We start from the raw sequence: 54,751 nt of genomic DNA on the forward strand, positions 1-54,751 counted from the left end.
GGGGCGAAGACGTTGACAGCAAAAAGCGGAGTCGCTATCATGTCGTCGAGTGGAACACTCTCTCCGAGGCGACGTAGTGTGAACATCATTTGTGGTCGTGCTGGAGGATGTGTTGGTCTCTCCCATATGCCTGCGAGAGGGCATCAGTCTCGACGAATTCCTCCGGGTCGCCGTCGAAGTACAACTGACGGTTGAGACAGGCGACGTCCGTCGCGTGCGTGGTGACGACACCGATGTCGTGTTCGATCAGGATGACGGTCAGCCCGGTCGCGTTCAGCTCATGGATGAGGCCGTAGAACTCCTCTCTGGATTCGGCGTCGACGCCGACCGTCGGTTCGTCGAGCGCGAGCAGGTCGGCCTCCGAGGCGAGCGCACGGGCGATGAACACCCGTTGGCGTTGGCCACCGGACAGTCGACCGACCCGGCGAGACGCGAGGTCTGTGATTCCCACCTGTTCCAGCGCGTCTTCGATCGCTTGCCGGTCCGCTGCCGAGAATCGACCGAAGAGCCGCCGCGGGTACCGCCCCATCTCGACAACCTCTTGAACCGTGATTGGCATATCGCGCGCCGCCTTCGTTGCGTCCTGTGCGACGTATCCGATCCGCTCACCGGCGTCGAACTCGTGGGCGGGTTCGCCGAACAGCGAAACCGTGCCTTCGTCTGGTCGACGAAGTCCGAGCATCAGGTCAAGCAGCGTGCTCTTGCCGCTCCCGTTTGGCCCGACTAGTCCGAGGAAGGAGCCAGGCTCGACGTCGATCGACACCGACTCGAGAACTGGGGCCCCTCCGTAGCCGAATGTGACGTCATCGACGCTGATGAGGGGGTTCCCCGACTGTTGCCGCTCCATCGTTGCTGTCGTCATCGGTAGTCGTCGAGGTCGACGAACGAGTTCTCGTACGCCGTAATCCAGGTTGTTGTTCGATACGGAACAGCCACGTCCGGCGGATAAATCGTACAGACGGGTCTCTCCGCTGGGCCGACGACCAGTGCCATCAGTCCCGAACGAGGGCTCTCGGATGGGCCGGGCTCGGCGTTCCCGTCCCACTCCGGTTCCGTGTCGCCAGACGTGGTGTCGCTCATTCTGCGTCGAGGGCCTGCTTCAGGGTCTCGAGATTGATGTTTTCCATGATCTCAATGTAGCCCCAGCCCTCATCGGCCCACTCCTGGGTCTGTCCGGGAATTGGCGTCAGCGGGAGGACTTCGGTGGCGTCGGTCTCTGCGACCAGCTGGTTCGCCGCCGTCTGAGATTCGAGCGGATCCGCACAGACGTACTGGAGGTCGTGTTCGGCGATGATCTCCTGGGCCCGTTCGATATCCCTCGGCGTCGGCTGGTCGTCCGGTGACAGTCCCGTCAGCGTCCGGACCTCGAAGTCGTAGCGCTGACCGAGGTACTGGAAGGCGTTGTGACCAGCGACGAACACGACGTCTTTCGAGGCGCCCTCTAGCGTGGACCGGAACGACTCGTCGAGTTCGTCCAGACGATTACGGTACGACTCGGCGTTCTCGGCGTAGGCACTGGCGTTGTCGCCGTCGACGTCGACGAACCCGCTCCGGATGTTGTCGACGGCCTGCTTCGCTCGCTCGGGGTCTAACCAGAAGTGCGGGTCCGCTCCGCCGGAGTGGTTGTGGCCGTGTCCCTCCTCGCCTTCGTGATCGGCTTCTCCCTCGTGCTCGCCTTCGTGTTCTTCACCACTCTCGTGGCCGTGTTCACCCTCATGCTCGCCATCGCCCTCGTGCCCGTGTCCGCCCGCACTCTCAGTCACTTCGGGCTCGATGACCGACCCACTGCCGTCGGTGAGCGTCGCGTCGAACTCAGCGGGAGCGTGCTGGGCAAAGAGGACATAGTGACCCTCTGTTTCAATGTCGAGGGAGAACGTCGTCTCACCTGAGTCCGCGAACTGGAGGTGATAGAGTGACTCACTGGACGGCGTGAGTGTCTCGCCGCCTTCGACCGGTGTGTGCGTGTCGTGGTCGCCGTAGAGGGCTGCCGCAGTTTCCTCGACGTGGTGAATGCCGTGGTCGCCACCCTCGTCGGTCGCGATGACGGCGAGCTGCATCTTCGGATCGGGGCCCTCGTGGAACGTGTGCGTGTAGGTGCCAGCTTCGAGGTGGTAGAGGCCAGCCCACTCCCAAGGAGTCTCCCCACCGTGATCGTGTTCTCCTTCGCCGTCGTGGCCTTCCTCGTGTTCCCCCTCGTGACGTTCCTCGTGTTCGCCCTCATGATCTCCTTCGTGACCGTGATCGTGGTTATGTCCGCCTTCAAGGAGGCTGATACCAGCACCGGCAGCGACCACGTCGACGTCAGCGTCGTCGTCACCGAGACTCGTCACGAGGTCGTCAGCCCACGGCTGGAATCCCTCCATCCCGTAGAGGAAGAGGTCAGATTCGAGGACTGTTCCCTGGATCTGTGGCCCCGGTTCCCACCCATGGCCGTGTTGGCCGATCGGGACGAGCGTCTCTGCGGTCGCGGTGTCGCCTGCAACCTGGCTGGCTAAGTCCCCGAATACGAAGAACGAAGACTGGGCTTCCGGCCCGGTATTCTCTGTCGCTGTTGAGCCGTCATTCTCCGCCGCGCCGGAGTCGCCGTTGTTCGATGTACAGCCCGCGAGCGCACCGATGGTTGCCGTACCGAGTCCAGCTACGATGAGTCGACGTCGAGTGTATCGAGGCATCTGTTGATAACATCAGCAAATTAGATAATAAAGACTGTGATTTTAGTCAGTCAAGTTAATAAGAATCACTAACCAAAATCTGAGTTTAGTAACTAGTGTCGTGGTAACTAATGCGAGTCGTAGAATTGCTAATTATTGCTACCTCGAAATCCGTATTACACAACCCCGAGAATGGTGCTAACAGGCTTTTCGTACTCGCATCCCGAATGAATGAATGTAATGTGCCACTGTTTCAGCGACCTAGCCGAGATGAGTGATAAAGAGCGTACGGAAATCCTCAGCGAACACTCGACAGAAGAACTCCGCGCGGAATACTCCACGGAAGAACTAGAAACCCTCGGCGTCACCGCCTGAGGCTAGTTCACGTTGGTGCTACCCGGACGACCGACAGCGTCCGCCCATCACGAAGACCCGGTCGCCTCCCGTTTCTCTGCGTACGCGAGTGTGTAGTAGTCTCGATCAGTTACCTCTCCGGGATTGTTCGTAACAAGGGCCTCTTCGGTATCCATGAAGAGTCGCCGTCCGAACGTCACCTCGTAGCCCGCTTCGGTCATCTTGTCGTAGGTCGTCGGTGCGTCGGTTACTTTGAACAGGATCAGCCGATTTGGGCCGATCGGTGCTTCTCCCTCGGTCGCCTCGCGGAGCGTCAGTTCTGCTCCGGCGTCGATGTCGACCCCGAGGACTGAAGCGAACGCCGTCACACTGCTGACACCCGGAACGACTTCGATGTCGACGCTGGGATGCTGCTCGCGAAGCGTCCGACGCAGGTGTCCGAACGTCGAGTAGATACAGGGATCGCCGAGCGTGACGAACGCCGCGTCGGCGTCGCGCGCGTTCGGCGCGACTTCCGCGGCCGCCGCCTCCCACGCCGCCTCCAGCTCTTGGGGGTCGGTCGTCATCGGGAACTCGAGGTCACCCAGTTTCGAGTCGGGAACGTACTCGGTCGCGACGCGCCGTGACAGTCGTCCGGGTGAGTAGACGATGTCGGCCGATTCGAGCCGTCGCTTGCCGCGAACCGTGAGCAGGTCAGTCGCGCCCGGCCCCAGTCCAATTCCGTAGAGCGTCATCGTTGCTGCTCCCTCGGTAAGCTTGGGGCTCCGCGCACTTGCTTACCCATCGATCTCACCGACTGTGTGTCGCGTCGCGAGCCCGGCGAGATGCGGGGCCTCTTCGACGATGATCTCGGCCGTGGCGAGTTCAACGGCGTTCACGCTTCCGGGCAGCACGAACACTGGAACGTCGCGGGCGATACCCGCCGTTGCGCGGGTCGCGACGACGCGGGTTCCGACCTCCTCCCACGAGAGCCGCCTGAACGCCTCGCCGAAGCCTGGTAGCTCGCGGTCGAAGAGCTCGCTCACCGCGTCCGGACTGACGTCGTCGACAGTGACTCCCGTCCCGCCGGTAGTTACGACAAGGTCAACGTCCAACCGATCCAGACACTCGCTCACAGTGGTCTTAATCCGGACGTAGTCGTCCGGAACCGTCCGGCGTGACGTGACGACGTGACCCGCGTCAACGAGAGTGTTCACGACGGCGTCACCGCCGGGATCGGTCGGGTCTGCTTCCGTGGCGGTTCCTCGGGACGACGAGACGGTCACGATTGCGACACCGAGTGGATCAACGCAGTCGTGACCGTCTTCGTCCGTCGTCCGTCGGTCCGCCGCCGACGGGAGCTCCGAGTGATTCCCGGTCACTGTCCCTCACCGACCACGAGACGCTGTTCCATCGGTGGCTGAGACCGGTCCATCGTCCCCGGAAACGGATTCTCGAGTTCGTCCCAGTTCCCCGCCATCTCCGGTTCTGAGAGGAGACAGTCGTCAAGGGCGGCGGCGATGGCCGAGTCGTCCATTCCAGCGCCGATGAAGACGAGCTTTATTTCACGGTCTCCCCACTGTTCGTCCCAGTGGAGATCCGGTCGTGACTCACGGTAGGAATCACGCTGGAACTTTGGGACCGTGACCGCCCATCGGCCGTTGACTTCGACGTGCGTCTGCGTACCCGCTTGGCTCAAGTCCAGCGCGTATCGCTCGCGTCCAGCGACCCACAAGTGTCCTTTCGCTCGGACGACGGACTCGGGGAACGAGCGGAGCCACTCACTGAACCGTTCCGGATGGAACGGTCGGTGGCGCTCGTACACGAACGAGTCGACGCCGAACTCCTCCGGCGGGTGACGGTGATCGTGGTCGTCACCCGGACCATCGTGGGTACCGTCGTGACCGTTGTCACGCTCGGAAGCCTCGTCGTGGCTGTGACTTTTTCGGTGATCCATCTCTGCTGATTCCGGCTCTCCGGTTCCTCCGTGGTCGCTCGAGAGCACCTGCTTCCACCGGGCGGACCGTTTCGCTTGTTCTCTGTCGAATCGTCCAGTTCCGAGAACGTCGTCGGGTTCGACGGCGCTCTCGGTCGTGCGGGTGATGTCGACACCGGGGTGGAGCGTTTCGAGCACGCGTTCGACCGTCTCGCGTTCGTCTTCCGTGACGAGGTCACACTTGTTGAGGACGAGTACGTCGCAGAATTCGACCTGTTCAGCAAGTAGATCCGAAAGCGGTCGAGAGCCGTCATCCGTCGACTTGATCGGACGACCGTCGACGAACGTTCGATGGAACTGTGCGGCGTCGACCACCGTGACGGTCGTATCGAGATCGTACAGCGTCGACGCACGTGCGGGCGAGACGAACCGCTGGGCGATGGGGACCGGATCGCTGATCCCCGAGGCTTCGATGACTAGATAATCGAACTCCTCGTCGAAGGCCAGACGTAGCAGCTCCTGGTCCAATTCGTTCTGGAGGCCGCAACAGATACAGCCGTTCGACAGTTCCGTGACGCCGCCGTCTTCCATCGAGAGTTCGGAGCCGTTCTCGATGAGGCCGGCGTCGACGTTCACCTCGCCGACGTCGTTGACGAGAACAGCGATATCGTACTCCTCGCCGCCGACGGTAAGGAGGTGGTTCAGCAGGGTCGTTTTCCCGGCCCCGAGTCCGCCACTGAGTATCGTGACCGGCGGGTGGTCGTCGACGGTCATCAGTCGTCAGCCAGTGCGAGTTCGCGCTGTTCGTCGGCGGTGAACGGGTCCGGATACTCGTTCCAGTCTTCCCCCATCTCTGCGTCTGAGAGGACACAGCCTTCCAGTCGCTCGATCAGTGTCTCCTGATCGAATTCGCGGCCGATGAACACGAGTTCCGATCCACGGTCGCCCCACTGGTCGTCCCAATCCTCTTTGATGCCGGGGCGGGCGGCGAAGTAGCGCTCTTGTTGGGCCTGCGGGAGCGTGGCGATCCACGTCCCTTTCGGACCGGCCCGAACCGACTGGCCTGCTTTGTCGAGACCCATGGCGATGTCTTCGCGACCGGCGGACCAGAAGAAGCCCTTCGCGCGAACGATTCCGTCGGGGAGGTCGGCGAAGAGGCGAGCGATCCGCTCGGGGTGGAACGGTCGGCGGGATTCGAAGACGAACGAGGTGACCCCGTGTTCGTCGGCGGCCGACTCGTGGTGATGGCCGTGCTGGAGTTCACGCTTCCATCCGGCGGACTGACTTGCGCGATCGAAATCGAACCGACCCGTATTCAGAATCTCTCCGGGGTCGACCGCCCCGTGTTCGGTTCGGATAATATTTGCTCTCGGTTGGAGCGCCCGTAGCACTGCCTCCATCTCTTCAAGTTCATCGTCGGGGACGAGATCGCACTTGTTCAACAGGAGGACGTCACAGAACTCGATCTGATCCATCAGCGCCTCCTCGGGGACCCGGTTCCCTTGTGGATCGATGGAGTCGTCGGTGAGAGCTTGGCCGGAATCAAACCCCTTCCAGAAGCTGTGCGCGTCAACGACACTGACCATCGTGTCGAGTTCGTAGACCTCCGTAGGGTCGAAATCCGCGTCTTCGAATCCGCGAGCGAACGTCTGCGCGACCGGAATCGGTTCGCTGATCCCAGACGACTCCACGAGGAGGTACTTGAAGTCTCGCTCGTCGGCTAATCGGCCTACCTCGTCAAGCATGTCCCCGCGAAGCCGACAGCAGATACACCCGTTCGACATCTCGATGATCTCGTCGTCGTTCTGGGTGAGATCCGACTCGCGTTCGACGAGGTCGGCGTCGACGTTCACTTCGCCCATATCGTTTACTAAAACGGCGGCGTTGAGTTCCTGTTCGCTACTAAGAATGTGGTTGAGCGTCGTCGTCTTGCCAGCTCCGAGACTTCCGCTGAGAATCGTTACCGGGATCGGGTAGTCGTTGGACGGCATACTCTAATTATGAATCTACTACACTAAAATACTAATTATTATGTTTATACTCTACTGTCATAACAGGAACTAATAAGACTGAATAAAACTTTAATATATGAGCGTCGTTAGCATCTCGATGCCCGAGGCCTTGCTGGAACGCATCGACGAGTTCGCCGAAGAACACGGGTACAGTGGCCGAAGCGAAGTCGTTCGCGAAGGCACACGCACGTTATTCGAAGAGTTTCAAGAGCAACATATCGAGGGACAAAAGCAGATGTGTACGGTAACGGTCGTCTTCGAGTACTGTCAACCCGCCGTCCAGGAGCGTCTCACGAGAGCACGCCACGAGTACGATGCTATCGTCTCCGCAACTACCCACACACACGTCCAAGACCAGTACTGTATGGAGTTGTACGTTTTAGAGGGGACCACAGAAGTACTATCTGGATTCGTCAACAGCGTTCGAGCAGTGCCGAATGTCCAAGCGGTGGATTACTCGATCGCCTCACTGGACGATGCCCACATTGATCAGCGCATCAAGTCTTGAGCACCGCTCAGTCCTCGGCGAGGAGCATCAGTTTAACACGACTCACCGTATCGAAATCGCGCAAGCGATAGGTGAGAGTCCGAACACGCGAGGCTGGCCCGTTACAAAAGAGCGTCTCGAGACACCACTCTCCTTCATGGATATGATTCGTGGTCGTGATGACGTCCTGAAACTGGTGTTGTACGTCGTGGATGTCTTCAATAACCGCTTCGTGTTCGTAATCGAAGGCCATGACGACGACGACGTCGCCTTCGATATCTTCTAATCTGGTGTGTGCCTCAATGTACTCTTGCATCGCTTCGCGGGCGCCACGCGAACGCGAATTTAGCCCTTCTGCTTGCCACGTTTCATCGAACTCGGACAGGAGGTCATCGGGAATGTTGAAGCTCGTGCGCATGATTTTGTTCTCTATTTTATTGGTGATCTATCTTCGAATATCACAATACTCCCGAGTCGTGGGAGACCGCTCACGCAGGCTCCGACCACAAGATTGCGTCCCATCAAGAAGTCGTGAGAGATGCCGAAGAAGGCGGTCAGTCATGTCTGTGTCCATCTGCGGAGGGTGTCGGTGTGGTGCTGGAATTTCCAGCTTCCGTCAGGAGCGACACGAGGTCCGATTCGGTCACCGGCTGTGCCGTCGCCCCCAGCCCTGCGTCACGAGCCACACGAACCGCGCTCGGTGGGTGAAGGTTCGCGTCCGCCAACAGGGCGTCGTCGTAGAACACTTCTCGGGGCGTTCCGCCTCCGATGATGTTGCCCTCGGCCATCACGCAGACGCGGTCCGCGACTTCGGCGGCAAATTCGAGGTCGTGCGTCGACAGGACGACACTGATACCGTCCTCGTGAATTTGCTCGATCCGCTCCGCGACCAGCTGAGACCGGTCGGGATCAAGCCCTGCGAGTGGTTCGTCGAGCACGACCACACTCGGTTCGAGGACGAGCACACCGGCGAGGCCAGCGAGCCGTTTCTCCCCACCGCTCAGGTAGTGTGGGATTCGGTCTTCGAGGTGGCTCGCGTCGACAGTCGCCAGCGCTTCACGAGCGCGTTCCCTCGCTTCGTCTCCGGGGACCCCGTAGTTCTGAAGGCCGAACATCACGTCGTCGAGGACTGTGGGCGCGACGAGTTGCGTATCGGCGTCTTGGAATACGAAGCCGACCTCTTTTCGCGCGTGTGGCTTGTTGTCCTCGGAGATCGGGGTCCCGTCGACGACGAGCTCGCCGTCGTCGGGAACGAGGGTGGCGTTCAGATGTTCGAGGAGCGTGGACTTTCCGGCGCCGTTGCCGCCGACGAGGGCGACGACCTCGTCGGGATACACGGAGAAATCGACATCGTGCATACCCACCGTCCCGTCCGGGTACGTGTGGGCTTGACACTGTAGATCAACTAGGGGCCGCCGGTCTTCAGAGCGATCCGTACTCATACTGGAATCACCTCGTAGACGCCGACCAGCGCGTAGGCGACGACGCCGGCGTAGCAAGCGCCGATAACGACGAGCTCACGAGCGGGCGGTCGCGGGACGTCCCCGTACAGCGTGAGGTCGCCGTCGTATCCGCGGGCTTCCATCGACTTGACGAGTCGTTCGGACTGCTCGATCGCTGACAGCATCGTCATGCCGAGGATCCGGGCGTACAGCCGTTTGTTCGACCAGAATTCTGAGAAGTTCGCTCCGCGGGAGAGCGCGGCTTTCACCAAGTCCTCAAGCGTCTCAAGCATAACGAACGTGAACCGGTAGGTGAGGAGGGCGACCTGGTCGATCGGTCGCGGAAGCAACCGCCCGAGCATGTACGCGACGTCCGTGTATTTGGTCGTCATCGACGCCGTCAGCGAAAACGTGACGACCGTGAGCGACCGACAACTGAGCTCCAAAAAGAGGGTGAGACCCTCCCACGTAACCGAGAAACCGCCGAAGGGCGTCGGGACTGCGCCCCCGATCGGCGTCCCCGGTTCGAGAAACGCAAGCGGTCCGGCGACCGAGATGATGAACAGCATCGGGAGTGTGTACCATCCGATGAGCCGCCGAAACGGCAGGTCAGCGAGTCCGTAGACTACCAGTACGGTTCCGTACAGACCGGCCAAGAGCGCGAGGCGGTCGAACACCGTGACGGCGAGAACGAGCACACCGACGACGCCGACCTTCGTCCACGGGTTGATTCGATGTAACGGTCCGTCTCGCCGCTCGGCGAACGCCGTAATGAGCCGAGGGTCAGGGACGTGATTCGAGAGCGTTGTCACGGTTACCGTGTCGGTCGTTCGTCATCACCGAAGCCGCCGTAACGGTCGACGTAGACGTACAGCCCGAGACCCAAGAGGGCGAAGGCGAGAACAATTCCGCCGAATTCGACCATCAGTCCGCCCTTCCGGATGGGACCGGCAACGACGATACCACGTCCAAGATTCACGAGCGTGCCACCGCCGTCTTGGACGCCGCGTTGAAGCGTTTGCGAGGCCCGCTTTGCCCATGGAACGGTACCACCGGTCGCAGTGAACCCCCAGTAGCCGACGGCGAGGAACGCCGAGAAGACGGCAGCCATGCTACCGTACTGCTTCCAGCGCTGCATCAGGCTGTCACCCCCGAGGGCTCATCGCGAGTGTCGCGGTCGGTAAGTCCGACGAGGTCGGGACGCACTGAGGCGAGGAATTGGACGATAAGTCCCGTAAGCAGCCCCTCAACGACCGCAACACCGAGGTTGAGAGCGGAGAGTCCACCAACGGCGATCAGCAGGTCACCACGCGGGAGCGCGCTCCCGTTAACCCCGCTGATAACGATGATCGCCCCCATCAGGAATGACCCTGCCGAGAGGCCGAGTGTCGCGGCACTCGCGCTGGCGGGGAAGACGTCCCACTCCATCCCCATCAGCGTCTTGAACGCGTAGTAAGCGACGAACGCTTCGCTGGCGTTGATCAGCGTGTTCGCCCCGATTAGGCCGACCGCTCCGTGTCCGAGCGCCGCCGAAAAGATGTTGACGACCAATGCGACAAGCGCGCCGAGAAGCGGTCCGGCGATGATACCCACGAGCCCGGTGAGGTTCATGTGAATTCCGCCCCACACTGGAATGTTAAGCTGGAAGACCGCAAAACTCGCAGCCGCGCCAATACCCGCGAGTGCGATCTGGTGTGTTTTTATTCCACCTTTCCGTATCCGATAGACTACGGTGGAAATCAGTCCAGCACCAAGCAGCGTCCACAGCACGAGCGCCCAGAGGGGGAATGACCCTTCTCCAAGGTGAATGTGCGGCATATCTGTTTGGCAATTAAAGACTTAGATATAATAACTTTGCTGTGCTAAGGTAGAAGAACATAATAAGAAGAACGCAAGATGCGTTTGCGGTTTAATTCAAAGCGCGGGCACACGTGCCGGTGACAGCGATACCGAGCCTACGTATCGCTCACTTCTGTGCCGTTTCTGTCGACGGGCACGACAGTGTATTCCACCGAGACAGACTCGTCCGCTCCTCGAACGGTGCCGATAAAATGGAGAACGTCTTGATACGCGGCTTCGACGACGAACGTCTCGACACAGCCGGCGTTCTCTCGGAGGCAGTTATGCGAGTTCGACCGGATGGACCCTTCGAACTCATGGCGGATATCCATCATTCGGCGTTCAATCTCCGGCTCGTCGTATCCGAAGACTGCAGTGACCGTCGTCAACACCCGCCGGTCCTCGTAATCGCTCTCTTGATACTCTTCGAGCAGTGACTGACAGGCCTCACGAATCACCTCACTCCGGCCGGTGTAGCCGTGTTCTTCCGCAAACGTATCGAGATCTTCTCGGAGTCGCTCTGTCATCGAGGAGCTCACGATAGGCATATGTTAAAATTTGATTCTAACATAATAGAGATGGCGGTCTAAAGAAAATGAATTAATAACTCTGCTGTGAGAGCGTCTCAGTGGCTAGTGTCGGCAGGACTCCCGAGCTCATCCCTAATCTGTGCGACGTGGTCCACGAAGTCGCGGGCGGTCCGTCCACGTGGGCGTTCTAGATCAATGGAGAATGTTGATTGTACAGTTCCTGGGTCGGAACCCATGACGATCACGCGGTCAGCGAGGGTCACTGCCTCGTCGATGTCGTGGGTGACGAACACGACGGTCTGTCCGGTCTGCGTCCAGATGTCGAGCAGTTCCGCGTGTAAGCGGTCACGCGTTCGAGCGTCGACACTACCGAACGGCTCGTCCATCAAGAGGATCTCCGGATCGGGGGCGAGCGCGCGAGCGATACCGACGCGCTGTTTCATGCCACCGGACAGCTCCTTTGGGTACGCGTCTTCGAAGCCGTCGAGCCCTACCAGGTCGATTAACTCCCGGACTCGTCCCTCGCAGTCGGGACAGTCACAGGCGGGCCGGTCAAGGCCAAACCGGATATTTCCGCGGACGGTTCGCCACGGGAACAGCGCGTACTCCTGAAAGACCATTCCCCTGTCCAGCCCAGGACCGGTAACCGGGTCTCCACCGACCAGTATCGAACCACCATCGGGATCGTCGAGCCCGGCGATCGCTCGCAACAGCGTCGTCTTCCCACACCCCGAGGGACCGACGACACAGCAAAACTCGCCCTCCGACACCGAGAACGAGACGTCATCGAGCGCCTGCGTCGACTCGTACGAGCGGCTCACGTTCTGGATAGTGATCTTCTCACGGGAGTCCCGGTCGGTGGACGAGTCCGTACTCAGCGCCATGCGAGGACCCTCCGTTCGAGCAGGCGGAACCCGACGTCCATACAGAGGAACGCCAAGCTGATCAGGAACATGTACGCGACGCTGGTCGCCATCGCGAGGTTGTTCGAGGCATTGATGATCTCGTAGCCGACGCCTGGTGCGCCGAACAGCTCGGCACCGACGACGATCATCCAGCAGCGACCGATGCTCGTCCGGAATCCGGTCAGCACTTGGGGAGCCGCACTCGGGAGCGCGACGAGTTTCAACATCGAGAGGTCGCGCTCGACACCGAGCGTCGACGCGGCGTCGGTCAGGTCGGTCGAAACGCCCTCGACGCCGCCATACGCGCCGTAGAAGTTGATCCAAAATGCACCGACGAAGACGATGAACGCCGCGCCGGTGTGGTGGATGCCGAACCAGACGATCGCGAAGACGATCCACGCCAGCGGCGGGATCGGTCGCAGGACCCGGACGAGCGGCCGCAGCCAGTCGTCGAACGCACCGTTCCAGCCCATCGCCAGTCCGAGACCGATCCCACAGGTCGCACCGAGAAGGAGCCCAGGAACGTAGTGGAACAGCGTCTGCGCGAGATGTGCAAGCCCGGTTGGGAGTACGAGACTCGATCCCAGAATGGGGACCACAATCGCCGTCGAGGTCGCGAACAGGTTGATAAACGCGCGCACCGAATCGAGGGGGCCCGGCACCAGATACGACGGCTGGGTCGTCATCGCGCCAACCCACCAGACGAGCAGGAACACGACGAGACCGCCGAGGCCGCGAAGATACCGCTGCAGGTCCCCCTCGAAGGTTTTGGCCGTCAGCGCGTTCGAACTGGTGTCGGTCTGCGTGCTCATTACTGTATTGCGTCGTAGGGGTCGAACGCGAACAGGTCCTCGGTCGCGACTGGCTCCTCGATGTTGCCGACGTTGGCGACGAACTCTCCCATCGTCGCGGCCTGATCAGTGATCGCGTGGGGATCCGAGATGAACTCCGACGCCTTCGAATCAATGGCGGCCGTCGCGAGGTCTTCGCTCACGCCGGAGCCGATGACCGAGGCAGCGTGGCTGGCGGCGGCATCCGGGGAGCTCCCCGTGAACTCGGTCGCCGCGACGTGCTGTTCGACGAGCGATTGGGCGACCTCATCGTCGTCGAGTACTCGCTGGTTCGCGAACAGCACCGTGACGGGGTGGTTGTCCAAGATGTTCCCGGACCAGGCGAGTTCCTCGAACCCGTCAGCTTGGCTGATAATCGTCGCGAACGGTTCCTGGATGATCGTCGCGTCGATGTCGCCCGACTGGATGGTCTGGACCGCCTTCGCGGGCGGGACCTTGGACTTGTTGATGGTGGAGTCCATCTCATCGACGTCAAGGTCCTCCTGAATCCAGTACCGGAGAACGATGTCGGGAACGCTCCCGTCCGGCGGTGCTCCAAACCGGACCTTCCGCCCGTGCTCTTCTTCGAAGCGCTCAAACGTGGCAGCCCCTTCCTGTTCGTAGAGATCGGCGAGTTCGGTCGTCCCCATGATCTTGAAGCCGTTTCTCGAACTCGCCGCGAGGACACCAGCCTCGGTGCCCTTGTCCACGAGGACCATTGCCGGGGTGATGCCGAAGAGCGCGACATCGACGTCCCCACTCGCGAACGCCTTGACAACACTGGGGCCGGAGCTGAACCGCTCTATCGTGACATCCGTTGGAACGTCCTCGTAGTACCCCTCTTGTTCCATCACGTAGTGTTGCATGTTCGGGTAAATCGGGACGTACGCGACCGTGACGGAATCGAGGGACCCGCCTCCCTGACCGAGACAGCCAGCGACTCCCGTCGCAGCAATCGTGGTTGCGCCCGTCTGGAGTAGTCTTCGGCGCGAGATGTGAGTCATCAGTGTTGTTAACATCAAAAGCAATTGTAATAATACCTGTGATTCTTCTAAACAAGATTAATACTTTTGCTAGACGGGGCTCGGAGATATTGGTATAGATAGGGTGAATTCAGCGAGGGAAGAAAAGCAGAATCAGCTCAGATCGGCCAGCGGGCTGAAATCATCTACTGGAGATACGGAGTAATCAATTGTGAGAGTATCCTTAGTCGCTCGAATCTTCCCAACAAACGCCGAGATCTCTTCGAGAGACCCTTCGAGCACAAACAGTTCCATACAGTGGTGTCCACCAACGTGACTATGGAAATTTGAAGCGACGATGTCCTCGTATTCGTGGCGAAGGTGCATCATTTTCTCTTCGACAGTCGTTGTTTCGTAGTCGAATAACACGGTGACCACTCCCATCAGTTCGCGCCCTTCGAGTTTCTTGTCCTCGAATTCACCCATGAGGTTCCGACTCGCCTCCCGAAGCACCTCACTCCGACCAGTGTATCCGTGATCGTCGGCAAACTGATCAATCCGCTCAAGCAAGTCTTCAGGCATTGAGACGCTTACTACAGTCATATAGCAATTTAGCCGGCGAAATATATTAAGATTTATTATTCTTACTCGCTGGTCGTCGATCGAGGTTCCTCATCCTCCCCGTCGTAATCAGTGGGAGACTGTGTCACCGTTGTTGGATTCACTCCCGGCGTAAACGCCGGGATTCTCTCCTCGTAGAAAGATAGAGAAGCAGAACGTCTCGACATCATCAGTTCTGGCTCAAAATTCGCAGTTCAGCACGAGCAGTTAATTTTCTGACTCACGCCGACGCAGATTCGTCCCTGACGGTACTTCCCAGAACGAGTGCGCCGGCAATGATTACGAGATTCTTTACGATATACTGACCCTCGACCGTTAACCCGTACGGGAACGTGGTATAGACGACTTCAGGGAGCAGTACCATCGGGAGGAACGTACCCGGAAGTTGGAGTGCCAACAGCAGCAATCCAACACGTGTAAGCGGAGGGTAGAGCAGACAGATCCCGATGATCACTTCCCACACGCCAAGTACCGGGACGAAAAACTCAGGCGGAAGAACGTACACCGTAGAGGCGACGAGGTCACCGGCTGGCGAGACACCGAGTACTTTGAGTGCGCCGAACCAAATGAACACCGCTCCGACAGCGGCTCGCAACGCTGGAACGCTCCAACGATCCATTTTCGATGCCAGTGTCGCATCGAGTGCGTCCAACCGCTCTTGATACACGGTTAGCGTGTCTTTCGATTCGTTTTCTGAGGTTGCCATCGCGTGTGTAATAGCTACGATTTTGCCGGACAAAAGGCTTCTAGCTCCTGATCAACCGTGTTAGATTCTTTGAGTAGAACCTGTGTGGTTCTCATTATCTCCACTATGAGAAAAGTCAATTAGTTCATCCCAGTCATCTGGATTCCATCAACGAGTGACCGATCGATGTCGTCGTACCCGATCGTCCGTCCGCCGTAATTATCAGCGAACGATTCAGCTTCGCTGGGTTCCGAGAACGGCATGAGATCTGGCCCCATACCACCCATTACATCCGATTCGATGACGTATGTGAGGCCCGTGGCATCGGCGAATGTATCGGGGGCGGTCGGTGCTGGCATCTTCTTTCGCTCAGTGTCTTCAGGGATCTCCCAATCAACACGGGAGTAGTCCGTGACGTAGACCGCGGTCGCCTCCGCGCCGTCAGCTACCAGGTTAAGATGGTACGGGAAGAGACCATGTGCGAGCGTGTGAAACCAAGCAAGGTTCTCAGTTCCTTCAGAGCCTTGGACGGGCCCCTGTCTGGGTTCGGGTTCTGTATCGGCGTAGAACACCTGCCCATTAGGGCCTCCATGGTCTCCAATGACCATTCCACCTTGGTAGTCAGTCTTTTGACCCGACAAATCCACCGGTTCAGGACTTGAGCCAGAGGATCCCCCAACGCAGCCAGCCGTTCCAATTACGACTCCCAAGCCGACTGTATGAACGACCTGTCGACGCGATACCAAATGCGAGTCAGGTTCAGATTTCATAGCTATAGTTCTTCATATAGAGTCAATACGGTTCTGGTGTGACTGTCGAACGGCGTTTGCCAGAGGACATAAACCACTCACAGGAGGCGTTCGCTCCGGATCAACGAGCGTACAGATCGGTCTGGAGTGGACGATGTCTGGCGCTGATTGGTATGTACTGGGGTCGAGCTGGCTAGGACTCAACCAAGCTAGTCGCTTGTGACATCCTCACCAAGCGAACCCGGGGCGTGAGCGTACGCGGCGTAGAGGATCATCGCAGCGATCAGGAAGTCAAAGCTGTGTTCGACGAAGTGGTGAACCGGCATCGGAACCGCTCCCAGAACAGTCCCAGCGCCAATCAGTGACCGTAGGACAAGCACCCAAACCGCGGCGCTGATCAGTCGGTACTGGCCGGTCTGGCGGCGTCGATACGCGACGAGGCTCACGACGAAGAGCGCGCTGGTTCCGATTCCGGCACACGCGATGACGGCCAGCAGTACGGGCGACCCCTGAACGGTCAATGGCACGAGAGCCGAGAAGACGGCCCGAACGATGAGCGACGCGATCACGACACTGGCCAGTATGCGTTGGGAGTGATAAGAAGACACGGGGCGAAACGCTCTCATGGGAAGAAAGCCCCCGACAGGTTTTATCTCTCAGCCGATTACAGGCGAATACTCACGATGGCGACGACCAGAGATCGGGTGCGACGACACGTCCGCGAGACACCTGGTGTCCACTTCAACCAGGTGGAACGCGATCTGGACATCGCCACCGGACAGGCGCAGTATCATCTCCGACGACTAGTGAACGACGGGGAGTTGATCGTCGAGCGGATCTCTGGTCGGGCTCACTACTTCGATCCCACCTTCGACCAGTGGGAACGACACGCGCTCGCGTTCCTTCGACGCGAGACCGCCCGCGAGATCGTGTTGCGACTCCATGCGGACGGCCCTCGTCGTCCAGAGACACTTGCCACAGAATTGGATCTCTCACGAAGCACGGTCTCGTGGCACGTCTCGACTCTCGGCGACGCTGGAATCGTGACGAAGTCCGACGACCGTCCGATGACAATCACGCTAACCCGCCCGGAACACGCAGCTGAGTTGCTTGATGTGGTGTCGCCCTCGCTGCCAGACCGGCTCGTCGACCGGTTCATCCGGACTGTCGACACCCTCTTCGAATAAGGAACCGACTAGCTGGACTCGCCCAGATCGGACGCAAGTGGCGCATTCGAAGGTCACACCAGATACCTCAAAGCCGCGGGACCGATACGCAAACGTATGGACCGACGGATTTTCTGTAAAACGGTCGGCGTCGCGGGAGTCACCGCCGGCACTGCCGGTTGTCTTGGTGTCCTTGGTAGTAGTGGCGCCGAAGGAACTATTCTCGGACCGCCGGAGCAAGATCTCAGCGAGGCATCATTCCCGAGCTACGGTGACAACATGCCCGAGTTCACTGTCCCCGATCCGATCCACGGTGAGGAGATATCGACGGCCCAGTTCGAGAGCGAGCGCGCGGTGCTGTGGACATCATTTTACACCAACTGTCCGGACGGAGTGTGTCCAGCACTCATTCTCCGGCTCCGTCGCGGACAGGAGGCCGCCGCCGAGGCGGGGTACGGCGACCAAGTCACGTTTCTCCCCATCACGTTCGATCCCGAGCGCGACACCACCGAGGTCCTCCGCGGGTACGCCGGCCAGCAGGGGGTCGACCTCGACGCGGGTAACTGGCACTTCCTCCGCCCAGAGACCTACGAGCGGGCCCAAGAGATACACGACGAGCACTTCGGTCTGAAGATCGAGAAGCAACCGGCAGATGACCTCGAGAATCTAGAGTATCGTTTCCCGCACTACGGGCTCATCATTCTCGCTAATAAGCAAGGGATCATCGAGCGGGCGTACCCACGGGGCCCGCGAACCGACATTGAGCGGCTCGTCAACGACCTCGAACGAGTGGCCACCGCGTGATCGCTCCCGGACCGGCAGATCGCCTTCCGTCGTTTCCCGGGCGTGGTGACACCGGAGAGACCGCCTTGCGTGTCGAGCGCGCGGAGGGGAGTCGGTCCCGGTCAATGCCCCATGTGTCCCATCCCGCCGCCGAGGGGTTGGTAATGCGGGAGCATCGGATGCGGGAGGTGAACACCGAGCGCCATCAGCCCGTGCGCGAGCAGCACGTACCCCAGCACGACGAACACCACGCCGAGCAGCCGGTGAACACGACGCCGGTGGGCGACATCGATCGACTGGATAATCGTCCCATAGAGGAAGACGGCTGGAATCGTCCCAATGCCGAGGGCGCCGAGAGCGATTCCCCCGGTGGTCGGGGAGCCGCTCGCGAAGGCGAACAGATACGCGGGGTACAGCATCGGACAGGGAAGAAACGCGTGGACGGCTCCCAGCCCGACAATACTTGGGCTGTTGACGTGCCGATGGACTCTCGTTGCGAGCCATGACGTAACGCGCTGGACGCCGGGTATTCGAATATCGCCTCCGCTTCCGCCGATAACGTACCGAACGCCCGTCGCCACAATGAACCCTCCGACCGCAAGACCGACAACACCTCGCAGGAGGTCGGCGATCGGTGTCAACTGGTCAGCGGTGACGAACACGACGCTTCCGAGCGCACCGAAGACGGCCCCGAGAATCGCGTACGTCGTCGCCCGGCCGACGTTGAACAAGAAGTGCTGGCGAACCTCGTAGGTCGTGAGATGACCGGCACGCCCGTCGTTGGCTGTCACCGTTCCGCCATCGGGCTGTGGGTTCATCTGCTTCGAGTACATCGTCACCAACGGCCCACACATCCCGATACAGTGTGCGCCGCCCAGCACGCCGATGAGAACGAAGAGTACGACGTCAATCCGGAGGAGCGACTCGAGCATAGTCGCTCTCAGTTGTGTATGGGCTTGTGTTGTCTGGTGTGTCTCTCGAACAAGCCCAGACAGATACCGTGGAGGTGTTACGGAGAATCGAGGAGAAATCCTCGCGCTTCAGCGCGGGGAGGATGTCAAAATAGGCGAACAAGAGGTCGTGCTCGGCTGGAGACGTTCGCAAGCATCTGGAGTGTAGCTTGCCGCAACAATTCTTCACAGTGGGTGCCAATACACCGACGATGACGGACGAAATCGACATCCCAACCGAGCCGCGGGCTGCGGTCAACGCACTGGCGACTCATGTGAACTACCCCACCCTACTCGCTCACGGATGACGCCGTTCGCTCCTTGAGGGTGGGGCTTCCTGTTTCTACGACGCGCTTTGCAGATACAGGCGTATCCACAGGGAGCGCAGTCTCCACAGGCGTTGATTCGGAGTATCCCACTCCTACGTCTTCAAGACCACGAGAAAGGATGTTCCACGCCGCGTTCGCATCCCTATCCGCTTCAAATCCACACGCCGGGCAGGAGTGTTCGCGCATCCACAGCGGTTTCTCAGTCTTCACACCACAGGAAGCGCACTCCTTTGTCGTCCCGCGCGGGTTCACGGCGACGAAGTGCGTCCCTTCACGTTCACACTTGTATTCGAGCATCCGCAGGAACGTTCCCCACGCCGCTCCCGCCCGATTTCGTGAGTTTCTGGGGCGTTCGACCAGCCCTTTTACATCCAAGTCCTCAACAGCCACCAAGTCGTACTCTGTGGCGTAGTAGTTCGACAGCTTGTGGAGAAAGTCGCGGCGCTTTCGCTTGAGATCAGCGTGGCGTTCCGCCACGATTTGTCGTTGCGTCTCCCAATTCGTAGAGCCGTGTTCCTTCCGCGAAAGGTCGCGTTGGGCGCGTTCCAATCGTTCGCGCTCGTCGCTGAAGTCGGGACTTTCGATGGCGTACCCATCGGTGTCGTGGGCATACTTGAGAATCCCCACGTCGATACCAACGCACCGATCTGGATCGGTTGGTTTCTCAGGTGTCTCTTTCCCGTCGACAACGAATGAAGCGAACTAGTCCCCAGTTGGCTCCTTCTTAATCGTGACTTGTTTGATCGTCTCGGTGTCGGGGATTGTGCGGTGTTTGATGAGTGGAACATCCGCAAGTTTCGACAGCGACAATACGGTCTGACCGTTATTACTATCGAACTCGAAGCCAGACTGTATGTAGGTGAAACTGCGGAAGTCCTTGGGAGCCTTCCAGTTGAGGCTTCCGACGTTGTAGCCGTTCTGTTTCAACTGGGAGAGGGCTTTGATGCTGTCTTCGATACGCATGACAGCGGCTTGTGCGACCGTTGAATAGAGGTCATTTAGTTCATCCCACCATACTTTAAGATCGGTGAGCTGATCGCGTACTTGGCGTACTCGTTGGTTGAGTGTTCCCGCCGATTCGGGGATTTTCTCAAATTCGTTGAGTGCGTGATTGTAGAGTTGCCTACAGGTATCTCGGTGTTGATCCAACAGCTCACGTTGTTCAGGCGTGGGATCAAGCCGGAATCTGTAGGTGTAGCGCATTGACTATTCGTCGGGGGCTGAGGTTCGGACGATTTTCACGTCTGCACCACGCCATCGCTTCGGAACGAGAACGTGTGCGCCGTTGCCGGTCGGCTTCACCTCTCCCTCAATGACTTCGTGGCCTTCTACTTCGTGTCTATCCATCATGTGTGTTTACACATTATTTCAACTTAACTCTATCGGTGGGGTGGTTGGGCAGCGAGTACGAACCTGTTTGAGACATGATGACGACGGTGTATCCTCTCCCTACTCGCTCCCGCTGGTCGCTCCTTGAGGAAGGGGGCTTACCGCCTGTATTCTGCTAACTGCGACCGCAGACCGCCCAGTTCCGCCAGCGACGAACCGATGGCTCGGAGAGGCTGAAGCCGTCGCCCGCGATGCGACCAGTGACGGTCTTGACACGCAAACCAGACGGAAACGGGTTCGGCAAGTTGCCACACTGCTTGAGTCGGCTGACGAAACGGGCGACGTGGTCGCCGACCGCCACATCGAAGCAGCGATCGAGTGCTGTCAAGTCGTTCTCGCTAATGAGTGATTCTGATTCGAATTATCACAGTATCCCACTCGTCAGCTCTATCAATTAGGCTCACGATATGGTGTTCCAACCGCACAAGCGCGATATAACTATGTTCTCACTCACCATAGATCATGAGGTATGTCCACACTACTCACAGACAACGTGGCAGTCATTACCGGTGGCTCCAGCGGAAATGGACGCGCTATTGCCCGCCGGTTCGCTTCCGAAGGGGCAGACATCGTTATCGCTGACATCCAGGAGTCTCCTCGCGAGGGAGGAGATCCAACCCACGAACTGATCGAGGCCGAAACGGAGGCAAGGGCAACGTTCGTCGAGTGTGATGTCACAAACGTCGGCGATCTTGAGACTGCGGTTGAGACTGCCGAGGAGTTCGGTGGTGTCACCGTGATGGTGAACAACGCGGGGATCTTCCATGGTGAGGAGTTTCTCGAAGTCGACGAAGATGCGTTTGATCGGATGATGGACATCAACGTCAAAGGTGTCTATTTTGGCGCGCAAGCGGCGGCGAAACGGATGGTCGAAGCTGGTGGCGGGCGGATCATCAACATCTCCTCGGTCGCCGGTCTTGAGGGGTCAGGGGAGTTCATCACGTACTGTGGGACAAAAGGTGCCGTACGACTACTCACATATGCGATGGCGGCGAAGTTGGGGCCCGACGGCGTTCGAGTGAACGCTATCCATCCGGGACTGATCGAGACGACGATGACGACTGAGGACTATCCGATTATGGGTACAGATGCTGAAGAAGACTTCCTTCAGTCGATTCCGTCCCGGCGGGCGGGCCAGCCTGAAGATGTTGCAGATACAGCGCTGTACCTCGCAAGTGATCTCTCGGACTACGTGAATGGTGAATCGCTCATCGTTGACGGCGGAATGGCGAATACACAGTAAATTATTGCTTTATGTATTAAATTCTATTAATTAGAGCAACCGAATTAAATGCCATAAGGTTATCTAACTTTCTCAAAGAAACCAGTATAAGTTACTAACGAGCGCTTCAGCTCCCCACATTTATATTCGCAGTCTCTAAAGAATACTTTGATGAGTTCAAAACAAGACGACCTCAAAGAGACGAACACCGAGGCCCACTTCGAGTTCAAGAAGGAGGAGAAGTCTGCCTTCAAGACCGACAAGGGTCTCACCGAAGAGACAGTCCGCGTCATCTCAAAGGACAAAGACGAGCCGGAGTGGATGTTAGAGCGCCGCCTGCGCGCGCTCAAACAGTTCCAGGAGATGCCGATGCCGACCGACTGGCCCGGACAGCCGGATTTGAGCGAGGTCGACGTCGACGAGATCGTTCCGTACATCCGACCCGACGTCGACGTCCGTGCCGGCGTCGACGACTGGACGGAGCTCCCAGACGACATCAAGGACACCTTCGACAAGCTGGGCATCCCGGAGGCCGAGAAGAACGCGCTCTCGGGCGTCGGCGCCCAGTACGAGTCGGAGGTCGTCTACCAGAACATGCAGGAGCGCTGGGAGGAGAAGGGCGTCATCTTCTGTAACATGGATGAGGCCGTACAAGAACACGAGGAGCTCGTCCGCGAGCACTTCATGACGAAGTGCGTCCCTCCGAGCGACAACAAGTTCGCGGCGCTTCACGGCGCCATCTGGTCGGGCGGCTCATTCGTCTACGTCCCTGAAAACACCACCGTCGACATGCCCGTACAGGCGTACTTCCGGATGAACTCCGAGGGCATGGGCCAGTTTGAGCACACGCTCATCATCGCCGAGGAGGGCTCGGAAGTTCACTACATCGAGGGCTGTTCAGCGCCGAAGTACTCGAAGTTCAATCTCCACTGTGGCGGCGTCGAAGTGTTTGTCGGCGAGGACGCCCACGTCCAGTACTCGACCGTGCAGAACTGGTCGAAGAACACGTACAACCTGAACACGAAGCGCGCCATCGCCGAGAAGGGCGGGCGCATGGAGTGGATTTCGGGGTCGATGGGGTCGAAGGCGACGATGCTGTACCCCTCGACGATCCTGAGGGGGCGCGGCGCCTCCGACAACCACATCACCATCGCCTTCGCGGGCGAGGGTCAGGACATCGACACCGGCGCGAAGGTGTACCACAACGCGCCGAACACGAAGTCCACCGTCGAGTCGAAGTCGATCGCGAAGGACGGCGGTCGCACCAACTACCGCGGCCTCGTCCACATCGCGGACGGCGCAGAGAACTCCTCGACGGCCGTCGAGTGCGACGCGCTGATGTTCGACAACGAGTCGACGTCGGACACGATGCCGTACATGGAGATCAACGAGTCGAAGGTCGACGTCGCCCACGAGGCGACCGTCGGCAAGATCGGCGACGAGGACATCTTCTACCTCCAGTCGCGCGGGCTCGACGACGACGACGCCAAGCAGATGATCGTCTCGGGCTTCATCGAGCCGATCACGGAGGAGCTGCCGATCGAGTACGCCGTCGAGCTCAACCGGCTCGTCGAGCTGGAGATGGAGGGTTCGCTCGGATAACATGAGCACGAAGCAAATCGAGAGCCTCTCGGAGGAGACGGTACGACGCATCGCCGACGAACGCGACGAGCCCGAGTGGCTCTTAGAGACCCGACTGAACGCGCTGGCCGCGCTGGAGACCGCGGAGCTGCCCGACGTCATCCAGACGCCGGGGCGCCGCTGGACCGACCTGGAGGCGCTGGACTTCGAGGCGCTCGTCGACCCGCTGAACCAGGCCGACGAGACCGAGCGGACCGCGGGCGACGACGAGGTCGTCGTCCTGCCGTTCACCGAGGCGCTCGCCGAGTACGGCGACGTGATCGAGGCGAACTTCGGTTCCGTCCTCGACCCCGAACACAACTACCTCACCGCGCTTTCGGTCGCGCTCTTCACCACCGGGACGTTCGTCTACGTCCCCGAGGGCGTCGACGTCGAGGACGTGACGGTGCGCGCGGAGATGAACTCCCGCTCGCTGTTCAGCCAGACGCTCGTCGTCGCCGAGGAGTCCTCGTCGGTGACGATCCTCGAGTCGATCGAGACCGGTGACGCCGAGGTCGACGACGACCGGTACTTCTCGAACCTCGTCGAGGTCGTCGCGGGCGAGAACGCGAACGTCCAGTTCGGCTCGCTCCAGAACCTCGACTCGGACGCGTACACCTACTCGCTGAAGCGCGGCGTGACGGACACGTACGCGACGATCGACTGGATCGAGAGCAACTTCGGCTCGAAGCTCACCCGCTCCGACATCGAGACCGACCTGAACGGCGACGGCTCCGAGAGCCAGATCGTCGGGACGTTCTTCGGCACGGACGACCAGCACTTCGATATCAACGCCCGCGTGTGGCACCAGGCCGAGCAGACGACCGCCGACCTGGTCACCCGCGGCGTGCTCGACGACGTCGCCCGCTCCGTCTACGAGGGCGTCCAGGACGTCGGCGAGGACGCGTGGAACACCTCCAGCTACCAGCGCGAGAACACGCTGATGCTGTCGGACGAGGCCGAGGCGGACGCGTCGCCGAAGCTGATCATCCACAACCACGACACCGAGGCCTCCCACTCCGCGACGGTCGGGCAGGTCGACGCAGAGGACCTGTTCTACCTCGAGAGCCGCTCGATCGACTCGCGGACGGCCCGGAACATGCTCGTCGAGGGCTTCTTCGTGCCCGTCCTCGAGGAGATCGCGGTCGACGAGTTCCGCGACGACGTCGAGGAGCTCGTCTTCGAGCGCCTCCAGTAAGCGGTCGGCGCTCGCCGCCCGCCCGCCGAACGGATTTTTCCGACGCCCGACGCGCCGACTCCGCGACCGGCGCGCGAGGGGAACCGCTTAAGACCGACGACGCCCGAGTCGATGGTATGCGAACCCGCGTATCGCGCCGTCTCGGGTGGTCGTGGTGAGCGTGAGCCAGCGGGTCGCCTCCGACGACCAACTCGCGCGACTGCTCCAGATCGGCATCGTACTCGAAGAGGTCGTCGAAGCGCGAGCGCACCGCCACTACCAGCAGCTGGACGCCGAGCTCGACGAGGAGGTGGAGACGCTGCTCGCGGACGCCGCCGAGGAGTCGGCCGACCACCGCGAGCGCTTGGAGGCGATCATCGAGGGGCTCGGCGTCGACAGCGTCCCGTTCGACGAGATCGAGTCGCTGGTCGACGCCCGCTACGGACGGACGCGACCGGAGGACTTCGACGACGTGCTGTACGACCAGCTGTGCAACGAGGAGACGGCCTACAAGTTCTACGACGACCTCATCGAGGCGATCGAGGGCTCCGACGCGGCGTTCTCGATCGACCGCGATGAGCTGATCGCGACCCTGACGGCGATCCGCGACGAGGAGGCCGAGGGCGTGCGCGAGGTCACGGAGGTCATGGAGCGCCGATGAACCGGACAGACGAGTCGCCGACGAGCGCCGACGGAGGACAGCCGTGAACACCGCAGATCAGTACCTCAAGACGATATACGTCGTACAGGACCAGGAGGACGGGCCCGCCTCGACCGGGTCGATCGCCGACGCGCTCGGCGTCAGCCCGGCCAGCGCCAACGAGATGATCGGCAAGCTCGAAGAGCGGGGGCTCGCCGAACACGAGAAGTACAAGGGCGTGCGCCTCACCGACGACGGCATCGTCCGCGCGCGGGACGCCCTCCAGACGTACTGTATCATCGAGCGCTTCCTCGCCAACGTCCTCGCGGTCGAGGACTTCCAGGCGGAGGCCCGCGAGCTTGAGGCGGTCATCGACGACACGGTGGCCGAGCGGCTCGACACGATCATCGACCGCCAGCCCGAGTGTCCGGACTGCTTCGACCCCGAGTCCGACGCCTGCGCGTGCCTGGAGGTCGCGGCGACGCCGGTCGAACCGGAACAGCAGTAACGTTTCGCCCCGTCGCGGAGAGCGGCTTTACACGCCGGTGGAGTAGCGCAGGATGCCCGCGATGCCGCCGAACGCGTCGAGCAGCTGCTCGCCCTTCTCGAAGTCCGTCGAGATGAACCGCGTCTCGGTGCCGCGCTGCTCCGCGATGGCCATCAGGTGTTCGATGACGTCCTCGCGCTTCTCGACGGTCGCCTCGTCGCCGCACTCGCTACACTCGTGGTCTGGCGTCGAGTGACGGGCGTCGACCACCTCGTACTCCTCGTGGCCGTTCGGGCACTCGTAGACGACGACGTCCGAGCGGAGGTCCTCGGAGATGAGCAGGCGGTCGACCGACCCCATGATCAGGTTCCGGCGGGTCTGTTCGAACCCGTAGGTGGCCTCCTGCCCGGTGTTGAGCTTCTCGAAGAACTCCTCCATGTCGTTTTTGTCCTGGACGATCTCCTGGTCCGCGAGCGCCTCCTGGCCCGCGTCGACGAGGTCCTTCAGGCCGGACTCGTCGGTGTAGGCCACGTCGAACTTGCCGAGGACCTTGTCCTGAAGCTCGTGGTGGAGGTAGTCGCCGTCGAGGAACTCGTCTTTCGTCGGCGAGGGGCCGCCGACGAGGATGCCGTCGAGCTCGTGGCGCCTGTCGACGAACAGGTCGTTGGCCATCCCCGCGACCTCCTGGTAGAAGTTGTCGATGGCCTCTAAGCGCAGACGGGCGAACCGCTGTGCGGACTGACCCCCCTTCCGCTGCTTGCCGGGGACGAGCGAGGAGGCGGACTTGACGGGTTCGACGCGCTTGCCCTTCAGCCAGCCGACGTTCGCCTCGCGGCGGTCCAAGACGATGAGCCCGAAGAGCCCGGAGTCTTCGAGCATGTGTTCGAGCGGCTCGGTGAGGAACTCCGAGTCGCAGTGGTACCGGAACGACTCGACGGGCTGTGGCGGCGACTCCAGCGTCCGGGTGACCATGTCGGTCTGGCCGCCGCCCGCGTCGATGGCGCCGGAGAAGATCACCAGTCCGTTCTCGGGCGGGAAGGTGTCGTAGTAGCGCAGTCGGTCCTTGATCGAGGTGAGCGCGTCCTGAACGGCGGTCCGGGTCTGCTTGGACTTGATGTTCGACGCCTCGCTGTGCTCCTGGGTAACGTGGGCCACCACGTCGGAGATCTGCCTGTCTTCGGGGATGTAGATGGTGACGAGCTGGGTGCCGGAGCCCTCGTAGTCTTTGAGTTCCTCGATTACCTTGCGGAACTCGTACTTCCGGCGGTCCTCGTTCGCCTCCTGTGCGTCGCTACTCATTGTCCGAAATACGGTCGCGTGCGTGTAAGTAAGCTTTGACCTGACGATACCCCCGGGAGCGACCGTCTCGCCGCGCTACATCGACTCCGGCGCCTCGACGCCCAGCACGTCGAGCGCGTTCGCCATCGTGTGCTTCGCGGCCGCGACGACGGCGACGCGGGCGTCGCGGAGCTCGTCGGTCTCGGCGGTCACGACCGGGCACTCGCGGTAGAAGGCGTTGTAGGCGTCGGCGAACTCGCGGGTGAACGTCGCGATCGTGTGCGGCTCCAGGTCGTCGGCCGCCGCCTCGATGGCGGCGGGGAAGCGGGCGACCTCCCGGAGGAGGTCGCGGGCCGCCTCGGTCTCTAACGCGCCCGCGTCCACGTCGAGCGCGTCGGGATCGACCGCGCCGTCGGCGTCGGCGGTCACGCCGGGCACGTCGACGCCCTCGGCCGCTGCCTCGTCGAGGATGCCGGCGCAGCGCGCGTGGACGTACTGGACGAACGGGGCCGACTGCGCCTCGAAGTCGAGCGCGTCCTCCCACTCGAAGGTGATCGCCTTGGCGGGCTGCTTCGAGACGATGTCGTACCGCACGGCGCCGATCCCGACCTGGTGGGCGATGCGCTCGACGTCCTCGTCGGTGAGGTCGTCGCCGCGGATGCGGTCGTCCATCCGCGACTCGACGGCGTCGCGGGCGCGGTCGATGGCCTCGTCGAGGAGGTCGTCGAGCATCACGCCCGTCCCCTTCCGCGTCGACATCTTCCCGTCGGGGAGGTTGACGTACGAGTAGATGACGTGGCCGAGCCGGTCGGTGTCGTTGCCGAGGAGTTCGAGGGTCGCGTCGAGCTGGTCGGCCTGGAGCTTGTGGTCCTCGCCGAGGACGGTGACGGCGCGGTCGTAGTTGTCGAACTTCCACTCGTGGTGGGCCAGGTCGCGGGTGGTGTAGAGGCTCGTGTCGTCCGAGCGCAGGAACACGAGGTTCTTGTCGATCCCCCACTCGTCGAGCTCCAGCTGCCAGGCGTCCTCCTCGTAGACGGCGTGATCGGTCTCCTTGAGCCGCGCGGCGATGTCGTCCGTCGAGCCGTCGCGCATGAACCGCGTCTCCTTGACGAACTCGTCGAACTCGGCCGGCAGGCGGGCGAGGCACTCCTTCATGCCGCCCAGCACCGCGTCGACGACCTCGCCGACGCGCTCGTAGGTCGCCTCGTCGCCGGCCTCGAGCCCCTGGAGGATCGCCTGTATCTCCGCCTCCGCGGCCTCGACCGCGTCCGGGTCGGCCTCCTCCAAGAAGGCGTTCCCCTTCCGGTAGTAGCGCACGAGGTCGTACTCCGCGCGGTCGCGGGCGGGCTCGGCGTCGAGGTCGGCCTCGTCGAACCGCTCGTACGCCCACGTGAACACCGCCATCTGCCGGCCGGCGTCGTTGACGTAGTAGTGGCGGTCGACGTCGTAGCCCGCGTACGCCAGGAGGTTCGCCACGGCGTCGCCGACGATGGGGTTGCGCGCGCGGCCGACGTGGACGGGGCCGGTCGGGTTCGCGCTGGTGTGCTCGACGACGACCGAGGCGTCGCGGTCGGGGAGCGCGCCGTACGCCGGATCGACGGCCGCCGCGTCGAGCGTGTCGGCGAGGTAGCGCTCGTTCGCGTGGAAGTTGACGTACGGCCCCGCGGTGTCGACGCGCCCGACGTAGTCCGCGTCCGCGACCGACACCGCCTCGGCGACGGTCGCCGCGACGTTCGGCGGCGCGTCGCCGACCTCGCCCGCGAGCCGGAACGCGACGCTGGAGGCGAGCGTCGCGTCCATGTCGTCCGGCGGGCGTTCGATGCCGAGGTCGTCGGTCGGGAGGTCGAGCTCGGCGAGCGCGTCCGCGAGCGCCGCCTCGACCTCCGACCGGAGCTGCCTGAACATACCGTCCGTTCGACGGGCGGGTTAAAAGGCCCTTCCGAACCGTGCCGCGGACTCGAACGGACGGAGGGCCCTCGGGTCCGCCGCGGCGCGCGCCGCCGACCCGTTTTCGAATCGATAATTTCCGCTCCGACTGGACCACTCATGGGCAAATCGTACCGGGAGATATTTTGTCTCCGGGGTTCAGACCAGGAGGTAACCATGTTCTACGGCATAGCGGCGAGACCACGGCACGACGCGATCGGTCGACGCGGACAACTGGTACGCCGGACGCTCCTTCGCACCGATGGTTGAGCACACCCGGACGCTGGACTTCAAGATCGCGTTCGCCATCGGCCTGGGGACGATGATCGCCGCCGGCATCTTCTCGCTCTCCGGCACCGCCGTCGCGGCGATCGGCTCCAGCGCCGTCATCGCGTTCGTCATCGCGGCCGTCATCGCCGGGATCACCGCCGCCGGGTACTCGGAGTTCGCCTCGATCTACTCCGAGAACGGCGGGGGGTACCTGTTCTCCTCGCGGACCTTCGAGAACGACACGCTCGTCTACGCCATCGGCGCGATGCTCTTCCTCGGCTACACCGGGACGACGGCGTTCTACCTCGCGACGATGGACGAGTGGTTCTTCAGGTTCGTGCTCCCGGAGGCGTTCCACGTCCTCCCGCACGGGACGACGGGAGTGCTCGCCGCGCTGCTCCTCGGGACGCTGAACGCCCGGGGGACAGAGGAGAGCGGGATGTTCCAACTGTTCGTGACGGGGGCGAAGGTGGCCGTCCTGCTGGCGTTCATCGGCGGCGCGTTCTCGTTCCGCGGCCCGTCGACGGCGGTCGGCACCTTCGCGACGGGCTTCACGACGGACGTGGTGGGGATCGTGTCGATCGCCGCGCTGGCGTTCATCACGTTCTTCGGCTTCTCCGCCATCGCCGCCAGCGCCGGCGAGATCATCGAGCCGAAGCGGACCGTCCCGCGGGCCATCGCCGCGTCGATTGTCACGGTCACCGTCCTGTACGCGCTGGTGATCGTCGCGATGGTCAACTCGCCGGTCCCCGCGGAGGTCATCGCCCGCGAGGGCGAGACCGCGATGGGCGAGGTCGCCGCCGGCTTCCTCGGCCCCGTCGGGCGGTCGCTCATCGTCGCCGGCGCCATCTTCAGCATGGTCAGCGCGTCGAACGCCTCGATACTCGCCGCCAGCGGGATCGGCTCGCTGATGGGCCGTCAGGGGCAGGCCCCCCGACCCTTCTCGCGGATCCATCCGGAGTACAACACGCCGTTCTGGAGCATCGCCACCGCGACCGGCACCATCGTCTTCCTGATCGTCGCGTTCATCATGTTGTTCCCGGCGGAGGGCGGCGTCCTCCCGTTCCAGATCAGCGTTCCCCTGCCCGTGGTCGGCTCCCTCGCGATCACGGAGCTGGGACTGACGACGCTGACCGGGTTCGCGACGCTGAACCTCCTGTTGCCGCTCTCGATCGTCAACCTCGCGCTCATCTACTCGCGGCGGCGCTACCCGGACATCGAGCGCGGGTTCCGGGTGCCCGGAGTCCCCCTCGTCCCGATCGCGGGCGTCCTCGCGAACCTCGGGCTGATCTACAACCTCCCGCTGAAGGGCGTCCTCGTCGGCGTCGTCCTCGTCGGGGCGCTGCTGGTCGCGTACCTGTCGTGGGGCGGGGCGCCGGCCGTCGACGAGCTGTTCGAGAAGGTGGTCGAGCCGGAGCCGGCCGCCGAGGAGACGGCCGGTGGCGCGGACACCGAGGCGACCGACGAAGACCGATACCGAGTGCTCGTCGCGGTCGCCCGCCCGGACAGGGCGGCGCGATACATCAGGCTCGCCGATACCCTGGGGAAGCTCCAGCACGACACGCCCCACATCCACGTGCTGAACGTCACGCAGATACCGGAGCAGACGCCGTCGGAGGTCGTCCGGGAGACCGCGGAGAGCCGCGTGACCCGGATCGAGGAGCTGCTCGCGGGCGAGGACCTCGACGCGGACTACACGGTCGAGGGCCACATCTGTCAGGACGTGGCGTTCGACATCCTCCAGACCGCCCGCGAGGGCGACGTCGACCAGATCCTGATGGGGTATCCCGAGGAGCACACCGACGTGGCCGAGACGATCGAGTACAAGGCGCCCTGCGGCGTGATGTTCGTGCGCGGGTTCACCGACGAGACGGACGCCTCGGTCGTCAACGTCGGCGCGGGCGGCGGCCCGCACCACAAGGCGCTGCTGCCGATGGTCGAGCGGCTCGGGCGCGACGGCGCGGAGCTCCACGTGGTCAGCGTCAATCCCGACGGCGGCGGGGGACGCGCGGAGTCGGCGGACGCGACCGTCGCCGGCCTCTCCGACGCCCCTGAGGTACAGATCCACAACGTCCAGGCGGCGACCGTCGCGGAGGGGTTAGTCGAGACGGCCGCCGAGAACGGCGGGATCCTCGTGATCGGCGCGACCCGGACCCGCAGGCTCAGGCGCTGGGTGTTCGGGAGCACGCCCGACCGCGTGATCGACCTCGCGGACGGGGCGGGCGTCCCGGTCATCGTCTACGCGGGCGACCGCGGCGTCCAGGGGCCGATCGAGGACTACCTCTACCCCGTCTACCGCTCGCTGACCGGTCGACAGCGGACCGAAGCGCCCGCCGACGGGACGTCGACCGAGGGCAACTGACCGCGTCGGCGCGGACCCTCCGGGGACGGTCGCCGGCTCACTGCCGCTTTTCGACGTGTTCCAGGGCCGTCTCGCGGTCCGAAAGCTCCAGCGTGTGTTCCCGTTCCGCGCCGCACCGGGGACAGGCGTGCGTGTACACGATGTCCGCCCCGTCGGCCTCGGCGTCCCACGCGCCGTCTTCGTCCTCGAACCCGCACGCCGGGCAGACGAGCTCCTCGTGGTCGTAGTGCTCTTTGAGCCGTTCGAACGGGGAGCGGCTGCGATCCGACGCCATACGCGACGTTTTGGTTTTTGAACCACAAAAATTACTTCGTTTGAGTACGGTATACGTATTTGAGATGTTTCGAATCCGCGTTTCTCGAAACCCCCCTCGGGCACGGGGCGTCGTCGTGTGAGGGGCAAAACGTCTTTGGCCGGATAGCCAGTAGCTGGGGCCATGACCTACCGCCCCGACGAGATCGACCGTCGGATCCTCTACTACCTGGGGATGAACGCGAGGGACACGTCCGCGCCGATGATCGCCGAGGAGGTGGACGTCACTCCGGCGACGGTCCGCAACCGCATCAACCGACTGGAGGAGCAGGGAGTCATCCGGGGGTACCACGCCGACATCGACTACGAGAACTCGAACGGGAAGGTGACGACGCAGTTCACCTGTACGGCCCCCGTGAGCAAGCGGTCGGCGCTCGCCAACGAGGCGCTGTCGACCCCGGGGGTGACCCAGGTCCGAGAGCTCCTCGCCGGGCAGGAGAACCTCGTGGTCACCGCCGTCGGCGAGGACACGACGGACATCAACCGCATCGCGCAGCAGCTCTCCTCGGCCGGGGTGACCATCGAGCGCGAGGACATCGTCCTCGACGAGACGTTCCAGCCGTACCACGAGTTCGCCCCGGAGGAGGACCGGGCCCCGTCGGCGGTGACCGACTTCCAGACCGTCGTCGGCGGCGGGGAGGTCGTGGAGTTCACCGTCTCGGAGAGCGCCGACGTGGCCGGGCTCTCGCTTGAGACCGCCAACCAGCGGGGGCTGTTGTCCGACGAGGTGCTGGTCGTGGGGATCGAGCGCGACGGCGACCACATCGCGCCGAACGGCGACACGCGGATCAAGCCGGGCGACCTCGTCTCGGTGTTCTCGCCCGAGGCGCTCCCGGAGCGGCTCGTCGACGCGTTCGACGGCGACCCCCGACCGGCGAACGAGCGGGCGTGACCAGGCGGGGCCGTCTCGTCGCCCGGGGCGACGGCCGGAGCCGCGACCGGCTCCGCAGCGGTCGACCGCTCCCTACTCGACTATCTCGTCGATGAGTTCCCGGGCGCTCCGCCGGACCGCCTCGTCGCTCTCGATCGACGGCTCCCAGCCCAGGGCGGACAGCTTCTCGATCGACAGCCGCATCTTCGGCACGTCCCCGGTCCAGCCGCGGTCGCCGCCCGTGTAGCTGTACGCGGGGTCGACGCCCAGTTCCTCGCTGACGACGTCGGCGATCCGGGTCACCGAGGTGGTCGTCCGCGTCCCGAGGTTGTAGACGTTCAGGTCGTCGGCGGCGTGTTCGACGACGTGCTGGATGGCGTCGACGCACTCGGTGACGTGCATGTACGACTTCTCCTGGCGGCCGTCGCCGAGGATCTCCAGTTCGGTCGGGTCGTCGTCGAGCTTCTGGACGAAGTCGGGGATCACGTTGCCGCGCTGGCGCGGGCCGACGATGTTCGCGAACCGGAACACCCACGACTGGATCCCGTAGGAGTGCGCGAACGTCGAGATCAGCGCCTCGTCCGCGAGCTTCGCGGAACCGTACATCGAGATCGGTTCGAGGGGGGCGTAGTCCTCGGGCGTCGGCCGCGGCGCCTCGCCGTACACGGTCGACGAGGAGGTGAACGCGAACCGGTCGACGCCGACCTCGCGCATCCGTTCCAAGACGTTGTACGTCATCGCGGTGTTCTCCTCGAACAGCGCGCGGTCGTCGTCGTAGTTCGTGTCGGTGTACGCCGCGAAGTGGAAGACCGCGTCGAGGTCGGCGGAGACCGCGCGGGCGACGGCGTCGGGGTCCGTCACGTCCGCCTCGACGAACTCGGCGCCGTCGGGGACGCGGTCGCGGGTCCCCTTCGAGAGGTCGTCGGCGACGCGGACGGTCGCGCCGCGGTCGAGCAGGGCGGCCGCGAGGTGGCTCCCGACGAGCCCGGCGCCCCCGGTGACGAGGACGCGCGAATCGGCGAGGTTCATACGGGGTCGTCGTCGGTCGCGAATAAGTAGGTGTGGAATCGGAACGGAGGACGGGCGCGAGGCGGGCAGGGCGGGGCGAGAGCGACGCGACCTTACAGGTTCGCGAACGCCTCGTCGACGATCTCGCCGGTGTCGGCGACGATGTCCGCCATCTCGTCGTCGTCCGGCGCCATGCCCACGAGTCGAGCGATGCGCATGATGGAGACGTGGTAGACGCGCTGCGTGCCGGGCTCCTCCTCCCACACGACCACGTTACAGGCCATCAGCGCGCCCAGCTTGTTGTCCGTCGCGTCGAGGGCGCGGTCGGCGACCTCGGGGTTACACGCGCCCAGCACGTAGTAGGGGTCGCGACCCGCGTCGATCTTCTCGTTGAGCATCTCGGACGGCGAGAACTCGACGGGGATGCCGAAGCCGGCGTCGGTGAACACGTCGCGGACGTGTTCGATCGCCTCCTCGTGGTCCATTTCGAGGGTCGTCTGTTGCTCGCCGATGTCGTCCGGGTCGATCTGGGTCGGGTCGATCGGAAGCGTCATTCGTGTATCGTCTTGGGCCAACGTAGCAAATACCCTTTGGATAGGACGCCGAGAATCCGAGCGACACGCCGACCGAAGCGCGTCTGTGTCAACGCGGGAGAGATAGTCTTGTGCTGTTCGGGAACATCTTTAACCACCTCCGCCGCCCTATAGCCCGGTACGATGACCGCGTCAGTGCGCGAGGACCTCGAACGTGACATGGAGTGGCCGGACGTGCTGGAGTGTATCCACGGGCTCAACGACCGGGACCGGGCAGTCTTCCGGGCGCTCCAGCGGGCGGACGAGGGGCTCACCGTCGACGACGTGGCGGACCGGCTCGGCTGCGAGCGGTCGACGGCGCACCGGTCGATCTCGCGACTGGTCGAGGTCGACCTCGTCGTCCGGCGACAGGTGAACTACGACCACGGCGGCTACTACTACGTGTACCGGCCGCGGGCGCCGGAGGCGATCGCCCGCGAGATGCGGCGGCTCCTCAACAGCTGGTACGCGACCGTCGGCCGGCTCGTTCAGGAGTTCGAGGACCGGTACGGTCAGGAACCGGACGGGAGCGAGGACCGGACAGCGCAGCCCGATCCCGAGGCGTGAGCTGGCGACCCCCTCCCGCCGCAGCATATTGTGCAATATGTACAAAACAGCTAAATCGCCGGGCACCGAACCGGACGGTATGGCCGAAGACACGAGCGCGTCGCGGTCGGCGCCCGCCGGCGACGCCCCCGCCGAGTACGTGCGGGCCAACCGGGAGGCGCTGGTCTCGCTGGCCCTCGACCTGCTCGCCGTCGACACGTCGAACCCGCCCGGCGACACGCGGGAGATCGCCGCCGCCGTCGAGCGGTTCCTCGACCCGCTCCCGGTCGAGGTCGAGCGGGTCGCCGTCGACCCGGCGAAGCCGAACCTGCTCGTGCGGGTCCCCGGCGACGCCGACCGCACGCTCCTGTACAACGGGCACCTCGACACGGTGCCGTTCGACGCCGACGCGTGGACGCGCGACCCGCTCGGCGAGCGCGCCGACGGCCGGGTCTACGGCCGGGGGGCGACCGACATGAAGGGCGCCGTGGCGTCGCTGCTGTTCGCGCTCCGGGCCTTCGCCGCGACTGATACCGAGCCGCCCGTCGACCTCCTGTTCGCCCTCGTGAGCGACGAGGAGGTGGGCGGCGACGCCGGCCTCCCGGCGCTGCTCGACGCCGGTGTGCTCGACGCGGAGGCGTGCGTGATCGGCGAGCCGACCTGCGAGGCGGGGCGTCACTCCGTCACGGTCGCCGACCGGGGCAGCATCTGGTTGACGCTCGAAGCGGCGGGCGAGGCGGCGCACGGCTCCCGCCCGGCCCTCGGCGTCAACGCCGTCGACCGGCTCTACGCCGCCGTGGAGCGGATCCGAGATCGGTTCGGCACCGAGCGGCTGGCGATCGGCGCCGAGATGGAGCCGATCGTCGAGGAGTCGGTCGCGTACTACGCCCCGTCGATGGGCGAGGCGGCCGCCCGGGAACTGTTCCGGTACCCGTCGATCAACCTCGGCGTCTTCGAGGGCGGCGACGCGGTGAACGCCGTCCCGGGCTCCGCGCGCGCCGAGGTCGACGTGCGGCTCACCGCGGGCGTCCACACGCCCGACGTGCTCGCCGGGATCCGGGAGTGCGTCGCCGACTGCGAGGGGATCACGATCGCCGACGTCTCCTGGAGCGTCGGCACCGCCGAAGACCCCGAGGGCCCGCTCGTCGAGGCCGTCGCGTCGACGGCCGCGGGCGTCACCGGGGACCGCGTCTTCAGGCGGAGCGCGACGGGCGGCGGCGACGCCAAGAAGCTCCGGAACGCCGGGATATCGACGGTCGAGTTCTCGCTCGGGACCGACACCGCGCACGCGCCCGACGAGTACGTCCCGGTCGACGCGCTCGTCGACAACGCGGTCGTCTACGCCCGGCTCCCGGCGGCGTGGCGGGCTCGAACCGATGAGTAGCCGCCGGGGGCCGAGCCCCGCGGACCGCCGACGGCGGTGCGGATGTCCCCCGAGGAGACGGCGGCGGCCGTCCGCAGCGCCGCGCCGTTCGAGTGCGACCGGCGAGCCGATCTGCCGCCGTACCACTACGCGCTGGTGTTCGATCGGTAGCCGCACGGCCACCGCCGTCGCGACCGTCACCGTTCGGCGCTGACCGGTCGATGGAATTTTTAGAATTGTGGAATGCTCGCACAAGACTAATAGGCCGCCCGCGAAACTGTGGGGTGTGAGACCGCCATGACCGACATCGAACCCCAAGAGACCGTCGACGCCAGAGGCGCAGCGTGCCCCGGCCCCCTGATGGACCTCATCGGTGCGATCCGGAGCGCCGAGTCGGGTGACGTCGTCCGGCTGCTGAGCGACAGCGACGGGTCGCTCACCGACGTCCCCGAGTGGGCCGAGGAGGCCGGCAACGAACTGCTCGCCGTCGAAGAGCTCGACGACCACAACGCGTTCTACGTGGAGAAAGCATGACCGAACGCATCGTCATCCTCGGCGGCGGGACCGGCGGCTCCGTGCTCGCCAACGACCTCGCCGGCCGGCTCGGTCCGGAGATCGACGCGGGCGACGTCGAGGTCACCCTGATCAACGACGGCCCCGACCACGTCTACAAGCCCGTCTGGCTGTACGTCCCGTTCGGTAAGCGCGAACCGGCGGACGGTCGCCGCGCACTCGACGAGCTGATCGACGACGCGGTCGACCTCCGGATCGGCCGCGTGTCGGAGATCGACACGGATTCGCGGGAGCTCCGGTTCGACGGGACCGCGCCGACGGTGGAGTACGACCACCTCGTGTTGGCGACCGGGTCGACGCTGAAACCCGAGCACATCCCCGGGCTCGCCGAGGGCGGGCACGACTACTACAGCGAGTCGGGCGCGACCGCCCTGCGCGACGAGCTGCTGGAGTTCACCGAGGGCGAGATCGTGTTGAGCGTCGTCGGGACGCCCCACATGTGTCCCGCGGCGCCGCTGGAGTTCGTGTTCATGGTCGACGACTGGTTCCGCGAGCGCGGTCTGCGCGAGGACGTCGGGATCACCTACACGTACCCGATCCAGCGCGTCCACGGGAACCCCCACATCGCCGAGTGGGCCCGCCCCATCATGGAGGATCGGGACATCGCCGTGGAGACGTTCTTCAACGCGGAGTCGGTCGACCCCGAGGCGGAGACGATCACGTCGATGGAGGGGACCGAGCTCGACTACGACCTCCTCGTGTCGATCCCGCCCCACGGCGGCGTCGACCTGATCGAGGAGGCCGGGCTCGGCGACGACGGTTGGGTCGACGTCGACAAGCACACCCTGGAGGCCGAGGCCGCGGAGAACGTGTACGCGCTCGGCGACACCGCGGACACCGGCGTCCCGAACGCGGGCAGCGTGGCGCACTACCAGGCCGGCGTCGTCGGACAGCGCCTCGCCAGCGAGGTCCGCGGACGCCCGGCCACGGCGACGTACGACGGGAAGACGCTGTGCTTCATCGAGACGGGGATGGACGCGGCCTCGTTCGTCGAGTTCGACTACGAGCGCCCGCCGTCGCCCGCGCCGCCGTCGGAGAAGCTCCACTGGTCGAAGCTGGCGTACAACGAGTCCTACTGGCTCACTGCGCGGGGGCTGCTCTGACCATGTCCGAGACGGAAGCACCCGAGTCGGCCGACCTCGAGGCGGCGATCGCGGAGAACCCGGAGGCGGTCGCCGCGTTCGTGGAGCGGCTCGACGCCGTCAACGAGCTGCTGGACGTGCTCTCCTTGGGCGAGAGCGCGCTCTCCGACGAGATGGTCCGCGAGCTCTCGGCCACGGGGTCGACGCTCGCGGAGTCCGCCGACGGTCTGGCGACCGACGAGACCGTGGCGCTGGCCGAGGCGGTCGGCGAGAACGGCGACGACCTGCGAGCGGCGCTCGACACGCTGCTCGAGCTCCAACGGAGCGGCACGCTCGACGAGCTGGCCGAGATCGCAGAGGTCGGCTCGCTCGCGACCGCGGCCCTCGACGACGAGATGGTCGCGTCGCTGGCCGGCACCGGCGCCGCGCTCGGCGAGGTGGCGCAGACCGCGGCCGACGACGACACCCGCGACGGCGTCGAGACCCTGCTGAAGGGCGTCGGCGAGGCGGAGCGCGAGCCGCCGGAGCGGGTCGGCGCCGTCGGGCTGCTCCGCGGCGTGCGCGACCCGGAGGTCCAGTACGGGCTCGGCTACCTGCTCGCGGTGGCGAGCGCGATCGGTCGCGAGCGCGCCGGCCGCGAGCGGAGTGAGTGAGCCCGCGGACCGGCGCGTCCGCCGGTCCGCGGCGCGACGGGGCGAATCCGGTCGCTACCGGTTCGCGTCCGGAGAGACGGTGTCGGGGGCAGCCGCCGCCGGTGGCGGACGGGGAAAACAGAACCGAACGGTCGCTTCGCGGCGCTCAGACGAGGAGCTGGATGTCCGCCTCGGCCATGTCCTGAATGGCGGTCGCGGCGCCGACGCCGGTAGTGACGCCGTCGTAGAAGTCGTCCTCGTCGTAGTCCATCAGCTCGATGGTCATCTGACAGGCCTGGAACTCCACGCCCATCTCCAGACTCGTCTCGAGGAGCTCCTCGATCGTGGCGGTGTCGTTGTCCGTGATCCGCTTTTCCATCATCTTCGTCGTCACGCGGTCCATGCCGGGGAGCGCGGCGACGGCGTTGGGGACGGGCATGTTGGGGTTCCCGACGGAGCTGAGCTGGAGGTTCTTCGACCGCTCCTCGTGGAGCATGTCGAGCCCCCAGAAGGTGGTGAAGACGGTCACCTCGTAGCCGAACGCGGCCGCGGTGCTGGCGAGGATGAGCGGCGGGTACGCCATGTCGAGCGTCCCCTTAGTGGCGATGATGCTCATCTTCTTGGTGTCGTCGTCGGCGGTGGCCTCGGCGAGCGCGTCCTCGAGCTCGTCGACGCGCGCGGCCAGCTCCGCGCGGGAGGGCGCGTCCTCGGTCGGCGCGTCGTCGCCCGGGGTCTCGGATGTGTCCGTGCTCATCGTCACGCCGTCTTGCGGACGTAGTGTTTGTACACGTCGTCGCCCTCCGTCTGCTCGAGGAGTTCGACCCCCGCGGTGCCGTCGGCCCACCCGTCGATGTCGCTCATGCTGCCGGGGTCGGTCGCGATCACTTCGAGGACCTCGCCCTCCGCGAGGCCGTCGACGGCGGACTTGGTCTTCACCACTGGCATGGGGCACGATGCGCCTTTCACGTCGAGCGTCTCCGCGATGTCGAATTCAGCACTCATTGTGTGTCTGCTCCGGTGTCTGTATTGGAGCTAGCGCACAATACCCCCCGATGAAGTAAAACTGTGTCGGTTCTTGGGAATTCTACTAACTACTGTATAACATGAAACCGGTTTAGACGGTTTACAAGGGTAATGACGGTAGACCTGCCCGCGTATATCTGGATCCGTCGGGAGGTAGTATTGCTCAGAAAAGGAAATACTATGAAAATACTTTTGTGCGTCGGCCCGGTATGAACGACTGCGAAACATGAATGCCGACGACTTCCCGACTCCGGACGTCGACGTCGACTCCGTCGCTCCGGAATCGCTCAAGGACCGAATCGACGCCGGCGAGGACGTCACGATCCTCGACACGCGCATGCAGTCCGACTACGAGGAGTGGCGTATCGACGGCGAGAACGTCACGTCGATCAACGTCCCGTACTTCGAGTTCCTCGAAGACGAGATCGACGACGACGTCCTCGACCGGATCCCCGACGACCGCGAGGTGACCGTCCTCTGTGCGAAGGGCGGCGCCAGCGAGTACGTCGCGGGCACGCTCGCGGAGCGCGGCTACGACGTCGACCACCTCGAAGACGGGATGAACGGCTGGGCGAGCATTTACGAGGCCGTCGAGGTCGAGCGGTACGACGGCGCCGGCACGCTCCTCCAGTACCAGCGTCCCTCCTCGGGCTGTCTCGGCTACCTCCTCTACGACGACGGCGAGGCCGCGATCATCGACCCGCTGCGGGCGTTCACCGACCGCTACCTCGACGACGCCGACGAGCTCGGCGTGGAACTGAACTACGCCATCGACACGCACATCCACGCCGACCACATCTCGGGCGTGCGCGACCTCGACGCCGAGGGCGTCGAAGGCGTCATCCCCGAGGCCGCGGTCGACCGCGGCGTCACGTACGCCGACGAGCTGACCACGGCCGCCGACAGCGACACGTTCGCGGTCGGTGACGCCACCGTCGAGACCGTCTACACTCCCGGCCACACGACCGGGATGACGTCGTACCTCGTCGACGAGAGCCTGCTCGCGACCGGCGACGGGCTGTTCGTCGAGAGCGTGGCCCGCCCCGACCTCGAAGAGGGCGACGAGGGCGCCCCCGACGCCGCGCGGCTGCTGTACGAGTCGCTCCAAGAGCGCGTCCTGACGCTGCCCGACGACACCCTCATCGGCGGCGCGCACTTCAGCGACGCGGCCGTCCCGGCCGACGACGGCACCTACACGGCGCCCATCGGCGAACTCGTCGAGGAGATGGACGCGCTCACGATGGACGAGGACGACTTCGTCGACCTGATCCTCTCGGACATGCCGCCGCGGCCGGCCAACTACGAGGACATCATCGCGACGAACCTCGGGCAGAACGCCGTCGACGACGACGAGGCGTTCACCCTGGAGCTCGGGCCGAACAACTGCGCCGCCAGCCAGGACTCGCTCGCGGGTGACTGACGACGCCGATGGTCGCTGACCCAGTACTGCTGCAGGCGGTCGCCGAGCTGTTCCCGAACGGGATCAGCCGGTACGCCGTCGGCGGGCTGCTCGTCGGCCTCGGGACCGTCGTCATCTACGTCGGGACCGGCATCCCGGCCGGGGCGAGCACGTTCCTCGAGTCGACGCTGTCGTACGTCTCCGATCAGTCGCGGTTCCAGCGGTACGTCGGCTCGCGCGACTGGCGGGTCGTGTTCACTGCCGGGATCGTCTTGGGCGCGCTCGCGTTCGCCGCGACGGTCCAGTCCGGCGTGGTCACCACCTCGCTGTACGAGCCCGGAACGACCGGCCAGCTGTACGAAGTCGCCGGGGTGACGCTGTGGACGACGGACGTCCAGCCGTGGCGGCTGTTCCTCGGCGGGATCCTGGTCGGCATCGGGACCCGCGTCGGGAAGGGGTGTACGTCCGGACACGGCGTCTGCGGCGTCGGCTCGGCGTCGAAGACGTCGCTCGTCGGCGTCGCGACGTTCCTGACCGTGGCGATCGGGACCGCGCAGGTCGTCGCCGCGCTGGGGGTGAGTCCGTGATGCGCGAGACGCGGAGGGCGAACGGAGCGAGCGCCTCGGAGGGCGAACGCCGAACGCCCGTGCGTCGTCAGCGGCGGCCGTCTCGAACTGCGCGAACGGGAGCGACCGGAGGGAGCGACGCGTGAGCGCAGACCGACATCCGCTGTTCAAGCCGCTGGTGTTCGTCGGCGGGCTGATCTTCGGGTTCGGACTCGGCTTCAGCCACATGGCGCGGCCGGAGGTCGTGGTGAACTTCCTCCTGTTCGAGGACCTCGGGCTCCCGTTCGTGATGTTCGGGGCCGCGATCGTCTCCGGCGTCGCGTTCGCGCTGCTGCCGCGGATCCGAGACACCGCGCCCCTCACGGGGAGCCCGTACGAGCGCCGGCTGAAGCCGTTCGACCGGAACGTCCTCGTCGGCGGGGCCGTCTTCGGCGTCGGCTGGGGGCTCTCGGGGATCTGCCCCGGCGCGGCGTACGCGAGCCTCGGCGTCGGCAACGTCACGATACTCTGGGCGCTCGGCGGCATGTTCGTCGGCGCGTACGCCCAGGGGTACTGGCGGAGCCGGAGCGAGTCGCGCGACGCCGCCCCGGCGGGCGCGGACTGACACGCCTGCTTCATGGACCCCGCTCTCATCGTCCTCTTCGTCGGCGCGGCGCTCGCCAGCCTGTTCATGGCGTGGGTGATCGGCGCCGGGTCGAGCGGTGCGACCCCGTTCGCGCCCGCCGTCGGCGCGAACGCCATCGGAACGATGCGCGCGGCCCTGCTGGTCGGCGTCTTCGGCTTCGCCGGCGCCGTCACGCAGGGCGGGAACGTCTCGGAGGCCGTCGGCAGCGGCCTCGTGGGCGGGATCAGTTTACCCGTCTCCGGCGTCATCCTCGTGCTCCTGCTGGGCGCGGGGCTGATGGCGGTCGGCATCACCACCGGGATTCCGATCGCGACGGCGTTCACCGTGACCGGCGCCGTCGTCGGCGTCGGCCTGGCGCTCGGGGGGACGCCGGTCTGGGCGAAGTACCAACAGATCGGCGCCGTCTGGCTGCTGACGCCGTTCGTCGGCGGCGGCATCGCCTTCGGTATCGCCTCGGTCCTCCCGCGACCCGGAGTCGCCGAGCGATACAGCGTCCCGGTCCTCGCGGGACTCGTCGGCGCCGTCCTCGCGAACGTCCGGTTCAGCTTCCTCGGCGAGGGGACCGCGCCGGGGACCGTGCGCGGACTCGCGCAGCGGACCCTCTCTGTCGACGGGCTCGCGTCCGCGGTCGCTATCACCGCCTTCGCGGCGCTGGCCGTCGCCGTCGTCGTCTGGTGGGACGTGCGCCGCGACGAGCGAGGTGGCTTACGGCGCGTGCTGCTCGCGCTCGGGTCGCTCGTCGCGTTCTCCGCGGGCGGGAGTCAGGTCGGGCTCGCGGTCGGCCCGCTGCTGCCGCTGCTCGACGAGGTCGGGATGGTGTCGACGACGGCCGTCCTCGTCGGCGGCGGGTTCGGGATGCTGGTCGGGTCGTGGACCGGCGCGCCGCGGATGATAAAGTCGCTGGCGCAGGACTACTCGTCGCTCGGGCCGCGGCGTTCCATCTCGGCGCTCGTCCCGTCATTTCTGATCGCGCAGCTGGCGGTGCTGCTCGGGGTTCCCGTGTCGTTCAACGAGATCGTCGTCAGCGCGATCATCGGGAGCGGCGCGGCCGTCGGGGGCCGCGACGCGGTGGACGCGCGGAAGATCCTCGCGACGGTGGGCGCGTGGGCGGGCTCGTTCGGCGTCTCGTTCGCGATCGCGTACGCCGTCGCGGCGCTGGCGCTGTAACCGATCCGGGACGCGGCGTAGGTGCCGGCGGTAGCGGCGCGCCGGTGTGTGGTGCACCGCGGCGTGACGGTCCGTTCGGCGAGACACCCGTCTTACGTCGCCCGAGGCGGCGGGACGAGGAAGACGTTACCCGCCGCCCGCGCGACGATGTCCTCCGAGACGCTACCCAACAGGAGCCGCCGGATTCGGCTTCGCCCCTTCGACCCGACGAGGACGGTCGACGGGGTGACCTCGGCCTCGACGGCGAGAATCTCCTCCGCGGGGTCGCCGCGGCGGACCTCGGTCCGCGTCTCGATCCCCCAGCCCGCCAGCGTGCTCGCCCGCTCGGCCAGCCGCTCCGCCGGGCCGACGTCGCCGTCCGGCCCGTCGTCTTTCGGCGACCGAACGTGGACGAGCGTCGCCTCCTCGGTCGCGTGACGGAGGTAGGAGAAGGCGCCGAACGCCCGGTCGGCGTGCTCGGAGAAGTCGGTCGCGAAGAGGACGTGCCGGAAGAGGTGCTCGCGGAGGACGTCGGGGTCGTCGGCCGCCCGCTCGACACGGTTGACCAGCAGCGGGACGACGGTGGTCCGAGCGAGGTTTCGCGCAGTCGAGCCGACGACCCGGTTCAGTAGCGGGCTCTGTCCGCGCGAGCCCACGAGCGCCAGGTCGGCGTGAACTGTCTCCGCGATGTCGTTGAGTCGGCGGTACGGTGTCCCGCGAACGACGTGCGTCTCGACGCCGAACCCCGCGGCCTCGATCACCTCGCGGTACCTGTCGAGCCCTCGCCGGCGGCGCGCCTCGAAGTCGACGCCGGGCATCCCGGGATGGACGTTCCCCGACACGACCGTGACGAGGTGGACCGTCCGGACGCCGATGCGACCCAGGCAGCGGAGACAGGTCTCGTTCTCGATCGTCGCCTCGCTGGCGGCCGACAGGTCAGTGGCGCATAGGGCCCGCATGCTAACTCCTTCGGCGGGCGTCGACAACACGGTTTTGTTCGGTGTGTGATGCGTTGGCGAGCGCGCGGCCGGCGGCCGTACCGTATTATCCGTATAAGTTATCGGTACTCCGGCCGAGGTTACCGGAATATAGTATTGTACAGCTAGCCCAAAACCGTTATAGGCACGAAGCAGGTAGGGTAGAGTGAGCAGAAATGTGCCAGAAGCGAATTTCCGCGTTCAGAAGTCGGAGGGTGAGTCGATGGCAGGACTAGAGATACCCACGTGGGATCCGGAGACGGCCCTACTCATCGGCGTGATTCTACTGGAAGCGTTCGTGTTGTACGTCGGGTACGGCGGCCTCGAACGGCTCGTCGGGCCCTATCTGATGCGGCTCCTGGTCGGGGGTGACGCGAGTGCTCAGTAACTTCCTCGGCGGACTCGGCATCTTCGAGACGAGCCCCGAGATGTTGGCGCTGTTCGTCGGGTTCGGTCTCGTCGTCGGCGTCCTGTTCGGCTTCTTCGGCATGGGCGGGTCGTTCCTCGTTACCCCGGCCCTACTCATGCTGGACTACCCGGCGCCCGTCGCGGTCGGCAGCGGGATGGCGTTCGTCTTCGGGACGGCCGTCATCGCGACGCTGAAACACCACGACCTCGGACAGGTGGACTACAAGCTCGGCGTGATCATGATCACCGGGACGACCATCGGCATCGAGGCAGGGCGCGCCAGCGTCTACTACCTCGAGTCGATGGGACTCGCCGGCGGCGTCATCAGCGTCGCCTACGTCGTCCTGCTCGGCGGCGTCGGCGCGATGGTCACCCGCGACGCTCTGAAGGGCGACAGCGACGGCGGTATCGACCACGAGGCCGCCGACAAGGACCTCGACGAGTACGAGATCCCCGAGATCGCGAAGAAGATCCAACAGACCGTTCGGATCCCGCCGATGGTGACGCTCCGCGGCGACGTCCGCGTCTCCGCGTGGGTCATCACGGCCGTCGCCTTCGCGACCGGCGTCCTGTCGGGCTTCCTCGGCGTCGGGGGCGGCTTCATCCGGATGCCCGCGATGATCTACGCGATCGGCGTTCCGGTGCCCGTCGCGGTCGGCACCGACCTCTTCGAGATCGTCTTCTCCGGCGGCCTCGGGAGCTACCTCTACGGGCAGGGCGGCGGCGTGAACCTCGGTATCGTCGCCCCGCTACTGTTCGGGAGCGCGCTCGGCGCGCGCGTCGGCTCCGCCGCGACCGCCGTCGTCAACTCCGACGATATCAAGGTGTACTTCGGCGGGATGCTGTTGGTCGGTTCCATCGCCGTGGGTATCGGCGAAGTGGGCTCGTACCTCGGCAACTCGACGCTCGAACTGCTCGGGCTGGTGCTCGTCATCGGCGCGGCGGTCGTCGTCGCGTTCGCGGTCCTTTACACGACGGTCACCTCGCTCCGCGTGACGCGCCAACAGCAGACGTCTGCCGCGGACTGAGCCGCTTTTCTCGTCGGTCCACGGCAGGTTTGTCTATTCAGATCGACACCGTCGAGAGCCGCCGACCCGGTAGACCGTCGGGAGCGGCCCGGATCGGAAGCTGACGCGGACCGCGGTATCTGCGGGGACCGTTCGCGTCCGTCACAGTCCCTCTTCGCCGCCCTCCTGCGTGAGGATGACGACCATCGAGAGCCCGGAGATGAGGAGGAGGATGAGCGTCGGGACGACCGCGTACTGGTAGAGCGCCGTCGACTGCGCCCGCCAGATCTGGGTGACGATCGTGTCGAAGCCGGACGGGCGGAGCACGAGGGTGACGGGCAGCTCCTTCATCGTCGTGAGGAACACCAGCGCGGCCCCGGCGACGATCCCGGACCGGGTGAGCGGGAACGTCACGCGGCGGAACGCGCCGGTCGGCGACTCGCCGAGCGTGCGCCCGGCCTCGACGAGCCGCCGGTCGACCTGGAGGATCGAGGTCCGGGCGGACCCGACGGCCTGCGGGAGGAAGCGGACGACGTACGCGAAGATCAGGAGCGGCAGCGTCTGGTAGATCCACGGCACGTAGCCGGAGCCGAAGTACACTAACGCGAGCGCCAGCACGATTCCGGGCACGGCGAAGCCGACGTACGTGGCGCGCTCGAAGACGACCGCGAGCGGCGAGTCGTGGTTCGCGGCGAAGTACGCGACGGGGATGGCGGCGAGCGCGGCGACGACCGCGGCGGCCGCCGAGACCGACACCGAGTTGAGCACCTGTATCGGCTCGAACGCGAGCGATGGGCGGCGCCCGGCCTCCGAGTTGACCAGCCACAGGCCGAGGATCCACAGCGGGACTAAGAGGGCGAACGCGGAGACGCCGGCCGGTAGCAGCGTCGCCGGCCAGCGCAGCCGCCCGAGCGACACGCGGTCCTCGGTCCGGCCCGCGTCGTCGCCGCTCGTCTCCCGGTCCGAGCGGACGGCCCACTCCAAGGCGAGCACGAGGACCACGACGACGAGCAGCTGGAGCGAGAGCAGCGCCGCGTAGTCGCGGCCGAAGGCGTTGTACTCGACGTATATCTGCCGGGTGAACACCGGGAGTCGCATGATGGAGGGAGTACCGAAGTCCGAGACCGCGTACAGCGCCGCCAGGAGCGATCCGGCGGCGATCGCGGGTCGGATCGTCGGGAGCGTCACGCGGCGGAACGCCGCGAGCCGGCCGTGGTTCAGCGTCCGGGCGGCCTCCAGGAGCGTCGTGTCGAACGACAGCAGCGCGGCCCGGGTCGTCAGGTAGACGTACGGGTACGTGTACAGCGTGATGACGAGGATCGACCCCCAGAGCCCGGATATCTCCGGAACGCGCTCGACGCCGAGCGGCGCGAGCACCTCGTGGAACTCGCCCTGCGGCCCGAACGCGGAGACGAACGAGAAGGCGCCCACGTAGCTCGGGACGACGAGCGGGAGCGCGGCGGCGACCGTCCAGAACCGACGGAAGGGGAGGTCGGTCCGGGCGGTGAGGTACGCGAGCGGGACGCCGATCAGGATCGACGCGACCGTGACGCCCGCCATCAGGAGCAGGCTGTTGACGAGCACGTCGGCGGTCCCGGCGCTGAAGAGGAGGTCGACGGCGCGCTCGCGCTCGACGGCGACCGCCTCGATGACGAGCCACGCCAGCGGGAAGACGAGGGTGGCGGCGATCGCCGCGCAAAGCAGCGTGAGCCCCAGCGGGAGGTCGCCGTCGCCGTCTGTCAAGCGGTCGCGGATCCGGGTTCGCAGAGTCATTGTGCGGGAGACGGGATCGGGTTGTCGAGGCGAGGGCACGCCCGGCGTTAGGGGTTCCGATCGCGGGGCGAGCGCGCTCCGACGGATATATGAATTTAGGGCTACCTAAACCCTTCCATGGAACTGACGCGACGCGACGCGGCGGCCGCGCTGGCCGCGATCGGCGCGACCGGTGGCGTCGCGCTGGGCGTCCGTCGGACGACCGGCGACGGGGGAGCCGAGGAGGAGGCGCCCGCGTGGGACGGCGACGGGACCCCCGGCGACGAGGCGGTCCGGACGGCGATGACGGCGGTCGCGCGGACCGTCTACCCCGACGCGGTCTCGGGGGTCGAGGCGTTCGTCGAGGCGTTCCTCGACGGCCGCCTCGACGGGTCGGCCCACGGCGAGGGGATCCGGAGCGCGGTCGCCGAGGTGGAGTCGGCGGCTCGCTCGTGGTACGGCGCGCCGGTCGCGGAGCTGTCGGCCGCGGACCGCGACGCGCTGCTCCGCGAGCTCGGCGCGGACGTGGCCGAGGAGAACCCGGACGGCACGGCCGCGGAGCGAGTGCGGTACTACGTCGTGAACGAACTGCTGCTCGCGCTGTACTCGTCCCCGACCGGGGGGGAGCTCGTCGGCATCGAGAACCCGCAGGGGTACGCGGGCGGCGCCGAGAGCTACCAGCGGGGGCCGCCGTGAGCGGCGCCGAGAGCCTGGGCGACGGGCGCGGGAGCGAGGGGCGAGACGTCGACCGGACGCCCGTCCCCGACGCCGACGTCTGCGTCGTCGGCGCCGGCCCCGCTGGGGCGCTCGTCGCCGACCGGCTCGCCGGCGACCGCGAGGTCGTGATCCTCGACGCCGGGCCGCGGTTCGACCCGGCGGACCGACTCGCCAGGCAGGAGCGGGCGATCCGCCCCGCCTACGGCCGCCCCGACGTCTGGGGCGTGGGCGGCGCGCGCGACGCCCACGAGAACGACGGCGAGTGGTTCTACCCGCTCAACCACGCCCGCGTGAAGGGCGTCGGCGGCTCGACGCTCCACTGGCAGGGGATGGTGATGCGGCTCCACGAGGACGACTTCAACTCCGCCAGCGAGCGCGGCGTCGGCGCCGACTGGCCCATCGACTACGCCGACCTCCGCCCCTACTACGCCGAGGCCGAGCGCGAGCTGGGCGTCGCGGGCGCGTCGGACAACCCCTACGCGCCGCCGCGCGAGGAGCCGCACCCGATGCCCGCGTTCGAGCCCTCCTACAGCGACTCGCTGTTCGCCGAGGCCTGCGAGGAGCTGGGGATCGACATGCACTCGGTGCCGAACGCGCGCAACTCCGAGCCGTACGACGACCGCTCGCCGTGCGTCGGCTACGGCACCTGTCAGCCCGTCTGCCCGAGCGGCGCGAAGTACGACGCGACGGTCCACGTCGAGCGCGCGGAGGAACGGGGCGCGACCGTCATCGACCGCGCGCCGGTCGAGCGGCTCGAACACGACGGCGACGACCGGGTGACCGCCGCCGTCTACGTGACGCCCGACGGCGAGCGCCACCGACAGGAGGCGGACGCCTTCGTCGTCGCCGCCGGCGGCGTGGAGACGCCGCGGCTCCTCCTCCTGTCCGCGTCCGACCGCTACCCGGACGGGCTCGCGAACGGGAGCGGCCACGTCGGCGAGTTCTTCATGGACCACCTGTTCGCGGGCGCCGGCGGCACGCTCGACGAGCCGACCAGGCAGAACCACGTCGGCTTCTACACCAGCGCCTGCGACCAGTTCTACGACGAGGCCGACGCCGAGCAGGCGCCGTTCAAGCTGGAGTTCTTCAACTACGCCGGTCCCTCACCGGTGGAGATGGCGCTCACGGGCGACGACTGGGGCGACGCGCTCGCGGAGCGGCTCCGCGACGGCTACGGGAACCACGTGGCGATGGGCGGGCTCGTCGAGCAGCTGCCGGACGCCGAGAGCCGGATCACCCTCGCGGACGACCGGACCGACGACCGCGGCAACCCGGTGCCGCGGATCGAGTGGACGGTCGGCGACCGGGCGCTCGACACCATCGAGCGCGCCAACGAGATTCAGGTGTCGGTCCTCGAAGAGCTCGGCGCCGACGTGGAGTGGGTCGCCGGGCCGGACGCGACCGGACCCGCCTACCACCACATGGGCACCACCCGGATGAGCGACGACCCCGACCGAGGCGTGGTCGACGCGGACTGCCGGACGCACGACCTCGACAACTGCTGGATCGCCTCCAGCTCCGTCTTCCCCACGAGCGGCGCGATGAACCCGACGCTCACCATCGCCGCGCTCGCGCTCCGCGTCGGCGACGACGTGGCCGGCTGGCTCGCCGACGGGACCTGACGGCCGGCTGCCACTGTTTTAGGTAAACCTAAAAATTCAAGTGCGTCCGGGCTGAGATGCGGGTAATGAGCGACTCAGCACACGCGACGAACGGTTCGGCGGCCGCGGTCGAGAACGGCAGCGAGGCGGCCGCAACGGACGATATCGACGCGACGGACGAATCGACCGTCGACGACGGGACGGACGCGGCCGGAGAGTACACCTTCGACGACCTCAGCGTCGTGATGGGCACCTACAACGAGGAGGAGGCCATCGCGACGGTGCTGGAGGACATCGACGAGGTCACCGACGGGAAGGCCGAGGTCGTCTGCGTCGACGGCTCCTCGGACCGGACGCCGGAGATCGCCCGCGAGCACGGGGCGACCGTCATCGAGCAGGAGCCGCAGGGGTACGGCGTCGCCGTCCGCGAGGCGGTCCTGACGCCCGACCGGCCGGTCGTGGTCACCACCGACTGCGACGACACCTACCCGATGGAGGCGCTGCCGGAGTTCCTCGCGGAGGTCAACGACGGCGCCGACGTGGTGAGCGGCGACCGGCTCTACCACGGCGCGGAGGCGATGCCGGCGTTCAACCGCTTCGGCAACCACGCGTTCGCGGCGATCGCGAGCCTGCTGATGGGCGAGCGCGTCCACGACACCACCACCGGGATGCGCGCCTACCGCCGCGAGGTCGTCCAGGAGATCGGCTGGACGGAGAACACCGGCCTCTCCGCCGAACTGCTCATCCGTCCGCTGATGCGCGGCTACGACGTTCGCGAGCGCCCGATCCGTTACGCCGAGCGCCTCGGCGAGACGAAGCTCGACCCGATCGGCGGCGGCGCCGCCATCGCGAAGTCGATCGTCACCGTCTGTCTCGAAGAGCAGCTGCGACGCTTCTGAGGGCGCGTCGCCCTCGACGCCGTCGTCGGACGGCGGTCCGGACGGACACTGTGGGCACAGTGGACCGCCGCCGGCGACGTTTGTACACTCGTGAGCGACAGCGCCGATTATTTATAAAACGATGCGGTGGCGCGCGCCTGCGAGCGGCCGACAGGCCGCGAGTCAGCACGCGCGAGGTCGCCGGCGCTACGCGCCGGCTGCCAGAGGGACCGGAGGTCCCTCGCTGGAGTCAGTCGCCGGAGCGAAGCGGAGGCGACTGACGAGGCTGGGGAGGTGCGAGGTGTTGTGCGGTCGCGGTCGGGTGGGACTCAAAGGGGCAGTCGCGAGGACGCCGGAGGCGACGTAAGCACCGCAGCGAAGGAACGGAGTGACTGAGCGAGGAGCGTGGTTCGAGAGAGCTTCGCTCTCTCGTCATCACGAGACGCCGAAGGCGTCTCGAACGACAACGAGCGTCCGGCGTCCTCGCGACTGGGGCTTTGGCGGTGTTCCCCGCCAATTCACAGTCGATTATTTATAAACGAGCGACTGGGGCTTTGGCGGTGTTCCCCGCCGATCTGCTGACAACTATGTAAATGAAATCGACGTATCAGTCGCTCGTGTCGGCATCAGTCTCGAAGACGACCCAGTCGGAGTGGGCGTCGGGCTCGTCGGGGAGGTACGTGCCCTCGGTCCCGCACGCGGTGACGAGCCGGCAGGTCGAGCGCTCGGGCGGCCAGACGGCCTCGACGCGCTCGCCGGCGGCGCCCGCCTCGCCGCCCTCGGTCACCCGAACCGTCACCTCCTGTCGGTAGGTGAACGTCGCGCCCGTGGGGTCGACGAGCGTCACGGTCACGGCGACCACGTCGCCGTCGGGGTCGAACGGGACCGGTTCGGCCGCGTCGGGCGCCCCGGCGGCCGCCGCGCCGGGCAGCCGGACGCCATCGGGCGTCACCGCCCAGTCGACCGCCAGCGAGTCGCCGGGATCGCTCACGGTGTAGGAGACGTGGTCCGGACCGCCCGGGGCGCCCCGGCGCGGGTCGACGCGGACCTGCGCGCGGGCGACGCGGTCCGGCACGCCGACGGTGGTCTCGGCGTCGATCCGGGGGCCCGACCGCCGGTCGAGCGCCTCCAGCTTCGGCGTGACGCGGGCCTCCGGGTCCGCGGTCCAGACGCCCTGATACCCGAAGCGGTACAGGGTGCGGTTCGGGTAGGCGTCCAGCACCGCGAAGTTCTCCTCGGGGTCGCGGTCGAGCGCGTACACCACCTCGCCGTCGAGCCCCGGCCCGTTCCGGAGGTACTGGAACGGGTGGTTCTGCCACTCGCCGTACGGCGTCGGCAGGAACACCAGTCCGCTCTCGAAGGTCGTCTCGTCGAAGGGCGCGTACGCGGCCTCGTATTTCGCGTCGATTTCGGCGTTCCGCTCGATGGGGTCCGCGGCCGCGTCGACGGCCGCGACGCCCCCGCCCGCGACCGCGAGCGCGACGACGGCGGCGACGGCGACGCGCGCGGCCGTCGGCGAGCCGCCGCGCTCGACGACCCGCTCGCGGGCCGCGGCGAGACCCCGCCAGCCGGCGGCGACGGCGAGGCCGCCGAACACCGACAGCGGGACGAGCAGGTCGAAGTGGTAGAACGGCCCGAACAGCGACGCGAGCCCGTCGGTCGGGTCCGAGAGGTCGGCGAGCGCGTTGTGGGTGCCCCAGAAGTAGAGGTTCCCGACGGCGACCGAGACCGCGACGCCGCCGAGGAGGAGCGTCGCCGTCCGTCGGAACGCGGGCGATCCGGCGGGACCGGATCCGCCGTCGGGGGCGGTCGCGGCGTCGGCGGCGCCGACCGCGTCGGCGAGGAGGCCGCGCGGGTCGCCGCGCGCGCGCCACCCGAGGGCCGCGACCGCGACGCCGGCGAGGGCCGCGACCGTCCCGAGCGGACCGGCCGCGAACCACCGGGTCGCGATCTCCTGGAGCGCGTAGCGGTTCGACTCGATCGCCAGCCCGAGCGTGTAGTCGACCGAGTGGCCGAGGATGCGGCGCTCGCCGAAGCCGGGGCCGTCCATCGGCGCGAACTCCTGGTAGGGGAACACGAGGGGCGACCCCGTCATCCGGACGTTGTACGCGAGCGTGACGCCGACGAACAGGGTACCGAACAGCGCCGTGAGCCCGTGGCGCCGGATCGGGTCGGGGAGGCCGCGGGACCCGCCGACCCCGAGCGCGCGGCGAGCCAGGGCCGCCGCCGCGGGGGGCGTCGATCGTCCCGTCTCGGCGCCGAAGCGCCGGACCGCGGACCCCACCCGCCACAGCGCGTGGACGATGAACGGCGCGGCGAACAGCACCGCGGTGTACGGCCGCGCGAAGAAGGCGATCCCGATCGCGACGCCCGCGACGCCGGCCGCTGGGAGCGACCGGTCGCGGACGCTCCGGAGGTACGCGACCGCGAAGACCAGGTTGAAGAACGCCGTCGGGGCGTACGGGAGGAACGCCGAGGAGGTCGCGATCGCCATCGGCGACGCGGCGAAGAGCGCGGCCGCGGCGAGGCCCGCGCGGCGGCCGACCGCCTGCGACCCGAGCAGGTAGACGAGCGCGACGTTGCCGGCGGCGACGGCGGCGAGCGTGACGCGCGGCTCCCCGAACAGCCCCATCGAGACCGCGAACATCGCCGCCGGGACGGGGTTGTACTTCGGGTAGAGCCGGCCGCCGTCCTCGATGAAGAACCACGGGTGGACGGCGTCGGCGAGCGGGCCGGCGTGGAACTCCAGTTGCCCCCCGAGCAGCAGCGCCGCCTGCGTGAGGTAGACCCCCTCGTCGTGGTTCGCGGAGTGGTGCGAGAAGACGGTGGCGGCTATCGCGAAGGTCATCGCGCCGGCGGCGACGGCGACGAGGGCGGCCGCGACCGTCACGCGGTCGGCGCGGGCGAGCCGCTGGCGGAGTCGGGCGGCGAGCCGGCGGGGACGGACGGACGGTGGACGGAGTGACACGGGCGGGACGGTGTGGCGGTGAGAGAGCGGTGCGCGTGCGGCGCGCGGCGGCCGATCAGATCTGGACGCCGGCGTCGCGCATCAGGTCGATCGTCGGTTCGAGGTTGGACAGCTGCGAGAGGTCGAGGTCCGGCACGTCCAGCTCGTCGATCGACGGGAGGTCGCCGATCGGCTCGACCTCGGGGATCAGCGGGTACTCGAAGGTGGAGCGGGCGAAGTAGTCCTGCGCCTCCGCCGACAGCAGGTGCCGGACGAAGTTCGACGCCAGGTCGGCGTCGGAGGCGGTGTCGACGACCGCGGCGCCCGCGACGTTGAACACCGCGCCCGCGTCGCCCTCGGTGAACGTGGTGGCGATGGGCGCCTCCGGGTTCCCGTCGAGCACGCGCTGGATGTAGTAGTGGTTCGTGAACGCGGCGTCGATCTCGCCGTCGGCGATCTCCTGACAGGTGCGGAACTCGTCCGGGTACGTCGCGGCGCCGCGCTCGACCATCGCCTCCAGCCACTCGCGGGTCGCCTCCTCGCCTTCGAGGATCCGCATCGCGGTGATGAACGCCTGCGCGGAGCCGTACGACGGCGCCCAGCCGAGGTCGCCGTCGAACTCCTCGGGGTACGCCATGATGTCGTCCGGGAGGTCGCCCTCGTCGTACTCGTCGGTGTTGTACGGGATGGTGCGGGCGCGCCCGGAGGTGCCGACCCACTGCTCGGTGCGGAACTCCTCGCGGACCTTCTCGGTCACGTCGTCGGGGAGCGCCTGCGTGCGCCCCGCGTCGGCGAGCGCGCCGAGCGCGCCGGCGTTGACCGAGTAGAACACGTCGGCCGGCGAGCCCTCGCCCTCGTTGGCGATCTGGTTCACGAGGTCGGTCGAGCCGCCGTACCGGACCGTCAGGTCGAGGTCGTCGTACAGGTCGTCGATGTAGCTGACCAGCTCGCCGACGAGGAACTCGCCGCGGCCGGAGTACACCGTGAGCTCGCCTTCGAGCGCCGGCATCTCCGACATCGACGTGCCGCCGGGGGCGCCGCGGCCCGCGCGGCCGGAGCCGATCTGTCCCACGGCGTCGCCGCCGGCGTCGTCGTCGCCGTCCGACCCGTCGTCGTCTCCGGTCCCGTTACAGCCCGCGAGCCCCGCCGCGCCGACCGCGCCGGC

At 65.5% G+C, this 54,751-nt stretch carries 58 protein-coding genes and 2 pseudogenes (2 of these 60 cut by a window edge); 25 read left to right on the top strand and 35 right to left on the bottom strand.

Annotated elements, in window-relative coordinates:
• From AMR74_RS00190 to AMR74_RS00220, 8 genes are all read right to left on the bottom strand, one after another.
• On the bottom strand, positions 1-89 hold the beginning of the coding sequence (locus AMR74_RS00190; RefSeq protein ID WP_053770073.1) for a metal ABC transporter permease. Its footprint begins 970 nt before the window's first position; 89 of the gene's 1,059 nt are visible here — the first part of the coding sequence; its start codon is at positions 87-89; its stop codon lies off the left edge, out of view.
• Positions 86-862, bottom strand: a complete 777-nt coding sequence (locus AMR74_RS00195) for a metal ABC transporter ATP-binding protein (RefSeq protein WP_053770074.1) — start codon at positions 860-862, stop codon at positions 86-88. Before AMR74_RS00195 ends, AMR74_RS00190 begins: the two co-directional genes overlap by 4 nt.
• A complete protein-coding gene (locus tag AMR74_RS17020) occupies positions 859-1,080 on the bottom strand; it encodes a DUF7511 domain-containing protein (protein ID WP_077152236.1) in 222 nt (73 codons plus the stop codon). The genes AMR74_RS00195 and AMR74_RS17020 overlap by 4 nt, the downstream gene beginning before the upstream one ends.
• A complete protein-coding gene (locus AMR74_RS00200; protein ID WP_053770075.1) occupies positions 1,077-2,672 on the bottom strand; it encodes a metal ABC transporter solute-binding protein, Zn/Mn family in 1,596 nt (531 codons plus the stop codon). Before AMR74_RS00200 ends, AMR74_RS17020 begins: the two co-directional genes overlap by 4 nt.
• Before the next feature lie 401 nt (positions 2,673-3,073).
• On the bottom strand, positions 3,074-3,739 hold the full coding sequence (locus tag AMR74_RS00205) for a cobalt-factor II C(20)-methyltransferase (RefSeq protein WP_053770076.1): 666 nt from the start codon (positions 3,737-3,739) through the stop codon (positions 3,074-3,076).
• A 42-nt stretch (positions 3,740-3,781) separates the two neighbouring features.
• The gene (locus AMR74_RS00210; protein WP_053770077.1) at positions 3,782-4,366 is read right to left on the bottom strand and encodes a MogA/MoaB family molybdenum cofactor biosynthesis protein; all 585 of its coding nucleotides are present in this window, start codon (positions 4,364-4,366) and stop codon (positions 3,782-3,784) included.
• On the bottom strand, positions 4,363-5,694 hold the full coding sequence (locus tag AMR74_RS00215; protein ID WP_053770078.1) for a GTP-binding protein: 1,332 nt from the start codon (positions 5,692-5,694) through the stop codon (positions 4,363-4,365). Before AMR74_RS00215 ends, AMR74_RS00210 begins: the two co-directional genes overlap by 4 nt.
• Positions 5,694-6,911, bottom strand: a complete 1,218-nt coding sequence (locus tag AMR74_RS00220) for a GTP-binding protein (RefSeq protein WP_053770079.1) — start codon at positions 6,909-6,911, stop codon at positions 5,694-5,696. The genes AMR74_RS00215 and AMR74_RS00220 overlap by 1 nt, the downstream gene beginning before the upstream one ends.
• A gap of 97 nt (positions 6,912-7,008) precedes the next feature.
• Between AMR74_RS00220 and AMR74_RS00225 the strand changes: the two genes are divergently transcribed.
• Entirely contained in the window at positions 7,009-7,440 is a 432-nt protein-coding gene (locus AMR74_RS00225; RefSeq protein WP_053770080.1) for a CopG family ribbon-helix-helix protein, read from the top strand.
• 7 nt (positions 7,441-7,447) lie between these two features.
• Here the strand turns inward: AMR74_RS00225 and AMR74_RS00230 are convergent, their stop codons facing one another.
• The 13 genes from AMR74_RS00230 to AMR74_RS00290 form a co-directional block, all read right to left on the bottom strand.
• Positions 7,448-7,837: a CopG family ribbon-helix-helix protein gene (locus tag AMR74_RS00230; protein ID WP_053770081.1), complete on the bottom strand. Its 390-nt coding sequence runs from the start codon at positions 7,835-7,837 to the stop codon at positions 7,448-7,450.
• A gap of 136 nt (positions 7,838-7,973) precedes the next feature.
• Positions 7,974-8,777, bottom strand: a complete 804-nt coding sequence (locus AMR74_RS17025) for an energy-coupling factor ABC transporter ATP-binding protein (protein ID WP_199241341.1) — start codon at positions 8,775-8,777, stop codon at positions 7,974-7,976.
• A gap of 80 nt (positions 8,778-8,857) precedes the next feature.
• Entirely contained in the window at positions 8,858-9,673 is an 816-nt protein-coding gene (locus tag AMR74_RS00240; protein ID WP_053770083.1) for an energy-coupling factor transporter transmembrane component T family protein, read from the bottom strand.
• 2 nt (positions 9,674-9,675) lie between these two features.
• Positions 9,676-9,999 (bottom strand): hypothetical protein, encoded by a 324-nt coding sequence (locus AMR74_RS00245; RefSeq protein WP_053770084.1) that lies wholly within the window; start codon positions 9,997-9,999, stop codon positions 9,676-9,678.
• A complete protein-coding gene (locus AMR74_RS00250; protein ID WP_053770085.1) occupies positions 9,999-10,679 on the bottom strand; it encodes an energy-coupling factor ABC transporter permease in 681 nt (226 codons plus the stop codon). The genes AMR74_RS00245 and AMR74_RS00250 overlap by 1 nt, the downstream gene beginning before the upstream one ends.
• 137 nt (positions 10,680-10,816) lie before the next feature.
• Complete coding sequence (locus tag AMR74_RS00255; protein ID WP_053770086.1) at positions 10,817-11,227, bottom strand: CopG family ribbon-helix-helix protein; 411 nt, start codon at positions 11,225-11,227, stop codon at positions 10,817-10,819.
• A 98-nt stretch (positions 11,228-11,325) separates the two neighbouring features.
• Positions 11,326-12,114: an ABC transporter ATP-binding protein gene (locus AMR74_RS00260; protein WP_053770087.1), complete on the bottom strand. Its 789-nt coding sequence runs from the start codon at positions 12,112-12,114 to the stop codon at positions 11,326-11,328.
• Complete coding sequence (locus tag AMR74_RS00265) at positions 12,105-12,947, bottom strand: ABC transporter permease (RefSeq protein WP_053770088.1); 843 nt, start codon at positions 12,945-12,947, stop codon at positions 12,105-12,107. The genes AMR74_RS00260 and AMR74_RS00265 overlap by 10 nt, the downstream gene beginning before the upstream one ends.
• Entirely contained in the window at positions 12,947-13,969 is a 1,023-nt protein-coding gene (locus AMR74_RS00270) for an ABC transporter substrate-binding protein (RefSeq protein WP_077152238.1), read from the bottom strand. The genes AMR74_RS00265 and AMR74_RS00270 overlap by 1 nt, the downstream gene beginning before the upstream one ends.
• Before the next feature lie 132 nt (positions 13,970-14,101).
• Positions 14,102-14,530 carry a CopG family ribbon-helix-helix protein gene (locus AMR74_RS00275; RefSeq protein WP_053770089.1) on the bottom strand — a complete coding sequence of 143 codons (429 nt, stop codon included), beginning with the start codon at positions 14,528-14,530 and terminating at the stop codon, positions 14,102-14,104.
• 238 nt (positions 14,531-14,768) lie between these two features.
• Positions 14,769-15,254 carry a DoxX family membrane protein gene (locus tag AMR74_RS00280; RefSeq protein WP_053770090.1) on the bottom strand — a complete coding sequence of 162 codons (486 nt, stop codon included), beginning with the start codon at positions 15,252-15,254 and terminating at the stop codon, positions 14,769-14,771.
• 119 nt (positions 15,255-15,373) lie between these two features.
• Entirely contained in the window at positions 15,374-16,003 is a 630-nt protein-coding gene (locus tag AMR74_RS00285; RefSeq protein WP_053770091.1) for a nitrous oxide reductase accessory protein NosL, read from the bottom strand.
• A 188-nt stretch (positions 16,004-16,191) separates the two neighbouring features.
• Entirely contained in the window at positions 16,192-16,551 is a 360-nt protein-coding gene (locus tag AMR74_RS00290) for a DUF7471 family protein (protein WP_139042950.1), read from the bottom strand.
• Between the two features lie 114 nt (positions 16,552-16,665).
• Between AMR74_RS00290 and AMR74_RS00295 the strand changes: the two genes are divergently transcribed.
• On the top strand, positions 16,666-17,169 hold the full coding sequence (locus AMR74_RS00295; protein WP_053770092.1) for a winged helix-turn-helix transcriptional regulator: 504 nt from the start codon (positions 16,666-16,668) through the stop codon (positions 17,167-17,169).
• 96 nt (positions 17,170-17,265) lie between these two features.
• Complete coding sequence (locus tag AMR74_RS00300; protein ID WP_053770093.1) at positions 17,266-17,952, top strand: SCO family protein; 687 nt, start codon at positions 17,266-17,268, stop codon at positions 17,950-17,952.
• 101 nt (positions 17,953-18,053) lie between these two features.
• Here AMR74_RS00300 and AMR74_RS00305 read toward each other — a convergent pair whose 3' ends face one another.
• The 3 genes and pseudogenes from AMR74_RS00305 to AMR74_RS18330 form a co-directional block, all read right to left on the bottom strand.
• The gene (locus AMR74_RS00305) at positions 18,054-18,863 is read right to left on the bottom strand and encodes a sulfite exporter TauE/SafE family protein (protein WP_053770094.1); all 810 of its coding nucleotides are present in this window, start codon (positions 18,861-18,863) and stop codon (positions 18,054-18,056) included.
• A 308-nt stretch (positions 18,864-19,171) separates the two neighbouring features.
• Positions 19,172-20,413: pseudogene (locus AMR74_RS00310) on the bottom strand (RNA-guided endonuclease InsQ/TnpB family protein).
• 3 nt (positions 20,414-20,416) lie between these two features.
• Positions 20,417-20,557, bottom strand: coding sequence for a DUF2080 family transposase-associated protein (locus tag AMR74_RS18330; RefSeq protein WP_121562418.1), 141 nt, complete (start codon positions 20,555-20,557; stop codon positions 20,417-20,419).
• A gap of 511 nt (positions 20,558-21,068) precedes the next feature.
• Between AMR74_RS18330 and AMR74_RS00315 the strand changes: the two genes are divergently transcribed.
• From AMR74_RS00315 to AMR74_RS00335, 5 genes are all read left to right on the top strand, one after another.
• Positions 21,069-21,842 (top strand): SDR family oxidoreductase, encoded by a 774-nt coding sequence (locus AMR74_RS00315; RefSeq protein WP_053770095.1) that lies wholly within the window; start codon positions 21,069-21,071, stop codon positions 21,840-21,842.
• 150 nt (positions 21,843-21,992) lie between these two features.
• Complete coding sequence (sufB, locus tag AMR74_RS00320) at positions 21,993-23,423, top strand: Fe-S cluster assembly protein SufB (protein WP_053770096.1); 1,431 nt, start codon at positions 21,993-21,995, stop codon at positions 23,421-23,423.
• Position 23,424: 1 nt separating this feature from the next.
• Positions 23,425-24,639: a Fe-S cluster assembly protein SufD gene (gene sufD, locus AMR74_RS00325; protein WP_053770097.1), complete on the top strand. Its 1,215-nt coding sequence runs from the start codon at positions 23,425-23,427 to the stop codon at positions 24,637-24,639.
• Positions 24,640-24,793: 154 nt separating this feature from the next.
• Entirely contained in the window at positions 24,794-25,279 is a 486-nt protein-coding gene (locus AMR74_RS00330) for a ferritin family protein (protein ID WP_053770962.1), read from the top strand.
• A 43-nt stretch (positions 25,280-25,322) separates the two neighbouring features.
• The gene (locus tag AMR74_RS00335; protein ID WP_053770098.1) at positions 25,323-25,766 is read left to right on the top strand and encodes a metal-dependent transcriptional regulator; all 444 of its coding nucleotides are present in this window, start codon (positions 25,323-25,325) and stop codon (positions 25,764-25,766) included.
• Positions 25,767-25,793: 27 nt separating this feature from the next.
• On the opposite strand, the gene prf1 is transcribed toward AMR74_RS00335, so the two are convergent.
• Together prf1 and argS are read right to left on the bottom strand one after the other, a co-directional pair.
• Positions 25,794-27,044 (bottom strand): peptide chain release factor aRF-1, encoded by a 1,251-nt coding sequence (gene prf1, locus AMR74_RS00340; RefSeq protein WP_053770099.1) that lies wholly within the window; start codon positions 27,042-27,044, stop codon positions 25,794-25,796.
• Between the two features lie 75 nt (positions 27,045-27,119).
• Positions 27,120-28,928 carry an arginine--tRNA ligase gene (argS, locus tag AMR74_RS00345; RefSeq protein WP_053770100.1) on the bottom strand — a complete coding sequence of 603 codons (1,809 nt, stop codon included), beginning with the start codon at positions 28,926-28,928 and terminating at the stop codon, positions 27,120-27,122.
• A gap of 283 nt (positions 28,929-29,211) precedes the next feature.
• Here argS and AMR74_RS00350 point away from each other — a divergent pair, with 283 nt between their 5' ends.
• The gene (locus AMR74_RS00350) at positions 29,212-31,581 is read left to right on the top strand and encodes an amino acid permease (RefSeq protein WP_053770101.1); all 2,370 of its coding nucleotides are present in this window, start codon (positions 29,212-29,214) and stop codon (positions 31,579-31,581) included.
• A gap of 37 nt (positions 31,582-31,618) precedes the next feature.
• On the opposite strand, the gene AMR74_RS00355 is transcribed toward AMR74_RS00350, so the two are convergent.
• On the bottom strand, positions 31,619-31,855 hold the full coding sequence (locus tag AMR74_RS00355) for an HVO_0649 family zinc finger protein (RefSeq protein ID WP_053770102.1): 237 nt from the start codon (positions 31,853-31,855) through the stop codon (positions 31,619-31,621).
• Between the two features lie 162 nt (positions 31,856-32,017).
• On the opposite strand from AMR74_RS00355, the gene AMR74_RS00360 reads away from it, so the two are divergent.
• Positions 32,018-32,785, top strand: a complete 768-nt coding sequence (locus tag AMR74_RS00360) for an Lrp/AsnC family transcriptional regulator (RefSeq protein WP_053770103.1) — start codon at positions 32,018-32,020, stop codon at positions 32,783-32,785.
• Positions 32,786-32,857: 72 nt separating this feature from the next.
• On the opposite strand, the gene AMR74_RS00365 is transcribed toward AMR74_RS00360, so the two are convergent.
• Positions 32,858-33,793: an NAD-dependent epimerase/dehydratase family protein gene (locus AMR74_RS00365; protein WP_053770104.1), complete on the bottom strand. Its 936-nt coding sequence runs from the start codon at positions 33,791-33,793 to the stop codon at positions 32,858-32,860.
• A 92-nt stretch (positions 33,794-33,885) separates the two neighbouring features.
• Complete coding sequence (locus AMR74_RS00370; protein WP_053770105.1) at positions 33,886-34,326, bottom strand: DUF302 domain-containing protein; 441 nt, start codon at positions 34,324-34,326, stop codon at positions 33,886-33,888.
• A 162-nt stretch (positions 34,327-34,488) separates the two neighbouring features.
• Here AMR74_RS00370 and AMR74_RS00375 point away from each other — a divergent pair, with 162 nt between their 5' ends.
• The 6 genes and pseudogenes from AMR74_RS00375 (at position 34,489) to AMR74_RS00395 (ending at position 38,561) form a co-directional block, all read left to right on the top strand.
• On the top strand, positions 34,489-34,911 hold the full coding sequence (locus AMR74_RS00375) for a MarR family transcriptional regulator (RefSeq protein WP_053770106.1): 423 nt from the start codon (positions 34,489-34,491) through the stop codon (positions 34,909-34,911).
• A 79-nt stretch (positions 34,912-34,990) separates the two neighbouring features.
• The gene (locus tag AMR74_RS00380; RefSeq protein ID WP_053770107.1) at positions 34,991-36,274 is read left to right on the top strand and encodes a M20 family metallopeptidase; all 1,284 of its coding nucleotides are present in this window, start codon (positions 34,991-34,993) and stop codon (positions 36,272-36,274) included.
• A 6-nt stretch (positions 36,275-36,280) separates the two neighbouring features.
• Positions 36,281-36,424 (top strand): annotated as a pseudogene (locus AMR74_RS17035) (class I SAM-dependent methyltransferase); the annotation flags it as partial.
• A 126-nt stretch (positions 36,425-36,550) separates the two neighbouring features.
• Positions 36,551-36,787, top strand: coding sequence for a sulfurtransferase TusA family protein (locus AMR74_RS00385; RefSeq protein WP_053770963.1), 237 nt, complete (start codon positions 36,551-36,553; stop codon positions 36,785-36,787).
• Complete coding sequence (locus AMR74_RS00390) at positions 36,784-37,929, top strand: NAD(P)/FAD-dependent oxidoreductase (protein WP_053770108.1); 1,146 nt, start codon at positions 36,784-36,786, stop codon at positions 37,927-37,929. Before AMR74_RS00385 ends, AMR74_RS00390 begins: the two co-directional genes overlap by 4 nt.
• A 2-nt stretch (positions 37,930-37,931) precedes the next feature.
• Entirely contained in the window at positions 37,932-38,561 is a 630-nt protein-coding gene (locus tag AMR74_RS00395; RefSeq protein WP_053770109.1) for a DUF1641 domain-containing protein, read from the top strand.
• A 145-nt stretch (positions 38,562-38,706) separates the two neighbouring features.
• Here the strand turns inward: AMR74_RS00395 and AMR74_RS00400 are convergent, their stop codons facing one another.
• Both AMR74_RS00400 and AMR74_RS00405 read right to left on the bottom strand, forming a co-directional pair.
• A complete protein-coding gene (locus tag AMR74_RS00400; protein ID WP_053770110.1) occupies positions 38,707-39,294 on the bottom strand; it encodes a DsrE/DsrF/DrsH-like family protein in 588 nt (195 codons plus the stop codon).
• A gap of 2 nt (positions 39,295-39,296) precedes the next feature.
• On the bottom strand, positions 39,297-39,542 hold the full coding sequence (locus AMR74_RS00405) for a sulfurtransferase TusA family protein (RefSeq protein ID WP_053770111.1): 246 nt from the start codon (positions 39,540-39,542) through the stop codon (positions 39,297-39,299).
• A 247-nt stretch (positions 39,543-39,789) separates the two neighbouring features.
• On the opposite strand from AMR74_RS00405, the gene AMR74_RS00410 reads away from it, so the two are divergent.
• From AMR74_RS00410 to AMR74_RS00425, 4 genes are all read left to right on the top strand, one after another.
• On the top strand, positions 39,790-40,983 hold the full coding sequence (locus AMR74_RS00410) for an MBL fold metallo-hydrolase (protein WP_053770112.1): 1,194 nt from the start codon (positions 39,790-39,792) through the stop codon (positions 40,981-40,983).
• Between the two features lie 8 nt (positions 40,984-40,991).
• Positions 40,992-41,549, top strand: coding sequence for a YeeE/YedE family protein (locus tag AMR74_RS00415; RefSeq protein WP_053770113.1), 558 nt, complete (start codon positions 40,992-40,994; stop codon positions 41,547-41,549).
• A gap of 121 nt (positions 41,550-41,670) precedes the next feature.
• Positions 41,671-42,132, top strand: a complete 462-nt coding sequence (locus tag AMR74_RS00420; RefSeq protein ID WP_053770114.1) for a YeeE/YedE family protein — start codon at positions 41,671-41,673, stop codon at positions 42,130-42,132.
• A 12-nt stretch (positions 42,133-42,144) separates the two neighbouring features.
• The gene (locus AMR74_RS00425; RefSeq protein ID WP_053770115.1) at positions 42,145-43,320 is read left to right on the top strand and encodes an inorganic phosphate transporter; all 1,176 of its coding nucleotides are present in this window, start codon (positions 42,145-42,147) and stop codon (positions 43,318-43,320) included.
• A 92-nt stretch (positions 43,321-43,412) separates the two neighbouring features.
• Here AMR74_RS00425 and AMR74_RS00430 read toward each other — a convergent pair whose 3' ends face one another.
• Positions 43,413-44,258 carry a universal stress protein gene (locus tag AMR74_RS00430; RefSeq protein ID WP_053770116.1) on the bottom strand — a complete coding sequence of 282 codons (846 nt, stop codon included), beginning with the start codon at positions 44,256-44,258 and terminating at the stop codon, positions 43,413-43,415.
• Between the two features lie 241 nt (positions 44,259-44,499).
• Here AMR74_RS00430 and AMR74_RS18900 point away from each other — a divergent pair, with 241 nt between their 5' ends.
• Both AMR74_RS18900 and AMR74_RS00440 read left to right on the top strand, forming a co-directional pair.
• Positions 44,500-44,664, top strand: coding sequence for a DUF7512 family protein (locus tag AMR74_RS18900; RefSeq protein WP_167551881.1), 165 nt, complete (start codon positions 44,500-44,502; stop codon positions 44,662-44,664).
• Positions 44,665-44,704: 40 nt separating this feature from the next.
• Positions 44,705-45,712 (top strand): sulfite exporter TauE/SafE family protein, encoded by a 1,008-nt coding sequence (locus AMR74_RS00440; RefSeq protein WP_121600405.1) that lies wholly within the window; start codon positions 44,705-44,707, stop codon positions 45,710-45,712.
• Positions 45,713-45,853: 141 nt separating this feature from the next.
• On the opposite strand, the gene AMR74_RS00445 is transcribed toward AMR74_RS00440, so the two are convergent.
• On the bottom strand, positions 45,854-47,464 hold the full coding sequence (locus tag AMR74_RS00445) for an ABC transporter permease (protein ID WP_053770119.1): 1,611 nt from the start codon (positions 47,462-47,464) through the stop codon (positions 45,854-45,856).
• Positions 47,465-47,581: 117 nt separating this feature from the next.
• Between AMR74_RS00445 and AMR74_RS00450 the strand changes: the two genes are divergently transcribed.
• From AMR74_RS00450 to AMR74_RS00460, 3 genes are all read left to right on the top strand, one after another.
• Complete coding sequence (locus tag AMR74_RS00450) at positions 47,582-48,139, top strand: gluconate 2-dehydrogenase subunit 3 family protein (RefSeq protein WP_053770120.1); 558 nt, start codon at positions 47,582-47,584, stop codon at positions 48,137-48,139.
• Complete coding sequence (locus AMR74_RS00455; RefSeq protein ID WP_053770121.1) at positions 48,136-49,782, top strand: GMC family oxidoreductase; 1,647 nt, start codon at positions 48,136-48,138, stop codon at positions 49,780-49,782. The genes AMR74_RS00450 and AMR74_RS00455 overlap by 4 nt, the downstream gene beginning before the upstream one ends.
• A gap of 224 nt (positions 49,783-50,006) precedes the next feature.
• Complete coding sequence (locus tag AMR74_RS00460) at positions 50,007-50,660, top strand: dolichyl-phosphate hexose transferase (protein ID WP_233561682.1); 654 nt, start codon at positions 50,007-50,009, stop codon at positions 50,658-50,660.
• 586 nt (positions 50,661-51,246) lie between these two features.
• Here the strand turns inward: AMR74_RS00460 and AMR74_RS00465 are convergent.
• Together AMR74_RS00465 and AMR74_RS00470 are read right to left on the bottom strand one after the other, a co-directional pair.
• Positions 51,247-53,607, bottom strand: coding sequence for an ArnT family glycosyltransferase (locus AMR74_RS00465; protein WP_053770123.1), 2,361 nt, complete (start codon positions 53,605-53,607; stop codon positions 51,247-51,249).
• A gap of 55 nt (positions 53,608-53,662) precedes the next feature.
• Positions 53,663-54,751, bottom strand: the 3' portion of a protein-coding gene (locus AMR74_RS00470; RefSeq protein ID WP_053770124.1) for an extracellular solute-binding protein. It continues 66 nt past the right edge of the window; the window shows 1,089 of its 1,155 coding nt (coding positions 67-1,155); the start codon falls outside the window, past its right edge — the gene reads right to left on this strand; its stop codon occupies positions 53,663-53,665.

Origin of the sequence: Halorubrum tropicale (assembly GCF_001280455.1) — an archaeon.
GTDB classification, from domain to species: domain Archaea; phylum Halobacteriota; class Halobacteria; order Halobacteriales; family Haloferacaceae; genus Halorubrum; species Halorubrum tropicale.

Excerpts from the sequence above, each read along its gene's own strand:
- AMR74_RS00195 (WP_053770074.1), bottom strand. The coding sequence starts at position 862 with ATGACGACAGCAACGATGGAGCGGCAACAGTCGGGGAACCCCCTCATC.
- AMR74_RS17020 (WP_077152236.1), bottom strand. The coding sequence starts at position 1,080 with ATGAGCGACACCACGTCTGGCGACACGGAACCGGAGTGGGACGGGAAC.
- AMR74_RS00200 (WP_053770075.1), bottom strand. The coding sequence starts at position 2,672 with ATGCCTCGATACACTCGACGTCGACTCATCGTAGCTGGACTCGGTACG.
- AMR74_RS00205 (WP_053770076.1), bottom strand. The coding sequence starts at position 3,739 with ATGACGCTCTACGGAATTGGACTGGGGCCGGGCGCGACTGACCTGCTC.
- AMR74_RS00215 (WP_053770078.1), bottom strand. The coding sequence starts at position 5,694 with ATGACCGTCGACGACCACCCGCCGGTCACGATACTCAGTGGCGGACTC.
- AMR74_RS00220 (WP_053770079.1), bottom strand. The coding sequence starts at position 6,911 with ATGCCGTCCAACGACTACCCGATCCCGGTAACGATTCTCAGCGGAAGT.
- AMR74_RS00225 (WP_053770080.1), top strand. The coding sequence starts at position 7,009 with ATGAGCGTCGTTAGCATCTCGATGCCCGAGGCCTTGCTGGAACGCATC.
- AMR74_RS00230 (WP_053770081.1), bottom strand. The coding sequence starts at position 7,837 with ATGCGCACGAGCTTCAACATTCCCGATGACCTCCTGTCCGAGTTCGAT.
- AMR74_RS17025 (WP_199241341.1), bottom strand. The coding sequence starts at position 8,777 with ATGCACGATGTCGATTTCTCCGTGTATCCCGACGAGGTCGTCGCCCTC.
- AMR74_RS00245 (WP_053770084.1), bottom strand. The coding sequence starts at position 9,999 with ATGCAGCGCTGGAAGCAGTACGGTAGCATGGCTGCCGTCTTCTCGGCG.
- AMR74_RS00250 (WP_053770085.1), bottom strand. The coding sequence starts at position 10,679 with ATGCCGCACATTCACCTTGGAGAAGGGTCATTCCCCCTCTGGGCGCTC.
- AMR74_RS00255 (WP_053770086.1), bottom strand. The coding sequence starts at position 11,227 with ATGACAGAGCGACTCCGAGAAGATCTCGATACGTTTGCGGAAGAACAC.
- AMR74_RS00260 (WP_053770087.1), bottom strand. The coding sequence starts at position 12,114 with ATGGCGCTGAGTACGGACTCGTCCACCGACCGGGACTCCCGTGAGAAG.
- AMR74_RS00265 (WP_053770088.1), bottom strand. The coding sequence starts at position 12,947 with ATGAGCACGCAGACCGACACCAGTTCGAACGCGCTGACGGCCAAAACC.
- AMR74_RS00270 (WP_077152238.1), bottom strand. The coding sequence starts at position 13,969 with ATGACTCACATCTCGCGCCGAAGACTACTCCAGACGGGCGCAACCACG.
- AMR74_RS00275 (WP_053770089.1), bottom strand. The coding sequence starts at position 14,530 with ATGACTGTAGTAAGCGTCTCAATGCCTGAAGACTTGCTTGAGCGGATT.
- AMR74_RS00280 (WP_053770090.1), bottom strand. The coding sequence starts at position 15,254 with ATGGCAACCTCAGAAAACGAATCGAAAGACACGCTAACCGTGTATCAA.
- AMR74_RS00285 (WP_053770091.1), bottom strand. The coding sequence starts at position 16,003 with ATGAAATCTGAACCTGACTCGCATTTGGTATCGCGTCGACAGGTCGTT.
- AMR74_RS00295 (WP_053770092.1), top strand. The coding sequence starts at position 16,666 with ATGGCGACGACCAGAGATCGGGTGCGACGACACGTCCGCGAGACACCT.
- AMR74_RS00300 (WP_053770093.1), top strand. The coding sequence starts at position 17,266 with ATGGACCGACGGATTTTCTGTAAAACGGTCGGCGTCGCGGGAGTCACC.
- AMR74_RS00305 (WP_053770094.1), bottom strand. The coding sequence starts at position 18,863 with ATGCTCGAGTCGCTCCTCCGGATTGACGTCGTACTCTTCGTTCTCATC.
- AMR74_RS18330 (WP_121562418.1), bottom strand. The coding sequence starts at position 20,557 with ATGGATAGACACGAAGTAGAAGGCCACGAAGTCATTGAGGGAGAGGTG.
- AMR74_RS00315 (WP_053770095.1), top strand. The coding sequence starts at position 21,069 with ATGTCCACACTACTCACAGACAACGTGGCAGTCATTACCGGTGGCTCC.
- sufB (WP_053770096.1), top strand. The coding sequence starts at position 21,993 with ATGAGTTCAAAACAAGACGACCTCAAAGAGACGAACACCGAGGCCCAC.
- sufD (WP_053770097.1), top strand. The coding sequence starts at position 23,425 with ATGAGCACGAAGCAAATCGAGAGCCTCTCGGAGGAGACGGTACGACGC.
- prf1 (WP_053770099.1), bottom strand. The coding sequence starts at position 27,044 with ATGAGTAGCGACGCACAGGAGGCGAACGAGGACCGCCGGAAGTACGAG.
- argS (WP_053770100.1), bottom strand. The coding sequence starts at position 28,928 with ATGTTCAGGCAGCTCCGGTCGGAGGTCGAGGCGGCGCTCGCGGACGCG.
- AMR74_RS00350 (WP_053770101.1), top strand. The coding sequence starts at position 29,212 with ATGGTTGAGCACACCCGGACGCTGGACTTCAAGATCGCGTTCGCCATC.
- AMR74_RS00355 (WP_053770102.1), bottom strand. The coding sequence starts at position 31,855 with ATGGCGTCGGATCGCAGCCGCTCCCCGTTCGAACGGCTCAAAGAGCAC.
- AMR74_RS00360 (WP_053770103.1), top strand. The coding sequence starts at position 32,018 with ATGACCTACCGCCCCGACGAGATCGACCGTCGGATCCTCTACTACCTG.
- AMR74_RS00365 (WP_053770104.1), bottom strand. The coding sequence starts at position 33,793 with ATGAACCTCGCCGATTCGCGCGTCCTCGTCACCGGGGGCGCCGGGCTC.
- AMR74_RS00370 (WP_053770105.1), bottom strand. The coding sequence starts at position 34,326 with ATGACGCTTCCGATCGACCCGACCCAGATCGACCCGGACGACATCGGC.
- AMR74_RS00375 (WP_053770106.1), top strand. The coding sequence starts at position 34,489 with ATGACCGCGTCAGTGCGCGAGGACCTCGAACGTGACATGGAGTGGCCG.
- AMR74_RS00380 (WP_053770107.1), top strand. The coding sequence starts at position 34,991 with ATGGCCGAAGACACGAGCGCGTCGCGGTCGGCGCCCGCCGGCGACGCC.
- AMR74_RS00385 (WP_053770963.1), top strand. The coding sequence starts at position 36,551 with ATGACCGACATCGAACCCCAAGAGACCGTCGACGCCAGAGGCGCAGCG.
- AMR74_RS00390 (WP_053770108.1), top strand. The coding sequence starts at position 36,784 with ATGACCGAACGCATCGTCATCCTCGGCGGCGGGACCGGCGGCTCCGTG.
- AMR74_RS00395 (WP_053770109.1), top strand. The coding sequence starts at position 37,932 with ATGTCCGAGACGGAAGCACCCGAGTCGGCCGACCTCGAGGCGGCGATC.
- AMR74_RS00400 (WP_053770110.1), bottom strand. The coding sequence starts at position 39,294 with ATGAGCACGGACACATCCGAGACCCCGGGCGACGACGCGCCGACCGAG.
- AMR74_RS00405 (WP_053770111.1), bottom strand. The coding sequence starts at position 39,542 with ATGAGTGCTGAATTCGACATCGCGGAGACGCTCGACGTGAAAGGCGCA.
- AMR74_RS00410 (WP_053770112.1), top strand. The coding sequence starts at position 39,790 with ATGAATGCCGACGACTTCCCGACTCCGGACGTCGACGTCGACTCCGTC.
- AMR74_RS00415 (WP_053770113.1), top strand. The coding sequence starts at position 40,992 with ATGGTCGCTGACCCAGTACTGCTGCAGGCGGTCGCCGAGCTGTTCCCG.
- AMR74_RS00425 (WP_053770115.1), top strand. The coding sequence starts at position 42,145 with ATGGACCCCGCTCTCATCGTCCTCTTCGTCGGCGCGGCGCTCGCCAGC.
- AMR74_RS00430 (WP_053770116.1), bottom strand. The coding sequence starts at position 44,258 with ATGCGGGCCCTATGCGCCACTGACCTGTCGGCCGCCAGCGAGGCGACG.
- AMR74_RS18900 (WP_167551881.1), top strand. The coding sequence starts at position 44,500 with ATGGCAGGACTAGAGATACCCACGTGGGATCCGGAGACGGCCCTACTC.
- AMR74_RS00440 (WP_121600405.1), top strand. The coding sequence starts at position 44,705 with ATGTTGGCGCTGTTCGTCGGGTTCGGTCTCGTCGTCGGCGTCCTGTTC.
- AMR74_RS00445 (WP_053770119.1), bottom strand. The coding sequence starts at position 47,464 with ATGACTCTGCGAACCCGGATCCGCGACCGCTTGACAGACGGCGACGGC.
- AMR74_RS00450 (WP_053770120.1), top strand. The coding sequence starts at position 47,582 with ATGGAACTGACGCGACGCGACGCGGCGGCCGCGCTGGCCGCGATCGGC.
- AMR74_RS00460 (WP_233561682.1), top strand. The coding sequence starts at position 50,007 with ATGGGCACCTACAACGAGGAGGAGGCCATCGCGACGGTGCTGGAGGAC.